A 57,671-nucleotide genomic window follows, 5' to 3' on the forward strand; every position below is an offset into this window, starting at 1 on the left:
AGGACGGAACCGTGAAGAAGATCCACGCCAGCGCCGGCGCGACACTCGCGGTGGACGCGCTGATCCTGGAGTTTGCGTAAGATAAAAGATGTGAGTGGGGGTCTTGCCGGGCCCCAAGCTCACCGTCATTGCGAGCGCAGCGAAGCAATCCAGACTGCCTCTGCGGAAAGACACTGGATTGCTTCGCTGCGCTCGCAATGACGGAGTACGTTGCGGCTGCGTCGCAATATTGGGAGGGCAACCATGGCCTTTCGTTCCCGCCGCGAGAAACTGCGATCGATCCTGTCGGGCGGGACGTGCGTCCATCCCGGCTCGGTCTATGACGCGATCTCGATCCGCATTGCCGAGGATCTCGGCTTTCCGCTTGGCATGTTCGGCGGATCGGTGGCTTCGCTCGCCGTGCTCGGCGATCCCGATGTCACGCTGATCACGCTCACCGAGTTTGCCGAGCAGATGCGGCGGATGTCGCGGGCCTCGGCGCTGCCTGTGCTCGTCGACGCCGATCACGGCTATGGCAATGCGCTGAACGTGCGCCGCACGGTGCAGGAGCTGGAGACGTCGGGCGCGGCCGGCCTCACCATCGAGGACACGCTGTTGCCGGCCGCATTCGGTGCGACGAAGGCGCAGCTGATCTCGCTGGAGGAGGGCGTCGGCAAGATGGAGGCGGCGCTTGGCGGCCGCAGCGATCCCTCGCTGGTCATCATGGGCCGCACAGGCGCAGCCGCGATCACCTCGATCGAGGATGCGGTGCGCCGCGCCCAGGCTTATGAGGCCGCCGGCGTCGATGCGCTGTTTTTCACCGGCATCAAGTCGCGCGCCGAGCTCGAGGCCATCGTCTCCGCCACGCGGCTGCCGATCGTGCTCGGCGGCGCGTCTGAGGAATTGGGCGGGCTCGATTATCTTGCGAGTCAACGCGTGCGCATCGCGCTGCAGGGCCATGCACCGATCGCCGCCGCGACGCAAGCCGTCTACGAGACGCAGAAGGCGTTGCGCGAGGGCATGGCGCCAAAAAGCCTCAAGGGCCTGGCATCGTCGGAGCTGATGGCGCGCGTTACGCGCGAGGCCGCGGTCAAGGCGCGCAGCTCCGATTTGCTCGGATGGAAGAAGACATGAGTCGGGCGATTCTCCAGGTCATGATCCGCGGCCGCGTGCAGGGCGTCGGTTATCGAGCCTGGGTGGAGTCTCAGGCCATCGCGTATGCCCTCGAAGGCTGGGTCCGCAACCGCCGGGACGGCAGCGTGGAAGCGCTGTTCGCTGGCGCCCCGACGCACGTTGCCGACATGGTCGCGCTGTGCCGCCACGGCCCTCCGTCCTCGCGCGTCGACAGTGTCACCAGCGAGACGGCAAGCGTGGATGAGCTGAATTTGCGCAGGGCAGGGGAAGCGTTTTCGGTGCTGCCGACGGTGTAGATATATCGCGCTCTCCCCGCAAGCGGGGAGAGATGAAGAAGCCGTCACCTCGGCAATTTCGCGATCGCCTCGCTCAGCTCGTGGATCTCATAAGGCTTGCGCAGAATCGGGAAATCGCCGCGGACGCCGGCGGCGACCTCGCTGTAGCCGGTGGCGAGCAGGATCGGCAGGCCGGGACGGATCTGACGGAGGTGATGGGCGAGGCTGAGGCCGTCCATCTTGCCGGGCATGACAATGTCCGAGAACACGAAGTCGACGCCATCGCTCTCGATCTCGCGCAATGCCGCTTCTGCATCGGCGACACGGCGCACCCGGTAGCCGAGCTGCTCCAGAAGACCGATGCTGACCAGCGCGACATCGGGATTGTCCTCGACCAGCAGCACCGTGCCGCTGCCGCGGAACGCCGCTTCCGGTACCTCCCGCGACGGCATAGCGTTGCCGCGCGGCAGGACGATGGTGAATGTCGTGCCCTGGCCGAGCTCGCTCGCGACCTTCACCGTGCCGCCGGCCTGGTGGGCGAAGCCGTGGACCTGCGAAAGGCCGAGGCCCGTGCCTTTTCCGATCGGCTTGGTCGTGAAGAACGGCTCGAAGATCTTGTCGAGAACGTCGGAAGGAATTCCGAGCCCAGTATCGCGGACGTCGATTGCGATGAAATCGCCGATGAGGGGCGCCTCGTTCAGCACGAGGTTGCGCGCACCTATCGTCACCGTGCCGCCGTCCGGCATCGCGTCGCGCGCATTGATGACGAGGTTGAGCAGCGCGGTCTCGAGCTCGGAGACGTCGGCCTTGATCGGCCAGGTGCCGGAGTCGATCTCGAAAGCGAGACGCACGGAGCTGCCGACGCCCGCGTCGAGCACCTCGCGAATGGCTGCGATGCGTTCGCTAAAATCAATCGCCTGCGGGTTGACGCTTTGCCGCCGCGCGAAGGTGAGGAGCTGGTTGGTCAGCGCTGCGCCGCGCTTGGTCGCGGTGTCGATCGCCGAGATGGCTCGCTCGAGCTTGGGGTCGTCGGCGGCGCCTTTCTTCAGGATGTGAAGGCTGCCGCTGATGATCATCAGAAGATTGTTGAAGTCGTGGGCGACCCCGCCGGTGAGCTGCCCGAGCGCATCGAATTTCTGCGACTCGGCCAACTGCTTCTGCATCGCCTCGAGCTTGAGCTGGGCATTGCGGCGCTCTGTGATGTCTCGTGTGATCTTGGCGAAGCCGATCAGCCTGCCGTCCTCGTAGATCGGGTCGATCACGACGCTCGCCCAGAAGAACGTGCCGTCCTTGCGGACGCGCCAGCCTTCCTCCTCGTACCGGCCTTTTTCCCGCGCGATGCCGAGCGCCCGGGCGGGCTTGCCATTGGCGCGGTCGGTCTCGGTGTAGAAACGGGAAAAATGCTGGCCGAGGATCTCCTCTGGGGGGTAGCCCTTGATGCGTTCGCCGCCGATGTTCCAGCTGGTGATGATCCCGTTGGGGTCGAGCATGTACAGCGCGTAGTCGGCAACCCCCTCAACCAACAGCCGGAAACTGCGCTCGCTCTCGAACAGGTCTCTCTGTTGACTGAACTTTTCGACCATTCCCGGACCCCGCCTCGACGGGAACAAACGCGGCATCCGCGAGATGGTTCCCGCCCTGTGGGACATTTCTAGGCAAGCTTTACGGACCGTATGCAAGGCGGGTCCTTGACAAGAAAGCAAGTTCGTCAGATATTTCTGTTATGACAGAAATAACCGGAAAAAAGAAACTCCCTGCGGCCGTTGAGCGCTTCATCCTGCACTGGGGCGACATGGGGGACGAGTGGGGAGTGAACCGCTCGGTCAGCCAGATTCATGGGCTGCTTTATCTCGCCGAGGCGCCGATGACGGCCGAGGACATCGCCGAGACGCTCGGCATGGCACGGTCCAACGTCTCCAACTCGCTGAAGGAGCTGCTCGCCTGGAACCTGATCCGGCGGGTGCCGATCCTGGGCGACCGCCGCGACCACTACGAGGCCGAGACCGACATCTGGGAGATCGCCGCGAGGATCGCGGCGCGGCGCAAGGAGCGGGAGATCGACCCGGCGATCGCGGCGCTTCGCGCCTGCGTGTCCGATGCCACGGACGATCCCGGCATCAGTCCCGTTGCAGCCAAGCGCCTCAAGGAGATGCTCGCGTTCTCCGAGCTCGCCGACCACTGGTTCATGCAGATGCTGAAGGTGCCGCGGCCGCGGCTGGTCGCCTTGATGCGACTTGGCGAGAAGATCGCCAACCTGCTGCCGATCGGCAAGGTCAAATAGCATCGAGGAGGTTGCGATGACGTCGGCAAGACTATCGGGCTCCAACGCATCGACCTCCGCTCACGTAAGACTGCTCGACGACCGACGTTTCCGCACGCTGCTGTCGGACGAGGATTGGGGCCGCTTGCCGCTCGCCACCTGGCGCCGCTTCTCGAAACGCGTCGCCGACGGCGACAGTATCGTCTATGTCGGCGTGGTCGACGAGCTCGCCTTCAGCGATTTCGGCTGGTGGTTCGCGCAGGCCGCGCGCCTGATCGGCGGACCGTTGCCGACCGGCCGCGATATCGGTGTGCCCATGATCGTCACGGTCACCGAGGACGGCGCGACCGGCGGCCAGACCTGGACGCGCATCTGCGCGCGCAAGCGCGGCTTTCCGCAGGTGATCCATTCCGCCAAGCGCTTCGCCGGTCCGACCGGGCTTGAGGAATATGTCGGCTTCGGCGTGTCGATGGCGCTGCGCATCGCGGTCGAGGATCAGGTGCTGATCTTTCGCAGCGCCGGCTACGGCCTCCAGCTTGGACGGCTGTGGCTCCCGCTGCCGGGCTGGCTGACGCCGGGCGAACTGATCGTGACGCATCGAGATCTTGGCGAGGGCGCTTTCCGCTTCACCCTCGATGTCACTCACTCGCGTCGCGGCGCGCTGATCCATCAATCCGTCCTGTTCAGGGAGGCCATATCATGACGCCGCTGTTGTGGACGCTCATCGCGATCCAGATCGCGATGGGTGTGTTCGATACCTTCTATCACCACGAATTCACCGAGCGCCTGGCCTGGCGGCCGTCGCAGCGCTTCGAGCTGAAGCTGCACGGCATCCGCAACATGCTCTATGCGCTGCTGTTCCTGATGCTCGGCTGGCTCGAGGTTCACGGCGTGCTGGCGCTGTTGATCGTCGTGGTGCTGGTCGCCGAGATCGTCATCACCTTGATGGATTTTGTCGAGGAGGATCTGAGCCGCAAGCTGCCGCCGAGCGAGCGCATCAATCACACGCTGCTTGCGATCAATTACGGCGCCATCCTGGTGCTGCTGATGCCCGTCCTGATCGATTGGGCCATGCAGCCCTTCGGCGTGAGCGTCGTTGATCAGGGCCTGCTCAGCATCGCCGCGACCGCCTGCGCAGTCGGCGCGGCACTGTGCGGCCTCAGGGATTTCGCGGCGATGCGGCGGCTCGGCCGCATGCGAAGCGTGGCGGCAGCCGGGCTTGTCGAAAAGCTGCCCGGCCGCAAGACCGTGCTCATCACCGGCGCCACCGGATTCATCGGCAGCCGGCTTGCCGCAAGCCTCAGCGGGGCAGGGCATCACGTCATCGCGCTGATCCGAAATCCCGCGAAAGCCGAGATGCTGCCGCCGCCGGTGACGCTGATCACCAGCCTCGATCAGCTCACCTCGGACGCGCAGATCGACGCCATCGTCAACCTCGCGGGTGAGCCGATCGGCAACGGCCTGTGGACCGAAGCGAAGCGCGCGAAGATCATCGGCTCGCGCATCGACACGACCGGCGAGGTCGTCAAGCTGATCGCGCGGCTCGCGCGCAGGCCCGAGGTGCTGATCAGCGGCTCGGCGATCGGCTGGTACGGCCTTTGGGCCGACCAGGTGCTGACGGAATCGGCCAAATCTCACGCCTGCTTCAGCCACGAGCTGTGCGCCGCGTGGGAGACAGCGGCGCGGCCGGCGGAGGAGCTCGGCGTGCGCGTGGTGTATTTGCGCATCGGCCTCGTGCTCGGTACGGAAGGCGGCTTCGTCACGCGCATGCTGACGCCATTCGAGTTCGGCCTCGGCGGCCCGCTCGGCACCGGGCGACAATGGATGTCCTGGATCGAGCGCGACGATCTGATCCGCCTGATCGCCTATGTGATCGCGACGCCGGACCTGTCGGGTCCCGTCAACGCCACCGCGCCGATCCCGGTCACCAATGCAAAGTTCACGGAAGAGCTCGGCCGCCGCCTGCACCGGCCCGTCCTGTTCCGCATTCCCGGCGGCCTGCTCCGCCGGATCGGCGGCGGCTTTGCCGACGAGCTCCTGCTCGGCGGCCAGCGCGTGCTGCCGAACAAGGCGCTGAGCCGCGGTTTTGTCTTTCGGCACGAGACGCTGCGCAGCGCGTTCGAGGCGATCTTGTGAGACTTCAGGCGGCCGCCACGCTCCGGAACGTCGCGGCCACCGCACGCAGCGCGGCGAGTTTCGCGGGATCGCTGACCTTCGAATGCAGCATCACCTTTGAGCTGCCGAGCTTCGGCAGCTTGTGCGCAGGTCCGACATCGATCAGCCCGGGCGGCGCGATCCGCCGCGCCAACGGTGCAATGGCAAGCCCGGCGAGTGCTGCCGCGACCACCGCGGTGACGCCGCCGCCGACGAAGCGCTCGCGCCAGGGGAGGCCGGCCTTGTCGAGCGTGCGCACGGCGACGGCGCGCACCCCGCAGGGCGGGGCGAGGGTTGCGAGCGGCAACGGTTCGCCCTTCGGCAACGTGAGGCGGCGTGCGGCGAACCAGCCGAACTCGTCCTCAGCGAGTTTCTCGCCGCCGCGGCGGCTGCCTTCCTGGCGCACGATCACCGCATCGAGCTCGCCCGCATCGTAGGCATCCTGCATCTCGCGCGAGAAGCCGATGGTGACGGCGAGGGTGAGGTTCGACGACATCGCGTGCAGGCGCTCGAGTAGCGGCACCAATTCGGGGCCAGCGGCGTGATCGGAGATGCCGAGCGAGAGCGATTGCGCGGCCGGTGCATCACCCGCCAATGCGAGATCGTGCGCCGTCATCAGCGCGCGGGCGCGATCGAGGAACGCGGCGCCATCGGCGGTGAGGCGGACTGCGCGCGGCGAGCGCTCGACGAGGCGCTTGCCCAGCAACGTCTCCAGCCGCTGCAGTTTGAGACTGACGGCGGCCTGCGTCGTGCCGAGCGCTTCGGCGGTGCGCGTGAAGCTCTGGAGGTCGGCGACCAGAAGGAAGGTCTGGACGGTGGCGATGTCGAGTGTGGCTGTCATTACAAATCGTTATCATTGGTATCAGTCGTGATAAGATACCAAAATGATGGCGGCAGGTCTAGTTTCTTACCGACGCCGCACACATTGCGCGGCATATCGAGGAGAACGACGATGCCCCTGATCACCGTGTCCTACACCACGTCTCGCCAGTCCCCCTCGCTGAAGGCCGATATCGCGAGCGCGGTGTCCGAGCTGACCGCAAGTATCCTGCACAAGGACCCCAAGGTCACCGCCATCATCGTGAAGTCCTTGGATGCGGGCGACTGGTTCGCCGGCGGCGAGTCGCTCGCCGAGCAGAAGCTCGCCAGCTACTGGATCGACATCCACGTCACCGAGGGCACGAACACCAAGGACGAGAAGGCGGCCTATCTCGCCGCCATGTTCAAGCGCATGGCCGAGATCCTGGGGCCGCTGCATCCCGAGACCTACCTGCATGTCGACGAGGTCAAGGGCGATGCCTACGGCTTTGGCGGCCTGTCTCAGGAGCGGCGCTACATCGCCGGCAAGCTCGAGGTCTCGCTGCAGGCGGCGTGATGCGAGAGGCCGCGGGTGAGCCATCTCACCCGCGGCCCGAAGCCATCAGCTCGCTGCGCGGAACTGCACTTCGGCGTTGTTGATGAAGCATGTCTTGTCGAACAGCTTCAGGTCCAGCGGGTTCGGCAAGCGGACATCGCTGAGATCGGGGCAGGGCTTGGCTGCGGGATCATAGGATCGATCAATCTGCGAGATGAAGACGACGATCAGCCCCGTGTCGCGCGCGAACGATTTCAGCGCGCGCACCTGCACCGTCAGGTCGGGGTTTTCCCGCCTCTGATCGAGCAACTGCAGGTAGTCGATCACGACGAAGGTGCCGCGCGGCGCCGCTGCCATCTGCTTGACGACGTAATCGGCGCTGATCCCGTCGGAGCAATCCACCTCGAACAGCTTGTCGAACTGTGCCGGCTCCACGCCGATGACCCGCAGACGCTCCAGCACATCCTTCTCGGTATATTCGAGCGAGAAGAATGCGGCGCGATGGCCGGACTTCATGGCTTCGACGGCAAGTCCGAGGCTCATCAACGTCTTGCCCTGGCCGGGACGCGCCCCGACCAGCACCAAATCGCCCGGACGGAATTGCGCGAACAGTTTGCTCGCGGGACTCAGTGCGGCTGCTTTGGCCGCAAGCATGCTCCAGGCGGAAAACCCTTCCCTCGCAGCGACGCGGTCAAGCGCGTCGTGGAGCGGAAGGCCGGCCTCGCGAGACAGGCGCCTGGCCTTGCGCTTCAGATGGTAGATGGGCGCAGACAGTTTCATCGTCAAAACCTCCCATTGCGAGCATGGATCGCAACCCCTCCTTATGCCTGGCGCTCGAACAGTCGGCCGATGATCAACTCGCCCGGCATGAAGTCTGCTTTCCCGGCGGAGGGGGGAGGCGTGGGCGGCACCGAAATGAAGCGTAGCTGATTCCGCGACGGGCGGAGAGCGGCGCGGTCGGCTCAAACAGAAAAAGTATTAGACTGCCGCTTCCGGCAGCAGTGCGCGGGTCGGCCCGAACAGCTCCTCGAACGCCTGCCGGAGCGCAATATCGACATCGGCCATGGTCACGAGCTGGCCGAGATCGACCAGCGAGGTGACGCCGTAGCGGGGATCGACGACACCGCAGGGCACGATGCCGGCGAAATGCGACAGCTCCGGCTCGACATTGATGGCGATGCCGTGAAACGAGACCCAGCGCTTCAGCCGGACGCCGATCGCCGCGATCTTGTCTTCGTGCTCGGGTCCCTTGTCGGGCCGCCTGACCCAGACGCCGACCCGGTCCTCGCGCCGCTCGCCGCGGACGTTGAAGGCGGCGAGCGTCTTCAGGATCAGCTCCTCCAGGCTCGCGACATAGGCCCGCACGTCCGGCCGGCGGCGCTTGAGATCCAGCATGATGTAGGCCACGCGCTGGCCGGGCCCGTGATAGGTGAGCTGCCCGCCGCGCCCCGTCGCGAAGGTCGGGAATCGGGAATCGAGCAGGTCCGATTCCTTGCCCGAGGTGCCGGAGGTGTAGAGCGGGGGATGTTCCAGCAGCCAGACCAGTTCAGGGGCCTCGCCCGCGGCGATCGCCGCGACACGCGCCTCCATGGCGGCCACGGCCTCCGGATAGGGCACCGGGGCATCCGAAATCCGCCATTCGACGACTTCGCCGCCTGCGGCGGAAAACGACGTCAAATCGAGGTCTTGGCGGTGGCTTTCAGGGGAATTAACCATTGGCTAACCATAACGTGGTGATCATCTCTGGAGCAAATGAAGAGTCCCAAGTCTCAAGTTGCGGCGGTCCTGACAGTGCCCACTCTCGACAAAGTCACCGTGGATCTCATGGTCGTCCTCGGGACGACCACGATGCCGATCCATCAAGTATTACGTCTTTCCCGCGGCGCCATCATCGAGCTGGACGCAACTGAGGCCGACGAAGTCAAGGTGCTCGCCAATAATCTGCCGGTCGCCTCCGGCGTTGTGCTGGTCGACCGCAACAGAATCGCGGTCGAGGTCAAGCAGATGCTGCCGCGCTCGCCGGGGACGCGGTAGGCTCCCGGTCACACGGGACCGGGCAAGCGGTAGCGGCCTGGGTATCCTATAAGGCCGATCTCCTGGAGGAGGGCGGCGTTTTTCCTGCCAAGCTTGTGGAATTCAGGGCTTTTGCAGGCTTGTATCCCCCTGATGGATTTGTTAGATCGGCGCCGCTGATCCGGCCGCCCGAACGACCTCAGGCCGGCATCTCCTAGCGCTCGTGGCGGAACTGGTAGACGCGCTGCCTTGAGGTGGCAGTGGGTAACACCGTGGGGGTTCGAGTCCCTCCGAGCGCACCACAATTTGCAAATCGCTGGCGGGTTGCCCACCGTGGCGGTGAATACGAGTGTGCAAGAGCCGTCGAAAGTGAACGCAAGCTCACTGTGTGGCTTGCTCGTTGCCCTCAAGATTTCACCCCCCATCCTAAGTAATGATGAGTTTCAGCGGAGAGCCGGCCGCAATGATCCCACGCCTGTCGGGCACGTTGCGGACGATTGGGGGCGGGGTAATCCGGGAAAATGCCTGGCATGCTCAGTTGCCGACGCTGCTGTTGAGCTCGCCAAACAAGCGGCGGATCGCGTCCACGTTCTTCGTCATCGAGTAGAGGTTGCACACGTTCAGGTCTCGGGAGGTGCCTGGCGAGGACGGTTGTCAGTTGCGGGTTTGGCATGCGCCAGCTCGCGGGTCGGTCAGACATACCCAGCTAGAACATAATGGGAACGAAAGAGGCGATACGGTCGCTCGTTATCGTTCTCCACGCCCGTTGGGCATCGATGAAGCGGTCCTACACTAACGGGGATCCAGAAGAGCGCTTGCAATTCCATGCTGGCCTTCAACTCCAGGGAGCATAGTCGTCACAATTGCCCCTGAACTGCGGATGCCTTGCGTGCGATGTCTCATGCTCGGCGGCCTCGGGCGCGCGATGCCGACGATGATCGTCGTCTTTGTCCCGAGCGCCGTGCTTCCGCCCTTCTTACTCTCTCGCGGAGCCGCCTCAATTGGGCCAGCAGGCTGACGAGCTCGATTCTTGTGTCACGCAGAACAGCCAGGCTGGAAATCCCACTACTCACTACAACACCCCCAAACAGGCCTTTGCCGAATTCGTGACGGAAGCTCGGATTTGTGGCGACGTGCCAACAACGTCTAAGCGATGGCCACCGGGGGCGTCGGTTCGTTTTACGACAATGCGCGAAAATATTCTAAATGGTTGCAATGCATTGCAACAGCAACGCGCTATCGGAAGGGGAATATCAACACACTCTCCGAAGCGCGCGCGTCATTTGCATCAGCACGTTGGCGCTGTACGAGCTACCTCTACTGTTCTGACGATCGGCTCCTCGACCCAGGCCTCGCGGGCAAACCAGTTGTGATTGGCCCGACAGTCCGGACAAAGAGTATTGCCGAAAAACACGATGCTTCGCAGGAAAGTCTCACGATCGGATTTGATGCCGGTCGGAATCGCGCGGCCGGATTGCGGACATTTGACCATGATCATGCCCATACGAGCCTCCCTGAAACACGTATTTGTCGAGAAAAAGGGCCGGCCGGCTGGAGTGCGCTCTCGTCGGTGCGGGTGACTTGGGGGGCATCGCACCTGGGGTCGTTGTTCGAGCAAAAGGGCAGCTTGCTCGTGACGACGCTTCTCCAACCGACCGGATTCCTGCTTGGCGAATTCTTGGGATAGCTGCGGGCTTTCGCCGCAACTCTGAATAATGTCCGACCTCAACCGAACGCTTCTGGGAGGCGCCTAATAACCGTCATGTCGAAATACCCGCGACTTCGTGTCGAACGTTCCCCCTGCGAGAAAACCATCAATTGCCTCTCGACGGACAGATCAGCCAACCGCATCACTGGTGTCACTCCCCTCGGTGCAGTCCATTAACTATTCTCTTTTTTATTATTTGTGCAAATTAAAACTCGCCTTGTCGGTCTGATTTACGACTCTCGGCTGATTTATTTTTGCGCGGCGCGATGCATTACCGAAAAACGTCAGTCCCTTTTCTCGTAGGCTTCTGCAGGCCACCATTCTCAAGTCGGTTCGGCACGTGGTTGCGCTTTGTCACGGTATTGAATGCTCGCCCGAGGTTCAAATATGAAACAAATTTTGATTATAAGCAAAATCTGCAAATCTCGTTGGTTAATTGCTGCCGATCACGTAAGGTACACTCGTCCAGGTTTCTTCGGCTGGAGGAGACAATGTGGGAATCAATTCTTAACGAGTACAACCTCACCTCGGAGACGCTGCAGCTGGCTCAGATGCGCGCAGAATTGGTCAGCATTGGCGAGAAGGAACGCATTCTAAGAGAACGGAGTGCCGATCGCGAAGCTTATCGGTACCTATTGGATGCTCATCGGTCGATCGCCAGGCCGAGCCTCATGGGAGAGCAGGGGTTGAACATTTCTCCTCAAGACGGGGGCAAGGACGGTCAGCTCGCGGCATGACCAGCCGGATTGACATGTCCAAACGAGCCGGACCGGTGGCGTGTGTTCGGGTGAACGAAATCGCAGGCGCCGCAGACCGGGCTAGATTGAGTCTCGCAGGTGGCGGCGGGTCCGCTTGTCCGGTGCCGCGACAACATCGCATCCCGGAGGCTGTCGCCGCCTCGCCGGTACAGGCGAGGCAGAATGGTTCACATTGGTGGAAGCCGTGCTGGAAAGATCGTCGGCAGAGATAGTATTGAGACCGGCTCCGGATGCAGTATTCGCGCTGTTGGATGGTCGACCAATGATCTTCAGCGAAGCGGGGCAGAAGATTTTTGAACTCGACCGAGTAGGGGCATTCATCTGGTGCAAGTTAGGGGAAGGCTCCTCGCTTGGAGACATTTATCGGGGGCTTGCGGCGCAAGGCATTGACGAGCACACGGCACGCCAGTTCACGCGACAGGTCGTAGATGTCTGGGTCGATCGAGCGTTGCTCGAAGTCGATTGGCGAATGCCGACCGATTGCGCCTTCTCAGCTCATCTGGGTCGCCACAGAATAGACATCCGGGCTGCAAATCCGGACCTCTTGAGGCGGCTGCTGTCGCCATTCAGTGTGTCGGACCAGAGTGCCGGCGGCGACGGCGACATCGCGATCGAGGCAATGATGCTGGATGAACAAGTGTTCTTGCGCGCAGAAGATTCCAGCATTTCCAGATGCGAAGTCGATGCACTAGCCCCTACGATCAAAGCTCACGTCACCGAGCGGCTTATTCGAAACATTCGCTGGGTGTTCTCCCTTCATGCCGCTTCTCTCGTGAACGACGGCATGGGCCTGTTGTTATGCGGCCATCCGGGAGCAGGAAAGTCTACCCTCACATTGCAACTGGTGGACGCCGGATTTCGGTACGCTGGCGATGACGTCGCGCTGGTTGGCGGTGACGGAACGATCTGCGGAGTACCGTTTGCGCTCACCCTCAAGGAAGGATCGTGGGACTTGCTCTCGCGACTACATGGCGACCGCTACGATGCGACGCATTGCCGCTCCGACGGCGTTCGGGTGCGGTACGTACCCATTCCTGATGCGCAGAACGAAAGCTTCTCCGCAGGCTGGATCATCTTCTTGAACCGGGTCGCGAGCGGTCCGACCGAACTAACCGAAATAGATCGTTTGGATTCGATGAGGCGGCTCATCGAGCACGCATTCGCCAGCGATGGTAGACTGTCGCAGACTGGCTTTCTTGCTTTAAGGCGGATTGTCGCGGGTGCGCAATCGCTTCAACTCACCTACTGCGAGGCCGGAGAGGCTCGGCGCCTGCTTGTGGATCTGTGCAATGGCAAGGCATAGCAGCGCGGTCAGGAGCCTCTGCAATTGCTTGCGAGGCATGCCGCCTGTCGACATAGAGTGGACCTCAGTCATCGGGCTCGCAAATCAGACCCTGACGACGCCGGCGCTCATCGATTTTGTCGACAAATTCGCGTCGGTGCTGCCGGAGGACGTCTGCGCCTATATTCGCCATATCCACCATCGAAACGGGCTGCGCAATGACCGCCTCGTCGCTCAACTCGAAGAGGCCGTCGTTGCGCTGAACGGTCATGGCATTACGCCGGTCGTGCTCAAGGGGGCTTCGACACTGGCGACCGCGCCCGAGGCGCGAAGAGGTCTTCGGATAATGTCCGATCTGGATATCATGGTCATGCCAGACGACGCCAGAACGGCTGTCGCCGCGCTATCTGGAATTGGTTACGATATCCATTACCAGACCTCTCCCGAAAGCCATAAATGGTATGCCGATCTGAATCGCCCCCAGGATGTCGGATCCATCGACCTGCAGCAGGCAGCTCCAGGTCCTGCGTACCTCTACCAGAACTTCGGGCCTGCACTGAACCATTGTATTCCTGCGCCGCTCGGACGGGCACGCGTATATATCCCCACGCCAACCTTCCAAGCGCTGATGTTGATCATCCATGACCAGTTTCAAGACTATGGTTATTGGCTCGGCGACCTCGACCTGCGGCACCTTGTTGAATTGCGCGACCTAAGCCACTCAGCCGAGCCTGTCGATTGGGAGAAGCTTACCTCTCGTGTCTCGGGCGACTTGATGAAGAACGCGGTTGAAACCCAGCTGATCGCCGTTGCCGAGCTGCTTGGCGTCGATATTCCACACGCGTTGCGCTCCCGACTGATTCCTCGCCTGCAGTTCATGCGTCAGTTGATACAAGCACGCTTTCCGGCTACGCGCGTGCCTCTCCTGGCGATGAGTCTTCTGGACTTCAGAAACTACCGCCGAGAGGCAACTATCGTTTCGACAAAAACAGGGGCGAACCGACGGGGATTGTGGACTGTGCCAAGAGCTAGCACCTTACGACTTCTTTTGAACGCGACGACCGCAGCTCGTGCGGGCAAGGTCTAAGGCCAGCGAACGTCAGCGCTTTCGCGACTGAGGCGTCGGTTGGCCAAGCGGGTTTTCGATCCGCCGGCTGTTCGAGGCGGAATTCGCCGCTCGGGACGCACGGTGGAAATCGCCAGCTCAATGCGGTTTGTCCGACTTTGGCGCATCTAGGAATGCTCTCGACCACCAGCATTCCGTTCGGACGATTCGCCGTTCTCGGGGATCTTGAACTCCTCGAGCGTGTGGCCCGATTGCAGGGCGGCAACGAGCCAGCGGGGCTGCTTACCACGTCCGGACCAAGTCTCTGTTGGCTGAAGCGGATTGAAGTATTTCGGCACGACCTTCGGGTATTTGCGACGAGGCGGCTGGCCTGTTCCCGCCTCAGTCGCCCCGCTTTCAGCTCCGCCGAGTTGATCCGGCTGGTTGAGCTGCGCAAGACGCTTTTCTAGCTCTCGCTTTTCGGCGGTGATCTTTTCGGCGAGAATCTTTGTCAGCTCCTCGTGAAGGAGCCAAAGTTCCTCAAAATCCATGGCTTCGAGATCTTGCCTTCGCATTAGCATTTCTCGACACCGTTCGACTGACCCGTCGTCATCCAGCCATTCTTCGTCCGAGTGACAAATGAATGTTTGACCAAATCAGTGCTCAAATTGACCATGCAATAAATCTATTATATATTATTTAATAATTAATGCGACGATTATTTTATTAATTGATCTTGGTGGCAAAGAATCTTGCGAAGATGCGTAGAGGAGGCATGGTTTGATCGAGTATCCTCTTGAACGTCTTCAGGTTTCAGTCGGCCGGTTTGCGGCTCCGTCGACCGTGTTGTCCGATATCCGGGCCCTGAGCTTCCAAATCGAGCTCAGACGGCGCGCGCTGAAGGATATTGGGATTATTAGCTGCCGTTTGCGTCGCTGGGGAGGCCGCAAGGCGGTAGGCCAACCGAGGCTTAACAAAAGCAGTCCGGCGCGTCAGCATCTCATGCTGCGGCGTGGCAGCGGTCCCTGACGGGATCGGCTCATATGCCATCTCTGATGGGGCTTGAGCAGTTCCCGCGCGGTGATTAAGCAAATAGATGTGCGCATCTCCTGTACGCGGGTAAATTGTGCGGATCGCTCATTTTCCCGGCTTGATTATTAACGTGGACCCAGTTATCTGGAGCGCCAGTTCCAGTTCGGTTCCAAACATTCTTCTGGGATAATCGGGCTCTCTGTCTTGATTAATATATCGACAGAGGCAATATTGGGTTGGGCGCAACTACACGGTGAGATCATGGCGGCTAAGAAACTTGAGTTAGAAGCGATGTCCCTTGACGATCTCTGGTCGCTTCATGAGGAAATCAGCGGGATCCTGTCTGACCGGATCAAGGCGGAAAAGAACGAGCTGGAAAAGCGCTTAGCGGCACTTGGGGGCGGGATGGCTGTTTTGGCGGATTCGAGCCCGGCAGGCGCGTCTTCGACCGGCAAGCCGAGACGCAAATATCCTCGGGTGCTGCCGAAATATCGGAATCCGCAGACGGCCGAGACCTGGTCGGGACGTGGTAAGCGGCCGCGCTGGTTGGTTGCCGCAATGAAGTCTGGCCGGAGAATTGAAGAGTTTCGCATTGGCGAAGCAAGTCCGAAGCTTCGCCAGCGCGCGTGACTAATCGGTAATTGGCAGGAGTGTAAGGGCCAATAAGAGGCGCTACTCGCATGATCTGTGCTCTAGTAGGCATTGCGCCCTCGCAAGACCTCTACCGGAGTTCGCAGGAGGATTGCGAGATCCAACCCAAGACTCCAGTTGTCGATGTACCAGAGATCATATTGGACACGTGTTTCGACCATGACTGCTGTGGGAGTGGCGCCCCGGCAGCCATGGACTTGAGCCCAGCCAGTCAATCCCGGCCTGACCCGGTGCCGAAGCGCGTAGTTTCGCACAAGCTTGTCAAATTCACTGTCGTGAGCCACGGCGTGAGGACGCGGGCCCACGAGCGACATGCTGCCATCGAGAACGTTTAGCAGTTGCGGCAATTCATCGAAGCTCATTCGGCGCAGCCATTTGCCGACGCGGGTAACGCGTCGATCGGCGCGGTTGGCCTGAAGGATTACGGGCCCGTCCTCGAGCACACGCATGGTCCGGAATTTACGGATCAAGAAGATTCGGCCGTTAAAGCCACAGCGTTGCTGCCGAAAGAATACAGGACCCGGGGAATCTAACTTGATCGCCACCGCGGTGAGCGCAAGCAGCGGGGCGAGCATCACCAATGCGAGGCCCGCACCGATAACGTCAATCGTCCGCTTGATCGCGCACTCCAGCGGTGTGAGGGGGCCACGCTGGAGCTCTACACAAACGGCGCTTCCAAGACTCCGCTTGGGGTGTCGAAGCAATTCGGATGTCGTGCCAACGGGCACGAATATAATCGGGAAGGGCAAAACGCGCAGATCGGCAACAAAGGCTCGCAGTTCGGGCCATCGCTCCGGTTCAGCTTCCACCACCACCTGATCAAGATGGCAAGTGCGGATGTAGTCGATGACGCGCGTCGTGAGCCGCCTTCGGCAGGCAGGACCGAAGCCTAACGGAGGCAAGCTGAACCGTTTCTTGACGAGATACCCGTGCATCGACAAGGTCTCGGACAATCCCACGTTCTTCGCCAATGGTTGATCGCTGATCAGAACAATGTTTGTAGTGGCGAACCTCCTGCCGCTCAGGGCCCTTCCGAGAAGCACCTTGACTCCCCACCGTTCGCCCAAAAGTAAGCTCAGGCTCAAGACCGCGAAGAGCAGGCCTGGGTGCTGAGAGGTCTCCGGGCGAATTGCGAAGCCGTACACCGCCAAGATGAAAAGTACTGAAGACATCCAAGCTAAACAGACCGCGCGCATCTGGTTTCGGAGGACGAGGAGCTCAACCGGCTGATAAAGGCCGTAGGTCTTCAGCAGGCAAACGAGACAAGCTGCGCTAACCAGCGCCAAGCCAAGGGCGTTGGCCAAGTTGGCCGCGGCTTGCCCATACTGAGCTTGGTAAAGCAATGTAGAGACGAGACTGGCGAACAGAATAGTCGCAACATCAGCACCGAGCACCACGTGCTCGATCGCGTCATAACGGAGGGGCCATTTGGGCTCGCGGAATACCGTCGGTTCGGGACTGAGGCGATCCGTAACCTCCCGATCGGGGAAATGTCGGTTCACGAAATTCATGTGCCGGGGGCTCTGCTATTTAATATTTAATTATTTATTAATTAATCGCGCTTATCAAGCAAAAACCCGGGTTCCGCAAATTTAATGGCGTGCGCCCCTTTGTCGCCGATCTGCGATCGTGGCGTGGGCTGAGGCGCGGCTCTTGAGGTTATCGAGAACCCCTTTGCGAACTCTGCGCGTGCACCTGGTCGAGGAACGTCGGATCGAGTTCCGAAATCAGGCCTTCGAAATAGATCTTACCATCAGCCGAGGCTGACCGGTACGCGGTCACAAGGGCTGGCTTGAGGGCAGGGCGATGCCTAACGACGAGGCTGACGTCCCGTTTGATCAATTCCCGCAGGTCGGGCTCCCGCACCATGACATCTGCGGCGAGTGCGACCGATACGCGCAACGGAAGCAGGTCCAAATCATTCGGCGCAGTATAGTATGACATTCTGAGCATCGCTGCCGTGTTGGGCTGGGGCGAACTGTGCTTCGACGTCGCCGCGAGCAAGAGCCAAATGTCGCCGCGGAGTGGCGAAGAGCGCAATGCACGGGCAAACTCGTCCGAAGTCATGGGAGGAGCTGTCCTTTGTTCGTCGGCAGCCAGAGCTGAATCCCGGTTGAATGTTGATTCCCCTCGGATCAACAAATCTTTGCGCGCTGCCGCAAGGGAAATCGTCTTCGACATCGCGCTCGGCCCTGCTGCTGCAGTCGACAGAACTGCCGGCAAAGACGATCTTGCACCGAGATACCGCTCAGGAAGGGCCATCCACGCTGCCTCCACGATCAGCACAATACCAAGTACCATCAGGCTAACGCGGGGCCAAATGGCGACTACCGTTGGGGTCGACGTTCGGCGAGGCGCAGGTGCTTGAACTGCAATTTGGTCAGACGTCGCTTTCGGCTCAGAAGATATGGCGTCACGTCCTGCGTCGGAGAGGCTTTGACCGAACGCCAGCCCAAAAAGCGCAGCGAACAGAAGCGATGCTCCTAAACCCAGAATACCATGATCGGAAAACGCGAGTATCGTCACTGCAATCAATGCACCGGCGCCCAGCGCTGGGAAGACGTAATCGTAAGCACGCGACAGAGCACGTCTGATCAGCACAGAAGCGCAGAGCAAGGCAGCAACCACGACCGCGCAGAGAAAAGCCCACCCCATGTCTATAACGATCGTGGCGGCGGCGGTTGGTCTTTCCAGCGAGTCGCCAACTCCGGCGTCCTGATAAATCGGCAAAAGTACCGTCGAAGCACCCGCACCGGATCCTGCCGGCGCGACGTCCTGCAGCATCCGTTCTGTCGCGGCCTGACTGCTCATTGACAAGACGATCGTCAGATCGGTGTTCGTTCTGAAGGGAATGACCGTAGCCGTGGCAATGAAGACAATCGTGGCAGTCGCAAGGACGCCAGCGGTACCCCACAATCCCGGGAACCACCTGCGAACCGCGAACACCGAGAGCAAGATTTCTGAGCCGAGGAGGGCCGAGACGAGTGCAGTTGAGTTGCCCCGAATGAGCAGCGCCGCCATACAGACAATCAATGCGATGGTCGCGACGGACAACGCAGGGAGAGGGCCTAGCGCAATTGTTCCTGGCCGACTGCGTCGGAGTATTTGATCGACCGCACGAATTGCCGTTGCGCAGGAGAGCAACACACCGAGCACCGCGACGGTTGAGCCATCGGGCCCAGCCACACCGGTTATTTCCCTGCCGAACCACAAGGCGGTAACGATTGTGGCTATCGACAGCAGAATATGTAGCAGTCGCGCTGCGCGATGTCGGTCAAGCGCGATGACTGCTGCAGTGAGACCTGCAGCAAGCACGGCGCAATACTGCACGAGCGAGAACATGGTCGCCGTGGTGTCGACTGTGATTTTTTCGGCGAGGGGCTCGTTTAAGGTCGCCGATGCAGTAGCCCAAATGGGATTGCCGAGTTTGCCAATCGGCATCGGCACCGCCTGCAAAGCCATCCAGAGCGCCGGAGCCGCGAGTACAACGACGAGACTAGGACGGAGCAGTTTAGCAAGCCCGAGGGAGGAGGGAGGTAGAAAGATCGCGACCGTTAGCGCCGCTGTTGCGAGTACCACCGATATCAATACCCAGGCCTGCAGGCTTTCTGGCATTGCAAGCGCCGCGGCAATCGCCACCAACTCGGCCAATATGACAAGCCGGACCATCATGTGAACACCCGTGGTGTTGTGCGGTCACTCCGCTGGTCCCTCAGGCCAGCTAAAGGGGCAGGCCGCTATGAGCGAGCCTCAAGAGCCAGAAAGACCATAACGGATGTAATGGCTATCATGGTAATAGTAGCTCCGATGACCGTCATATCGAGCCATCGCCTTGGTATCGGTCTTGCTGAGAACTGCCCCAATCAGAGATTCGTGAACGTTTGGTGCCGTGTGCAGTGCGTGTTGCACGACATCAATCTTGGTCCGGCCCCATTCAACAACGAGAATGTAGCAGTCAATCAGGGATGAAGTGGCTCGAACATCCACCAACGGCGTCAAGGGCGGAAGGTCGACGATGATGTAGTCATACTCGGCTCGTAAACGGTCGAAGAGTTTGCTTATCGAGTCCGCGCAAAGAATTTCGCTGGTGTGGAGCAAAGGTCCGCGACGCACGGCGGGCAGAAATGCAAGATTGGTCGTCGGGTCCCTCCAGACAACTTCGGCGAGCGACCGGCTACCGTTTGCTACTTCGATGATCCCGCAGGCCGCCTTGGGCGCGAAGATGCCGGTTAGTGACGGATTCCTGAGGTCGCAATCGACGATGATAGCTCTTTTGCCGGTGTGCCCGATCAACTGTGCGAGCGAGGCTGCAATCGTGGTCTTCCCCTCATTCGGTAACGCAGAGGTAATGCCGACGACCTGGGAAGAGATTTTCGCCGGGTTGTGGTCGATCGCTAGCTTGATGGAACGAATGGCCTCCGTATATCGAGATAGTGGCATCCCGACCACGGTCTGATGAATTGCGGTTGGAGACGAGGCTATCCGTCGCTGAACATCATCATCGGTCTTCTGAAGGCGGATTGGTGGTTTGGGAGATTTGCGGGCCGGCAACAACGGGACCAAAGATAGACAAGGCAACTCCAGTACGGTTTCCACCTGTGAAGAGGTCCGAAAGACGCGGTCCATGAGGTCTCTGAGGAGCGCCAAGCCGATGCCCAGCGCGAGACCGCCGAGAATGCCAAACGCCAGGATCAACCTTGCTTTCGGCTTGCTCTTGCTCGCCGGCGGCGAAGCCGGAAAAAGTACCCGCGTATCCGAGGTGGGAAACGTCTCCTGCTGTGTAGAGCCCATGTAGCGCTGAAGGAAGGTCTCGTACAAGCTATGCAGGCCCTTTGCCTTGCTTTCCAAGTCCTTGATGGTCAGCTCAGCAGAATTGACCGAACGGGATTGCGAAACGGCTTTGGATAATTGCTTTTCGATCTCTTCCTGGCGCTGTTTGGCCAGTTCGAATTCGCTTCGGCTGACCTCGGCAAGTCTCTTGACCTCGTCAAAAATGGAGACGCGGAACTCTCGCGCGCGGTTCCGGATATTGACGACTGCCAAGTGGTCACGACCGACCCTCGCGGCCAACTCGGCCTCCCGTCTGGTGAGCTCCAGATATTGCTGGCGTAGCCCGGTAATAATCTGGCTGTTAAGCGCATCCGTTCCAATAGCATCCAGATTGTCTATCGAGGACGGCTTTTTCGGGTCGACGGCAAGGAGAGTTTCATAACGAGCCAACTTGGCGGTGGCTTCAGATGTCTGAGCACGTGCGGCGGCCAATCGATTGTTGATCTCCGTGATCTGCTGCTCGTCGATGGGCTTTCCACCCAGAGAAACAATGTTGTTCTGAGCCTTGTAGACGTCGACGGCACGTTGCGCGGCGAGGGCTTGGTCCCCCAGATCACGTAGCCTCTCCTGCAGCCAACTGGTTGCCTTGCGATTGGCGTCGAATTTTGCATTGAGCTGGTCTGCAACATAAGTGTCGGCTATCGCATTCACGATCTCCGCGGCCCGAGCTGCGTTGCTCGAGCTGTAGCTGATCTCAATGACCCGGCTGTACCCGACACGTCCAGCGGAAAGCCGACTGAGAAATGCGTCTACGAGAGTGTCCGATGGTTCGCCATTCGTCTCGGGTGGCGCATCCTTCTTCGATCTAGTCGAGGGCCATGGCCAAATTCGTTGCCAGAGCGCCTGCAAAGAGAGGCCGGATGCACTAAAGTCCGGATCCTCGGCCAGTTTCAACTTGTCAATTACTGCAACCGCATTGGCCTTTGATCTCAGGAGCTGAAGCTGTGTCTCGATTTGACTGAGATCGAAGGCCGGCTCGGCGAGGAGTGATTGCTGCTGGACAAATTGAGGCCTGGGATTGGCCAAAAGGATCTGAACCTGCGCCGTATAGGTTGGGGAAGCCACACGGAGATAGAGCAAGCTGGCCGCAGTGGCGAGTACGGCGGTAACAAGGATTACGAGATACTGACGCCGTAGAAGCCCGATGCCGAAATTGATGACGTCGGTGATCCCTCCACCGTCCGCCTGGGCGGGTTGCGCCGGTCCGTTCACCGGCAGCCGCATTCTATCCGCATGTTGAAGATTGTTCTGAAGCATCACGTACCTGTCCGACGATTGGTCACATTGCGCCCGCCCGTCCGCAGGCGGCATTTAAAGCGATCTGCGAGATGGTATGAAATTATATACCTTATAAAAACCTGCTTGCCAAATTAAATAGACAATATATTAATCGAAGCGGAGATGAAAAATGCAGGTGTGGCGGCTTTGCTCAAAGGGGCGTTTGCTAATGCCCTGAGATTTCTGTGACTTGCAGGCTGATCTAACGGCTTTCGCCGAAATCGTGCGACGGTTTCGTGGTTGATTGTGAGCGTGAAGATTAATCTCGACGGGGATTATGGTCCGCCTCAACGAATTGAGAGCGGACAGAAGGGTACCCAATGTTGGAGCTGCGATCCTTGGCGATCCCTGATGTCAAAGTCATTCGCACAGATCGGTTTTCCGACGCCCGCGGTTACTTCTCTGAGACCTTCCAGCGATCAGCGTTTGCAGAGAAGGGAATTCTCCATGACTTTGTTCAAGACAATCAGTCCAGCTCGGATCAGATCGGCACGGTGCGCGGCCTGCACTTCCAGCGGCCGCCGTTCGCCCAGGCGAAGTTGATACGGGTGTTGAGCGGGGCGATTCTCGATATTGCAGTTGACCTCCGGCGTTCATCGCCCAGCTTCGGCAAGCACATCGCGATACAGCTGGATAGTGAAACCGGCGAGCAGGTGTTCATCCCGAAGGGGTTTGCGCACGGCTTCTGTACGCTGCAGCCCAAGACCGTCGTCTTATACAAAGTCGACCAGGTCTATGCCCCAAGTCATGACGGTGGCGTTTATTGGGCTGATCCAAGGTTAGCGATCGAGTGGCCCGTGACGTCCTCAGAAGCCCATGTGTCGCCAAAGGATCAGACTCTTCCTACGCTCAGCCAGCTCGGTTGCGTTTTCGACTAGTGGAGACGAGTAGAATGCGTATCTTGGTGACCGGCGGAGCGGGCTTTATCGGTTCTGCGGTCTGTCGCCGTTTGGTGCTACAGACCGGTGCCGCTGTGATCAACATAGACAAGTTGACGTATGCAGCCAATCTGGCTTCGCTCGCGAGCATCGAGAAGCTGGAGACTTATGCGTTCCTGCAATCCGACATCTGCCATCGCGCGGCCATGGATCTTGCGTTCGCTGACTATGAGCCTGACGCGATCATACATCTGGCCGCCGAAAGCCACGTCGACCGCTCCATCAACGGACCCGACGCCTTCGTCAATACCAATGTGGTTGGCACCTACACGCTCTTGGAGACGGCCAGAGCCTACTACGAACGTCTACCGGCTTCGAGGCGGAGGCACTTCCGATTCATCCATGTGTCGACAGACGAAGTCTACGGCTCGTTGGGACCAGATGATCTATTTCGCGAGGATACGCCCTACAGGCCGAGCTCGCCCTATTCGGCGAGCAAGGCCGCCGCGGACCACCTCGCACTCGCGTGGTTTCGGACCTACGGCCTGCCGGTGATGGTGTCGAACTGCTCGAACAATTACGGGCCGTATCAGTTTCCGGAAAAGCTCATCCCGCTGACGATTCTCAATGCGATCGACCGGAAGCCTCTGCCGGTCTATGGCGACGGAAGGAATATCCGCGACTGGCTTCACGTCGATGATCATGCCGCGGGCTTGATACGACTTTTGCACGAAGGAAGGCCCGGCGAGAAGTACAACTTCGGCGGAGATGCCCAGCGATCCAACCTGGAGGTCGTCACCCGGATCTGTGACGTTGTGGATCGCTTATCTCCGGGCGCGGGGTGCAGACGTTCTCTCATTACGTTCGTGCCGGATCGTCCCGGGCATGATGCCCGCTATGCAATAGACGCATCGAAAGCACATCGCGAGCTCGGCTGGAAACCGATCAGAACCTTCGAACACGGCCTGTTCGAAACCGTCGGATGGTATCTCAAGAACCGCGCCTGGTGGGAGCGTGCTCGTAGTGGGGTCTATGACGGCTCGCGTCTGGGTCTCCTGGCCGCCCAAAACTGAGGTGGAGATGACAGATCGACCAATCCTCTTTGCCGGACGGAATGGTCAGCTGGCAATGTGCCTTCGTGATCTTGCCACAACGCGCGGTTTGCCTGCGGTGGCTCTCGGGCGCCCAGAACTCGATCTAGAGAATCGGGAAGGTATCGACAAGCTCATTGCGTCGATCGGGCCGTCTGCGATCATCAACACGGCCGCCTATACGGCGGTAGATCAGGCCGAAGCTGAAGCGGCGAGGGCCTTCAGCATCAATCGCGATGGCGCGGCCGCGCTGGCGGATGTCGCGTGGCAAATGAACATTCCGCTCATCCATCTCTCGACCGACTATGTATTCGACGGTGCGAAACCCGAGGCGTACGACGAAAGCGACATTCCGGCGCCGTTGAACGTCTACGGCGCATCCAAGCTTGCCGGGGAGGCTGCTGTATTGGCAGCGCACCCGCTCGCGACCGTGATCAGATGCTCCTGGCTTTACAGTCCCTATGGCAGCAACTTCGTCCGAACGATGCTGCGGCTATGCGAGACGCAGCAGGTCGTAAGGGTTGTCAGCGACCAACATGGTAACCCGACTTACGCGTTCGACCTCGCAGAAGCCGTCCTTCGGATCGCTCAGCAATCACTAACCGACGATCGCAGGGCCACGGCCGGCATTTTTCATCTCGGTGGCCAAGGCGAGGCAAGCTGGTACGATTTTGCGCAGGCAATCTTTCACGAGTGTTCCCATCGTGGAGCGCGGATTCGGGCGCTCGAGGCGATCACGACTGAGGAGTTTCCGACCGCTGCGCGCCGGCCTCTGAACTCGCGTCTGGACTCATCCAAGGCCGAACGCGTGTTCGGGATCCGCTTGGCGCCTTGGCGCCATTCACTCCAAGCTTGTCTGGACCAGCTGGTCGGAGAAGGAGAAACCGATGCTGAAGGGAATCGTGCTGGCTGGCGGCAGCGGAACGCGCCTCTATCCGATCACACGAGTGGTCAGCAAGCAGTTGCTTCCGATCTATGACAAGCCCATGATCTACTATCCCCTGTCGACGCTGATGCTGGCAGGGATCCGCGAAATTCTGATCATCACCACGCCGTCGGATCGGTGTCAGTTCGAGGGATTGCTAGGCGACGGCAGCCAATGGGGGATCAAGCTTAGCTATGCCGAACAAACCCGCCCCGCTGGTCTGGCAGACGCGTTCATTGTCGGGGCCGATTTCATCGGAAGCGATCGCGTGGCGATGGTGCTTGGGGATAATATTTTCTTCGGCGATGGCCTGAGCGAGTTGCTTGCCAGGGCGGCAGGTCGCGCGGAAGGCGCAACCGTCTTTGCCTATCACGTGCGAGACCCAGAACGGTACGGCGTGGTCGCGTTTGATGAAGCGGACCGCCCCGTGTCGATCGAAGAGAAACCCAAACGGCCGGCTTCGAACTGGGCAATCACGGGGCTGTATTTTTTCGACAACCGCGTCGTCCGCTACGCTCGCCGTGTCGAGCCATCGGCGCGCGGCGAGCTCGAGATTACCGATCTTCAGATGCGTTACCTTTCGGCCAATGCGCTCCACGTTGAACGCATGGGGCGGGGATTTGCGTGGTTGGATACCGGCACGGTCGAATCTCTCATCGACGCAGGAACGTTCGTCCAGACCCTGGAGAAGCGGCAGGGAATGAAGATTGCGTGCCTCGAGGAGGTCGCGTTCAGACTTGGCTTCATTGATCGCGATCAACTTCTAGCGTTGGCTCAACCATTGGAGAAGAGCGGCTACGGCAAATATCTGAGCGAAATCACGCGACTGCCGCAGTTTGCCTCGCGTTAGCACCACTCGGCCGATATCGAATCTGAGTTAAATTAATGTATTGAATTGACCGCAGTTTAAAAGACAATTAAAATATTGAGAGGCGATTATTTATTTAATCGGTATGCTCATGCTGGTTCAAAAGGCGAACGCCTTCGGCCGGGGAACTCGGCACGTTCTTTGGGAGCAGGATGTTCCAGCCCTTTGGCAGGAATTGCCGGTCGCGAGCGCTTTCGCGGGTTTCGACGCACTTGGCCTCTGGGCTCCGCGGGGTGTTGATCGGTCAGTAAGCGGGGCATTCGCTCCAGGGGGGGACGTCTCGTTCTTCGAACGGACGTCTCGGGCCGACTCGGCGGGCTTGCGCGGCGTTTTGCCCGCTCTCTTCGCTGCACCTTCCCGGTCGCGATTGCCTGCGCTGCTATCTTCGACGTCTTTGACGAGCGGTCATAATGGCCTGACGCCAACGCTCTCATTTGTGGCGAGCGAAGCGGCGCGGAAATCACAATCGACTTCCACCCCAGGCGCCACTCACTGGGTGCATCCGATTGACGGAGCCTGGAATGTCGCAGCGAACTGGAGCGCCGGGCTCCCAGGCACCATCGACGCTGCGTTCCTCGATGCAGCCGGAACGTATGTCGTCACGAGCTCGGGCGGTGTTGATATTGGGAGTCTAATCCTCGATGCAGGTGCGACGCTTTCGTTGGATGCCGGCTCGCCATTTATCGTCGAACGCGATGTGCTGAACAATGGGACAGTCGAGGTTGGAGCGTTCCTCGGCAATCGCATTCCGACCGGGGAGTTCAGGGGTGACGTCAGCGGTACTGGATCTTTCGAGATTGCAGACAAGGCGATCTTGGAGATCGGAGGTTCGGTTTCCGGCCAGTTCTTGAATGGATCGTTCTCCGGCATAACGGTGTCGTTCGAAACGGGAACTGGCACGCTTGTCCTCGATCAGTCGGCCAACTTCCACGGCTTGATCGCGGGTTCGTCGCCGGGAGCGCCGCTTGCGCCAGGCAACCTCATCGACTTGAAGGATCTCCCCTTTACATCGTCGATGTCGGCGACCGTCCAATACGACAATAGCTCGAATATCAGCACGGTCGATTTCAGCAACGGTGCGGCCAATGTCTCCCTGCTGTTCTCGGGGATGGACTTGAATTGGAATTTTGAAAGCGATGGGCAGGGAGGCACCATTGTTTCCGATCCGCCCACGAATCCCATTGTACTGGAAAACCAGAAGCCAGGTACGCCGAAGAGTGTCTGGCAGATTCAGCCGGGCGAGAATTCAACTCTGACAGAAGGATTTGCGACAGCAATCAGCACCAATGTCGGAGGGACGGTCCAATTCAAGATCAACAACCTGACCGGCAACCCGAACTATCGCGTCGATGTCTACCGGCTCGGCTATTACGGCGGCGATGGTGCCAGGCTGGTTACGAGCCTGCAGCATCAGGCCGCAACGGCGGTCGTCCAACCCGATCCATTGCGCGATCCGTCGACCGGGCTCGTCGATGCCGGCAATTGGAGCGTGACCGATTCCTGGAGCGTACCGGCCGATGCGGTCTCGGGCGTCTACATAGCCAGCGTCGTCAACGGCACCGAGATTTTCCAGATCCCATTCATCATAAGGAACGACGCTTCGCACAGCGACATCGTCCTCCAAACAAGTGATCAGGACTGGCAAGCCTACAATGGCTGGGGAGGGGCCAACCTATATTTCGGGAATGGTCCGGGCGTCCGTGGATCAGCCTACGCGGTCAGTTACAATCGCCCCCTCATAACGCGTGACGGCGAGGGAACTTTTTCCGAGGGGGGAGACTCCCCGTTCACGGCTGAGTTTGCGGCCATTCAGTGGCTCGAGCAAAACGGGTACGACGTTTCTTACATTTCGGGAATCGATGCTGCGACAAACGGCTCGTTGTTGCTCAATCACAAAATCTTCATGGACGCGGGGCACGACGAGTATTGGACCGAAGCTCAGCGTGCCAACGTACAGGCCGCAGCGCATGCTGGCGTGAACCTTGCATTTCTCACAGGCAACGAGATCTATTGGAAAACAAGGTTGGCACCCAGCATCGATGGCAGCGGATCAGCCAATCGCACACTCATTAGCTACAAGGATACGCACGCAAATGCGTTGATTGATCCAACAGGACAGGCGACCGGCAATTTCTCTGACCCGCGGTTCGGTCCGCCTCTCCCCTCGAACGAGTTGACCGGTACATTGTTCGCGGTCAACGCATTCCGGTACGATACGATCACGATACCGTATCCAATGACCCAGTTGCGCTTCTGGCGCAATACGGCTGTCGCGCAAACGTCACCCGGGCAGACCGCCTCGCTCGTACCTGGCCTGTTAGGCGTTGAATGGGACACGGCGCCGGACAACGGATTTCGCCCAGCGGGGTTGATGAGTGTCTCATCTACCACATTGCAGGTGAATGGACAGCTTCTCCTCGATTATGGCAACACGTTCGCAAACGGCACGGCAACCCACAATCTCGTGCTGCATCGGGATCCCGTCAGTGGCGCACTGATATTCTCGGCCGGTTCGATCAACTGGCCGTGGGCGCTTGCAAGCGACCACGACGGACCTGCGACTCCGGTAGACCCTAATGTCCAGCAGGCGATGGTCAACCTTTTCGCTGATATGGGCGTTCAGCCGGCGACGCTGCAAGCAAACCTGACGGCCGCGATTCGGTCGACCGACACCACGGCGCCGACGTCTAGTATCGGCAATCTCTCGGCTGCCAGCGTTGTCGAGGGGCAATCGATCACGGTGACGGGGACGGCCAATGACGCGGGCGGAAAGATTGCCGGCGTCGAAATTTCCACAGATGGTGGAAACACCTGGCACCCAACCAACAGCAATGTCGGCGCGGCGACCGTGACCTGGTCATACACGTTCGTCACAGGGGCCAAAGGGACCTATAATCTCAAAACCAGGGCGGTCGACGACAGCCTGAACCTGGAAACATCCGGTGCGGGCGCAACCTACACGGTCACACCATCTTCCAACCTGACACTCTTCAGTAGTACCGATACGCCTGCGTTGCTCTCAGACAGCGACTCCGCCTCGGTTGAGCTCGGCGTCAGATTCGTCCCGGCCGTGTCGGGGAAGATCACCGGCATTCGCTTCTACAAAGGGCCTCAGAATACTGGCACCCACATCGGAGATCTCTGGACCGCAAACGGCACGCTGCTTGCGAGCGCCACCTTCACCAACGAAACCGCGAGCGGCTGGCAGCAGGTCAATTTCGCCACGCCTGTGAGCGTGAACGCTGGCACGACGTATGTTGCTTCCTACCACGCGAACACCGGTCACTATTCGTCGACCGACTTCTACTTCATCGGTTATGGAGGCGTTACGAAAGGTGCGCTCACCGCGCCGGGTAGCAGTCTCAACGGTGTCTATGCCTATGGCAGCGGCCCGACCTTCCCCAGCACCGTTTCCTCCACGAAGGCCCCGAATTACTGGGTAGACGTCGTTTTCGATGATTCAGGCGTGGCGTCGCCACAAGCTAATGGCGACAGTGGCTTCACAGTTACCCAGAATGGCTTGCTGAATATTGCGGCATCGACGTTGCTTGCGAACGACACCAACCCGTCCGGGCTGGCTTTCTCGCTTACCAGCGTCGGTAACCCGGTCAACGGAAGCGTAAGCTACAACTCGCAGAACCAGACGGTGACCTTTGCTCCTACCGATGGCTATGCCGGCGCGGCGAGTTTCACGTACACGATCACAGACACGAGCGGCCAAAGTGGTTCCGGCCAAGTGTCCCTCAAGGTCAACTATCCGGTCTCCTCGCAGAGCCTGTTCGGCACCAATGATGCGCCAAGCGTCCCCAATTCCGGGGATACCAGCCCCGTCGAAGTCGGAGTCAAGTTCACCGCATCGGTGAACGGGACGATAACCGGCCTGCGCTTCTACAAGGGATCGTTGAATACGGGTCCCCATATTGCGGATCTCTGGAGCTCGACCGGAACTCTGCTCGCGACTGCGACGTTCACGAACGAGACAGCCAGCGGCTGGCAGCAGGTCAACTTCTCTACGCCTGTGGCGATTACGGCAGGCACCATTTATGTCGCGTCTTACCATACCAACGGCAATTATTCCGGTACCCAGAACTATTTCACGACATCGCTTGCCAACGGGCAGCTAACAGCTCCGGCTGGCAGCAACGGAGTCTATGCCTACGGATCCGGAAACACGTTCCCGACGAATACCTTCAAATCCTCGAACTACTGGGTCGACGTCGTCTTCAACGGCTCCTCTAGTCCCAACAATACGGCGCCAACTGCGGTCGCCGACACCGGTGATGCCACCGAGAAGGGCGGCGTGAGCAACAGCGTCGGTGGCACGGCGGCGACTGGCAACGTGCTGACCAACGATACCGATCCCGACGCGGGCGACACCAAGACGGTCACCGCCGTCAGCTTCGGCTCGACCGGCGGCACACTCGGTTCAGCGCTGTCTGGAGCGCACGGCAGCCTTGTGCTCAATGCCTCGGGCGGCTTCACATATACGGTCAACGAGACCGATGCGGCCGTCCAGGCCTTGCGGCAATCGACCGACACGCTCAGCGATATCTTCAATTACACGATGCGCGACGCCGCCGGCGCCACGGCATCGTCCACACTCACCGTCACAATCCATGGCGCCAACGACGCGCCGGTGCTGGCCGCCCAGACCGGCAATCAGACCGCAACGGTCGGTACGTCATTCTCGTTGACGCTGCCTGGGGGTACCTTCACCGACGTCGATTCCGGGGATTCGCTCGCCTACACGGCGACAGCCGCCGACGGCACGGCACTTCCCGCATGGCTGACCTTCAACGCCTCGACGCGGACCTTCAGCGGTACACCAACGTCCAGCAATGTTGGCACCCTCAGCATCAAGGCCTCGGCCACCGATCTCGGCGGCCTGTCAGCCAGCGAGACGTTTGATCTCACGGTGACGACAACGCCCTCAACCGTGAGCCTGTTCTCGAGCTCGGACACGCCGGCCATCCTGTCGAATTCCGATGCGTCGCAAGTCAATCTTGGCGTGAAATTCACGTCCTCCGTGGCCGGCACGATCACTGGCGTCAAGTACTACAAGAGTGCAAACGACCCCGGGACTCATACGGGCTCGTTGTGGAGCAGTACCGGCACGCTGCTGGCGAGTGCGACGTTCACCAACGAGGGCAGCAGTGGCTGGCAGACCGTCACATTCAGCAATCCCGTGTCCATCTCGGCTGGCACGACCTATGTGGCGAGCTTTCACAGCAATGGTCATTATGCGTCCACCACCAACTACTTCACCACCGCGCGCACCAGCGGTCCACTCACGGCTCCTGCGAGCATCAACGGCGTCTACACCTACGGCGCCGGCAATCTGTTCCCGACCAGCACGTACAACGCCAGCAATTACTGGGTCGACGTCGTCTTCAACGGAACCAGCGGCAGCAACCAGCAACCGGTGGCTACGACTGACAGCGGCTTCCACGCCACTCAAGGCGTCCCTCTCACTATCGACGGGGCGGCACTGCTTGCCAACGATACCGATCCGAACGGAGACGCTCTGACGATCACTGGCGTGAGCGGTGCCGCTAATGGGACCGCCAGCTTCAACGCCCAGAACAATTCGGTGACGTTTACGTCAGCGAGCGGCTTTACCGGGCCGACTTCTTTCGACTACTCCATCTCAGACGGCCGTGGCGGCACTGCAAGCGCCTCCGTCAACGTGACGGTGCATGCCCCATCGTCCAACGTCGTTAGCCTGTTCAGCTCCAATCCCACGCCGAGTGTTGTATCGGCCAACGATGGCCAGGCGATCGAGGTTGGTATGAAATTCCAGGCCTCCGCCCCAGGTGATATCATCGGGCTACGCTTCTACAAGGGACCGTCCAACACGGGTACGCACGTTGCCGATCTGTGGAGCAGTACCGGCACGCTTCTGGCGACGGCCACGTTCACCAACGAAACGGCGAGTGGCTGGCAGCAGGTCAGCTTCAGCACTCCGGTGACGATCGCGGCGGGGACCACGTATATTGCGTCTTACCACAGTGCGGGGGGCTATTCTGCGGATCCAAACCTCTTCGCCAGCTCCCTCACGAGTGGACCGCTAACGGCTCCGTCGTCGTCGTCGAGCGGCGGCAACGGCGTTTACGCGTATGGGACCGATAGTTTGTTCCCGACGAGCAGTTTCAACGCGACGAGTTACGCCGTAGACGTCCTGTTCAGACCTCAGCTAGCAGCATAGGAGACGTAAGATGCACGCCGAACTTTATACCGATGGAATCGAAGAAATTACCGTCAGTGGAACCATCGTCCGCGTCGATCTGGTCAGTCTTTCACCGACAGAGCGTGACGCCAACAACGCTCCGAAGCGCGTATTTTCTCAGCGGCTGATCTTTTCGGTCGAATCTTTCGCTAACTCGGTCGACGTAATGCAGAAGGCGCTCCAGGGCCTGGTCGATGCGGGCGTCGTCCGGCGGAACCAGCCAGCTCAATCGCACAACGGTGCGTCGGGAGTACGTGATGCGCTGGCGCACAACACACGGTCTCTGAATGTCTCTTCGAACTTCCGCTGACATCGATGCCGCTGGCGGCGCGAAGGACCGGGTTGCGGACGCGCCCGCGCCCGGATTGTCGACCCAGACGGCATTGGAATGCCTGTCCAAGGTTTCCAGTCACCATGGCATAGATCTGCCGGTCGAACGCTTGAAGCATGCGTATGCGGTAGCCGGCCCGCTCTCGTTGAATCTCCTGCTGCGCATGGCGAAGGATGCAGGCCTGCGCGCGAGGAGCACGAAGCTGGATTGGGGCGCGCTGATTCATCTTGGAGAGGCCTATCCGGCGCTGGCGAGGCTCGCCAATGGCAACTGGATCGCCGTTCTTGGTGCGGGACGGCGAACTGATGGCACCGAGGTCGTCAGCATCTTCGACCCGCTCGCCGACCGCAAGCACGAGGTCTTGGTTGTCGAGCGCGATCGATTCTGTGCGCAGTGGGCCGGTGACACGATCCTGATCAAGCGCGAGCAGTTGACACAGGATGGCCGAGGGAGTTTCGGCCTCCGGTGGTTTGTGCCGGAACTGCTTCTTCAATGGCGGCTGTTCAGGGACGTCGCCATTGCCGCCATCCTGCTCTATGCGTTGGGCCTCGTCATCCCGATATTTTTCCAGCTCGTCATCGACAAGGTTTTGGTTCACGAAAGCTTCACCACTCTGTACGTACTCGCGGTAGGAGCGGCCGTAGCGCTCGTCTTTGACGCGATATTCGGCTTTCTGCGGCGCTACTTGTTGCTATATGCGACCAACAGGGTCGACATTCGCGTCGCTACGAAGACGTTCGGTCATCTCCTCGGGCTACCGGTTACGTTTTTCGAGCACATGGCCGCCGGAGTCCTGGTCAAGCACATGCAGCAGGCGGCGAGGATCCGTGAGTTTCTGACCGGGCGCTTGTTTCTGACGACCCTCGATGCGCTTTCGCTGTTCGTCTTCCTGCCGGTCCTTGCGCTTTATAGCGTCAAATTGACTTTGATGGTCCTGGCCTTCACCGCCGCGAGCGGCGCCGTCGTCGGCCTGCTCATGGGTCCATTTCGACGACGACTGTACGATCTATATCAAGCGGAAGGTGCGCGGCAGGCTCTCCTCGTCGAAACAGTTCACGGCATGCGCACCGTGAAGTCGCTGGGGATGGAGCCAGCGCAGAGCAGGGTTTGGGATAGCCGCTGCGCGCAGTCCGTGACCATGCGATTCGGTGTCGAGAAGATCTCCGCAGGCGCCCAGGCGCTCACCGGATTTCTCGAGAAGATCATGACGCTCGGAATCATCTCCGTCGGGGCACTCGATGTCTTCGCCGGCGAAATGACAATCGGCGCGTTGGTCGCCTTCAATATGCTGGCCGGCAGGGTCTCCGGACCGCTGGTCCAGCTCGTGACCATGGTGCATGAATACCAGGAAGTGGCTCTTGCCGTGAAAATGCTCGGCGAGGTGATGAATCAGAAGCCTGAGCGCGACGGTCGGAAAGATGGGCTGCGGCCCGACCTTGCCGGCAAAATCGAGTTCGAAAGTGTCTCTTTTCGCTACGGATCCGAGGGATCCCCGGCGCTTGATCATGTCTCCTTCACCGTTGAGCCAGGATCGATCTTCGGGATCGTGGGACGGAGCGGCTCAGGCAAGACGACTCTCACCAGGCTGATTTCGGGCATGTATCCGGTGCAGCAGGGGCTGCTGCGCATCGACGGATATGACTCGAGGGAGCTCGACCTCGCGCATCTGCGCCGAAACCTTGGGATCGTCCTGCAAGACAATTTCCTGTTTCGCGGGACGATTCGCGACAATATCGCCTGCGTGAAACGTGATGCCACCTTTGCCGAGGTCGTCGCTGCAGCTCAGCTCGCAGGCGCCGACGAGTTCATCGAACGGTTGCCGCGTGGCTTCGACACCATGCTTGAGGAGGATGCATCGAACCTGTCCGGCGGGCAGAAGCAGCGGCTCGCGATTGCGAGAGCTCTGATCGTCAATCCAAGGATCTTGATTTTCGATGAAGCGACGAGTGCCCTCGATGCCGAAAGCGAAATGATCATCAGGCGCAATCTCCGCCGTTTGGCGGCAGGACGTACCGTTATCGTCGTCTCGCATCGGTTGTCGATGCTGACCGAAGCAAGCCAGATCCTGGTGATGGACCGCGGCCGAATCGTCGATATGGATCGCCACGACCACCTCCTGTCGAAATGCACTATCTACAGGCATTTGTGGAATCAACAGATGAAGCAGATTGCATGAGGGAGACTGGTCCATCACGCGCGGATGTGAATCCGAACGGTCTCGCTCCGGCCAGATCGGTCGAGCGCCGCCGCAAGCTATTCAGGCCAGTACCGAGGCGAGCGCCAGTCATCGCCGAGTTCCAGTCCGATGCGACCGAACTCGAGCAGCAAGCGCCACCGCGGCTCGCGCGCTTCATCCTTTACGGCGTACTTGCACTAATTGCTTTCGTGGTCATCTGGGCTTCCGTTTCGCAGGTGGAGATGATCGTCACGGCGCAGGGAAAACTTACCACGACGCGTCCCAACCTGGTCGTGCAGCCGTTGGAAACGTCGGTCATACGCGAGATCCACGTCAAGGCCGGTGATCGCGTCAACCGCGGCGACGTTCTGGCGACGCTCGATCCGACGTTTTCGCAGGCGGATTTCGACCAACTGCGCGGCAGAGTGGCTGGATTCGATGCGTCGATCGATCGTCTGAGCGCTGAATTGAACGGAATCGAGTATGCCGTCAAAGAGCTGACGAACGCGGATCAGATCCTGCAAGGCAAGTTGTTCTTGCAGAGGAGAGCCGCCTACGAGGCGCAGATTCAGAACTACGACGCACAGATCGCTTCCGCGCAAGCCAATCTCAAGACAGCACAGAATGAAGAGGCGGTTCTCCTTCAGCGGCTCGACACAATGCGTTCGATTGAAGCGATGCGGACCACGCTGATGGATAAAGAGGTCGGTTCGAGGCTGAACTTCCTGCTGTCTCGCGATGCTCGGCTCGAGGTCGAAAGCAATCTGGCGCGTGTTCGCGGCAGTATCGCCGATAGTACCCATCGGCTCGAAAAGGCCCGCGCTGATCAGAAAGTGTTCGCCGAGGAGTTTCGTCGCACCACCTATCAGGAACTGGTGGAGACGCTGCCGAAGCGCAATAGCGCGGCAGAGGAATTGAAGAAGGCCGAGCTTCGTCGACAGTTGATCATCCTGCAGGCGCCGGCAGATGCCGTGGTGCTGGATATCGCGAACCGGACAGTCGGCTCGGTGGTTCGCGAGGCCGAAACGTTGTTTGTTCTGGTTCCGCGCGACGTGCCGCTTCAGGCGGAGGTCAACGTCGAGGGGCGGGATATCGGTCAGGTGGCGCTCGGACAGTCGGTTCGGATCAAGTTCGAAGCGTTTCCCTTCCAGAAGTATGGAACTGCAACGGGAGAAGTCCGCGTCATCAGTCAGGATACGTTTTCCCCGGATACGAAGGCCGAAGGTGCGCGCCGCGCGCCAGCTCCCTATTACCGCGTACTGGTCGATTTGTCGGACACGCACCTTCGGCTGCCGGCTGAACGCATTCAACTGATTCCGGGTATGGCGGTGACGGCCGAACTGAAAGTCGGCAAGCGCACCGTGATCTCCTACTTCCTCTATCCATTGCTACGCGGACTGGATGAAAGCATCCGGGAGTACTAGGTAAATCAGCGTAGATGCCGGTTCAGGTAGATCAGTCCTCATCCGGAGAGGGCGCGCGCTCGCGAGAGTCGAACTACGCCCTTTGAGGCTTGGTGCTGCAGCCCGAACATGGCCGCCGGGCGCACACCCATCGTCTGGATGGATGTTTCCCGACCAGTAAAATCGCTCGCAGGAGGCGTGATCTCCAAACGCTCAATGTGTTGCTTGTCTGTCCACCTGCCGCCTGAGAGCACTAGGCCTTAGCAGATACTTCGTCCAACGTCCCTCAGCTGACTGCACTTCAGGGCCGAAGTATGCCTTCGGGGTGGCATTACAGGCGATTGTCGAAGAGTGCTGCGCGCGCTGTCGGGTGCGCGTGTCGGCACTTGCATCGAACTGACGGAGGAAGTCGCGGCGGTGGAGGGCAAGAGCGCCGCACGCTGTTTCATTCCATATCGTCAACCGCGGGGCCGAAAGCTTCAAAGTCGCGAACAAAAACCGCGAGAAAATAGGGACGGATCTAAAATTTTAATTTATTTATCTTCTTGAAAATAACCGCCCGGACGGTATTATAGAATAATAATTAAATGCTGTTTCGATTGAATAATACATTTTTCTGCAGAGGGTTGCGGTGCGTGCGTGGATGTTTGCGATGGTCCTTCGATACTCAAGGTATGGCCGACACCGTCGATCTCGCGAGCGCGGTTGTGGGCTGGCCGGCGTTCGACATCTTCGCATGCGCAGTGGGCGTCGCCTCGTATGTAGTTCCACCGCGAATGGCCGGACCGCATTTGTCAGGAGCCAAGTCGCGTGTGGTGGCGGTACGTCACCTTGTTCGCATGTCAAACGCATCTATGAAGGACTCGCGTTATGATTTTCGTAACAGTCGGAACGCAAGTGCAATTCGACCGTCTGATCCGAACGGTCGACGAATGGGCCGGTGCACGCGCAAGGAGCGATGTTTTCGCTCAGATCGGGCCATCAAACTATCCATTCAAGCACATCCGTACCGAGCGGTTCATTGACCCAAGTCGATTCAAAAGTTGCGTCGAGGCGGCAAGCGTGGTGATCGCTCATGCAGGCATGGGCTCCATTATCACCGCCCTCGAGCTCGGAAAACGAATTATCGTCATGCCACGCCGTGCGAGCCTGGGTGAACACCGAAACGATCATCAGATCGCAACGGCAAAACAGTTCGCCGCGCAAGGCCGTATTGAGGTCGCTTTCGAAGAACGGGAATTAACGGACAAATTGGATCAGTTGGACATCGTCAATCGATGCGAACGCCTCGGTGGTGAAGCATCGCCGCAGCTGATCACGGCAATTCGGAGTTTCATCGAAACGGGACATGTTCGTTCCGGACCTAACAGCGCTTCAGCTTAGGCGGTGGATATGAAAATACAATACGGCCGAGCCTCTTCTCCTGTCCAGTCGTGCCGTAACGATGACGGAGACCTCCGCCTAAGCCAGCAACGAAGATTGCCAAAAGCGCACCGCCCTGCTCGACGTCGCCATGGCAACCGTGAGCTGGAATGTCCTAGACACACTGCGCGTCTGTCCGTGTTCACTTGGCCGCGGAGGTCAGCGGTGTGGCCATCGCCAGGACTGTCGAACTAACCTAGCAAGTTGAAAACCTCACGCGAGTTTTGATCACTGGTGCAGTTATGTCGAACGATACAGTTGGCATTGGGGTTGTCGGATACGGCTATTGGGGACCGAACCTGGTCCGCAATTTCGCTGCTCATCCTTCGGTACGTCTAGTTGGTATAAGCGACCTTGATCCGGAGAAGCTCGCGACCAGCAAGCGTCTTTATCCGGGAGCGATAACGACGTCCTGTTACGACGAATTGTTCAAGAACCCGGCCATCGATGCCGTGGCCATCGCTACGCCGGTTCATACACATTATGAATTGGCGCTATCCGCGCTCAAGGCGGGAAAGCACGTTCTGGTTGAAAAGCCGCTGGCACAAAGTTCAGATCTGGCCCGACGCCTGATCGATGAGGCAGCTCGGCGCGGTCTAATACTGAGCGTGGATCACACTTTCGTCTATACGCCGGCCGTGCGGAAAATCCGCGAGCTCTTGCTTAAGAAGGAGCTCGGTGAAGTCTATTACTACGACAGCACGCGGGCCAGCCTTGGCCTGTTCCAGAGCGACGTCAACGTGATCTGGGACTTAGCGGTGCACGACATTTCGATTATCCACCATATCTTGGATGAGAGGCCTGTTGCAGTTTCGGCGACGGGATCGTGCCATGTGGCCGGCTCGCCGGAAAGCATGGCCCATATCACATTGTTCTTCGATAGCACATGCGTTGCCCATATCAGCGTCAACTGGCTCTCGCCAATCAAGGTCCGGCAGACGTTCATTGGAGGCAGCAAGAAGATGATCGTCTATGACGATCTTGAACCGACGGAAAAGATCAAGGTGTATGACAAGGGTATCACCGTGGACGGCCCCTCCGATCACGCCCATCAATTCCGGATCGGTTATCGGGCTGGAGATATGTGGGCGCCCCACGTCGCTCCTAAGGAAGCGCTGCAGGTCGAGGTCGAGCATTTCATCGCTTGTGTGCGCAATGGGACGCCACCGATCTCGAGTGGCATGTCCGGACTGCGGGTGATCGAGGTCCTGGAGGCTGCATCTCGGTCGATCGCCGAACACGGCAAGCCGGTCCTACTGAAACGGCAGGAGTACAGGAGTCCGGAACGTGCGACGGCCACGGTTTGAAGCATTGGCGGGCGACACGGTATCCGCGAACAGCGCGACGGTCTCGCGATGAATTCGGTAGAACGTTCCATCCTGTTTTCAGCGGCCGACCGCTATGGAAGCCTTATCCTGGTCTTCGTTGCCACCGCTATCCTCGCTCGTCTGCTTTCGCCGGCAGAATTCGGGGTCTATGCAGTCGTCACTGCCATCACGACGGTGATTGGCGCATCCTTTTTTGAGTTCGGGGGCGGAAACTATCTGATTCAGAAGCGTGAATTATCCACGGCGGACGTTCGCTCCGCGTTCACCATCACGCTCGGAATATCGGTAGCAATTGCGCTTCTGCTGTTCGTGCTTGCGGGCCCGCTCTCGGAGCTCTTTGCCCAGGACAGTCTCAGAAGGGGCATCCAGGTGGCGGCGCTGAATTTTGTTCTAGTCCCGTTTCACGGGACAACATCCGCTCTGCTCCGCCGCGACATGAAATTCGGCACGCTGGCCGTGTGCAACCTGGCAACCGGAGCGGCGACGGCCGTCGCATCGATCGTGCTTGCGATGGCGGGATTCAGCTACATGGCGCCAATCTGGGGCGGATTGGCGGGGAGCATTGTATTCACCGTGATGCTGCTTGCCAATCATCGGGACTGGGGCGTCTTGCGTCCATCGCTGCTCGGGCATCGCGAGGTAGTCAACTTCGGTCTTTACTCCAGCGCGGTCAGCGTCATCAATCTCGTCTACAATCTGGCGCCGCAGCTGCTGCTCGCCAAGATCCTGGATTTTGGATCTGTCGGTCTGTACACCCGGGCTACCAATCTGACACAAATGTTCGACCGGCTCGTCGCGCAGGCTCTAAATCCTGTCATTATGCCGGCGATTGTCGCACAACGCAGGGCAGGGGCGGATCTGAAGGCCGTCTATCTCGAGGCAGTTGAACTCCTTTCGGCTGTGCAGTGGCCGTTCTTGATTTTTGTCGCGCTCATGGCTCAGCCGATCGTTCTGATTTGGCTCGGGCAGACGTGGCTGGAAATAGTTCCCTTGGTCCGCATTCTCTGCATTGCAAATCTTGCGCTATTCGCGGCTTGCCTTACCTATCCCGTGTTCCTCGCTGTTGGAAGCGTACGCGACGCCTTGGTGTCTTCGCTCATCTCGCTACCACCTTCGCTTCTGGTCGTTCTGGGCGCATCGTTTTTCGGCGTAGAGGCTGTCGCAAGCGCGGCTCTCGCAACACTGCCGTTCCAGACCGCCGTGGTGATATATTTCCTCAAACGTCATCTGGCCTTCAGTTCAGGGGAGTTTTTCCGCGCCTCTCTGAAGAGCGGCCTGGTGACGTTCGCTATGGCCCCCGGTGTACTGGCTTGCGCCGCATTGATCGAAGCGGGCATGCTTACTTCCCTGACCGGCCTGATACTGTCGTTCCCCATTGCCGGCCTCGGCTGGTGGTGCGGATTGACAATGACCGGCCATCCGCTGCTGCATCAGCTTCGCCACGTTGCAGACGGGCTCTTCCGGAGTGCGCCGAGGCTGCGTCGATCACGTCCGGCATAATCTGGAGGACAACCATGCCTATAACGAAGGATGTGAAGCTAGGCCGTGACGTCAGGATATTTCATCCCGAGCTGGTCAACCTGTATGGTTGCACCGTTGGCGATGAGAGCAAGATTGGAGCCTTCGTCGAGATTCAGGCGGGGGCAAAGATAGGTGCGCGTTGTAAGATTTCGTCGCATACCTTCGTCTGCGAGGGCGTCACGATCGAAGACGAAGTTTTCATCGGCCACGGTGTGATGTTCACGAACGACAAATATCCGAAGGCGACAACCGCAAATGGTCGTCCTCAGCTGGCTTCGGACTGGACACTTCAGCGCACTCACGTCGGTAGGAGAGCCTCCATCGGCTCGAATGCGACCATTCTATGCGGCGTGACGATCGGAGAGGGGGCCTCCGTAGGTGCGGGAGCGGTGGTGACAAAGGACATTCCCCCCGGCGCAGTCGTGGCCGGCGTGCCTGCTCGGATTCTGGCCGCCGCTGACGACGGGGTGCCAAGCGGTCGTAGCTCAGCAGAGCCGCTTCAGAAAGACTATCACCGGTAATATATATTCTGCTTGAATTTAACGCTTGATTAAATTTAATAGTGGGATTTAAATAGCCGATATAATGTCGATCAAATCAAGGCTTTGAATCTTGATACCCTTCCTGGACCTGAAAGCGCAATACAGCCAGATCAAGCCGGAAATCGACGCCGCAGTGGCGAGGGTCGTCAGTAGCGGGCACTTTGTGCTCGGACCCGAGGTCACAGCCTTCGAGGAACGCTTTGCAAACTATTGCAGGACCACCGCTTGTCGCGCGGTGAACAGTGGCACCTCGGCGCTTCACCTTGCCTTGCTGGCGGCCGGCGTCGGATCCGGTGACGAAGTCATCACGGTCTCCATGACGTTCGTCGCAACAACCGCAGCTATTCTCTACAGCGGCGCCAGGCCGGTATTTGTCGACGTTGACCCGGTAACATGGACGATGGATCCCAGCTTGATCGAAGCTGCGATCACACCGCGAACCAAGGCGATTCTGCCAGTTCACCTCCACGGGCTGATGGCCGACATGGATCCGATAATGGCCATAGCGCGTCGTCACGGGCTGGTCGTCATTGAGGACGCCGCGCAGGCGCACGGCGCGGAATATCGCGGACGTCGCGCAGGCTCGATCGGCGATCTGGGATGTTTCAGCTTTTATCCGGGCAAGAACCTCGGAGCGTTTGGCGAGGGTGGGGCGGTCGTCACCGACCGGCCTGAATTCGCACGCCGCGTGTCCCTGTTGCGGGATTGGGGGCAGGAGGCGAAGTACGACCACGTCATTGCCGGATACAACTATCGCATGGACGAAATCCAGAGCGCGGTACTGAATGTCAAGCTGGACTATATTGAGCATTGGACGGACGCACGTCGGTCGCTGGCTGAGCGATACAATGCGCTGCTTTCTGGTCTTCCATTCGCGCGTCCCCAGCCGCCCCAGTACGTCCGCCACGTGTATCACGTCTATGCGGTCAGATCGGAGCGCCGCGACGACGCGCTGAACCGATTGCGTGATGCCGGGATTGGCGCCGGGATTCACTATCCGGTCCCAGTGCATCTGCAGAGGGCATATGCAGAACTCGGCTATCGGGCCGGTGATCTCCCCGTCACTGAGATGCTCGCGAACGACTTCCTCTCTCTTCCCATCTATCCCGAGTTGCCGCCGGAACGGACGGCCGAGGTTGTCGGAATATTGAGGAGTGCGGCGCTGCGGCCTAGCGCAGACATCAGCACCCGGTCGGAGCATCCACAAAGCTTCATGACATGGTCCCACAACAGGAGAGCGTCTTGATCGATATCAAGGGTAAACGCGTTCTGGTCACCGGCGGGGCAGGATTTATCGGCTCCCACATCGTTGATCTGCTCTGCGACGAGGGCTGCATCGAGATTGTTGCCCTCGACAACATGATCAGAGGCCGGCCGGAAAATCTCCGGCGGGCGCTCGGGCGTGGGCCCGTAAGGCTGGTTCACGGCGACATTCGCGATCGCAAGCTGATGGAAGCGTTGGTCAAGGCTGCCGACATCGTCTTTCACCAGGCCGCGCTCCGCATCACTCATTGTGCGGCCGAACCGCGCCTGGCTAAGGAGGTCATGGTGGATGCCACCTACGACCTGCTGGAGCTGTGCATCAAGCACGACATTGAGAAGATCATCGCGGCCTCTTCGGCATCGGTATATGGCATGGCCGAGGAGTTTCCGACGACAGAGCGGCAGAATGCCTACAATAACCGAACCCTATATGGGGCCGCCAAGGCGTTTAACGAAGGGCTACTGCGGGCTTTCAACGATGCATGCGGCCTCGACTATGTGGCATTCCGGTATTTCAACGTCTATGGCAGCCGGATGGACATCCACGGACGGTACACCGAGGTCTTGATCCGCTGGATGGAGCGGCTGGAAGCCGGATTGCCTCCCGTTATCTTTGGCGACGGCCGTCAGACCATGGATTTCGTCCACGTCCGCGACGTCGCGCGTGCCAACATCCTTGCCGCCAGGGCAAAGATTACCGATGAGGTCTTTAACGTCGGGAGCGGCACTGAAACAAGCCTGACCGAGCTGGCTACGGTACTTGCGTCGGTGATGGGACACCGCGGCCTCACGCCTGAATTCGCGCCGGAGCGCTCGGTCAATCCAGTACCGCGACGGCTGGCCTCGACGGGTAAGGCAGAGCGTTTGCTGGGCTTCCGCACCACGGTTTCGCTGGAGCAAGGGCTCGCAGATCTCGTGAAATGGTGGCGATCCGAGCGCGAGCTCGCTTCGGAACATCAGCGGCAGGCGGCGGCATCGTGATTCCGATCGCAATGTCGCTACTTGCAGATCAAGAGACCGAAGCGGCGCGCCTGGCCGTTCTCTCTGCTTGGGCGTCGGAGCGTTCGAGGCCGAGGCGGAACGCGCGGCCCTGCCATCCGGCTAGGTTCGGTAGAGTCCGCAGACGGGGGTGAGCACGGGTTCGCCCCTGTAGTCGGCTCGGTCGATGCCTGTGCGGCGCCCGCGGAAAGCCATCGGCTGTGAGGCTGAACCACCCCATGAGGCTGATCGAACCTGTGGCAGCCTCAGATACGCAAATTTGATCGATCTCGACCGGACCATTCATGATTTCGATCGTCGTCCCAGCCCACAATGAGAGTTCTGTGATCGCACGGACGTTGAGGCAATGGGTTGGCAACCCAGCTTCGGACCAGATCCGTGTGGTCGTCGTCTGCAACGGGTGCTCAGACGACACTGCGAACGTCGCCCGGCGTTTCGGCCCAGCCGTCAATGTTGTGGAATCGAACATCGCAAGGAAGACCCACGCTCTGAACCTTGGCGATCAAATCGCGGACGTTTTTCCGCGGATTTATGTTGATGCCGATATTCTGATTACCGTTGATGCCATTCTGGCTTTGGCAAGCCGCCTCGATGAAGGTGGCGTTTTGGCGGTCGCGCCTACAGCCGACATCAATCTGGCAGGCTGTTCCTGGCTCGTCCGTAAATACTTCGGAATCCGGTCACGGCTGCCATCCTCGCGTGAGGGTATCGGCGGTTCTGGCGTGTATGCCTTATCTGAGGCGGGACGCAAGCGGTTCGGCCAATTTCCAGACATCACCGCTGATGACACCTTTGTTCGACTTCAGTTCAGACCAGAAGAGCGGGAGACACTGCCCCGCGTTAGGTCCATGGTATTCGCCCCACGCACTCTGCTGCAGCTTATCGCCGTCAGAACTCGTGCCTACAGGGGAACATTCGAGCTCGCCCGGCGCTTTCCTGAACTGCGTGTCAACAAAGGACCGGCGAATGGCCGGGCGCTCATTGCGCTGTTCAAGGAACCTCGCTTATGGGCCGGACTATTGATTTATTGTGGGGTCAACATTGCCGCTCGCTGTAAGGCTACCCTGGGTTCCCGACTTGGAGCTCATCGTTGGCAACGCGACGACACTTCCCGTGAGGTACTATCAGATTCAATCAAGTAAGATTCTAATTCGGCTGGCCTGACAGGAAATCGGACGTGCCGCGCATATAAATCGCTTGATTTTAAATGGCGGCATGTTAATTTAAATTAAAATATTAAATGCAGGCGCCGAGGACCCGATCCGTTCATGGGAGCTTGCGAGCTTGCAGCGTTCTAGGGAGGCCAGCCCATGCTTCTCAGCCCGGTTTTTCACCGCAAGACGTTGCTCAAGAACAACACGCCGCGGTCACCCGGCACTCGGCCGAAACTGCTGGCGGTCTCTTCGGGTGGGGGCCATTGGGTGCAGCTGTTGCGGATCAAACCCGCCTTCGAGCATTGCGAAGTCACGTTCGTCACCGTCCACGACTCCTATCAAGCCCAGGTGCCCGACCACAAATTCTACCTTGTCAATGATGCTAACCGGTTGACCAAAATCGCGCTGTTGAAGGCGGCGCGCAGAATGGCCTGGATCGTTTGGAATGAAAGGCCGGACATCGTCGTTTCGACGGGTGCCGCTCCGGGATATTTGGCACTACGGTTTGGACAAATGATGGGTGCGCGCACTATCTGGCTCGACAGCATCGCCAACATCGAGCAGCTTTCGATGTCGGGAGACCGTATTGGTCATTGCGCCGACCTCTGGCTGACGCAGTGGCCCCATCTGGCGCGACCTGAGGGACCTCATTACACAGGCGCGGTGCTATGAGTTTCCTGGCGGTCGGAATGCCGTCACAGCTGGACCAGCAGCTCCATGTCTTCGCGCATCGTGATTTCTCGTGAAGGCATTGCTTGCATGATTACCTCAAGCTTGAAAGTGGATGATAGTCATGCCTCCTCGAGGGGGACTGGATCGCAGTTGCCCCCGGGCGACCATCTGCGCTGACGCGGTGGTGTCGCGTGACGTTCGGCTACGCGACCGTAGTGTCGTGCGCATCGGCTGCAGGAAGGCAGGTTGGCGCCTGAAGCTGCCCCCGATAGTGGCGACATCTACATTAGATTGATTTATTATCGTTGGGTTAATTGACTTAATATAATAATCTATGACAAATAAATCGCGACGCCGCATCGCGCTCCAGGAATAGGAATAGTCCTTGATGCCCTTGTCAGGTTTGAAAGCTCAAGATCGTCGGGCCAGTTCTGAGATCGATGTAGCGCCAAGTCCGGGCAGGGGTTGGTCTGGGCGGCTCGCCAGCAGGAGGGCGATAATCCCGTGATTCCGATCGCATTACCGTTGGTTGCTGAGGAGGAGGCCGACGCAGCTCGCGCAGCTGTACTCTCCGGCTGGGTCTCGCAGGGCCCCCAGGTGGCAGCCTTCGAGCGCGATTTTGCGGCCCTGGTCGGTGCGCCTTATGCCTGCGCCGTTTCCAACTGCACAACCGCCCTGCATTTGGCGCTCGTCGCCCTGGAGATTGGGCCTGGCGACGAGGTCATCACGGCCAGCCACTCATTTATCGCCACGGCCAATTGCATCCGATATTGCGGCGCGACTCCGGTCTTTGTCGACATCGATCCCGGTACATACAATATCGACCCTAACCGGGTTGCCGAAGCGATCACTCGGCGCACACGCGCGGTGATCGCCGTCCACCAGATGGGTATGCCCTGCGATCTGACAGCCCTCGCCACGCTGGCCGATCGCCAGGGCATCATCTTGATCGAGGATGCGGCCTGCGCAGCCGGCAGCCAGATCCGAGTGGATGGCAGCTGGGAGCGCGTCGGCAAGCCGCATGGGCGGATCGCCTGCTTCTCCTTTCACCCCCGCAAGGTCATCACGACCGGCGAGGGTGGGATGCTCACCACCTCCGATGCGAAGCTCGACCATAAGTTCAGGCTGTTGCGCCAGCATGGCATGAGCGTTCCGGACATCGTGCGGCACGGCTCACAGCAGGTGATCTTCGAGGACTATCTAGTAGTCGGCTACAACTACCGCATGACCGATATACAGGCCGCGGTCGGACGCGAGCAGCTCGAGCGGCTGCCTGCACTGGTGTCTCGACGCCGCGCGATCGCGGCCCGCTATCGAGAAATGCTCGGCAATTTCGGAGGCCTGAGACTGCCGATCGAGCCCGAATGGGCGCGGTCCAACTGGCAGAGCTATTGCGTTGGGCTGCCGGACCGCGTCGACCAGCTCAAGATCATGCAAAGCCTGCTCGATCAGGGCATCGCGACTCGACGCGGCATTATGTGCTCGCACCGGGAAGCGCCCTACGCCAAGGACAAGCACCGCCACGATCTGCGGCACTCCGAGTTCGCGCAGGACAATTCGATTCTGTTGCCAATTTACGCGCAGATGAACGAGGAAGACCAGGAGCGGGTCGCCTGCGCGTTGCGAAGGGAGCTCCAAGCCTCTGCATTGTAATAGGCCGCGTTCCTCAAGGCCCAAGACGCTCTGTGCGTTCTTCATGGCGCGTCATCGAGCAAGTTACGGCTTAGGCTCATCAAAGTGCGGATCCACAATAGGCGAGTTATTCCAAATGCAAAAGCCGCTTGTTAGCTTTGTCGTCCCTTGCTACCGACTGGCTGCTTTCTTGCCAGAATGTGTCGACAGCATCCTCTCGCAGACCTTTGAGGATTTCGAAATCCTCATCATGGATGATTGCTCTCCGGACAACACGGAAGAAGTTGCCAGAACATTCACAGACAGTCGCGTTACCTATGTCAGGAACGAGCAGAACCTGGGAGCGCTCCGGAATTACAACAAGGGAATACTCTTAAGTCGAGGGAAGTACGTTTGGCTTATATCGGCTGATGATCGCTTGCGCCGACCGTACATACTGCAAAGATACGTCGAAACCCTGGAAAATCATCCGGAGGTCGGCCTCGCGTTCTGCCCCGGGGTTAGCCTGAGACGTGGAAAAGAAGGTGCAGTGATAGATTACTCGACCTATGGAGACGTCGATACGATCGTCAGGGGAGAGGAGATCATCAAGCACTCATTGAAAGTAAAAGGAAATGCGATTCTGGCTGCGTCGGTGCTTGTTCGACGTGACTGTTACGAGAAACTGAGCCTCTATCCGGTCGACGTGGTATGGGCCGGAATTCCGGTCGATTTCATATGGGGCGGCGATTGGTACATGTGGCTATTGTTCTCCTTGAACTATCACGTCGCATACTTTGCAGAGCCGATGGTGTGTTACCGTGAACATGAACTCAGTATGACAAACGCCATCACTCAAGAGAAGATCGATATCTGCTGGCACTCCGAGTTGGCCGTCATCACGATGATATCGCAGGCTGCCAAGGAGAAAGGCGCCCTGACAGTATATAAGGCTTGCTTGGGTGCGCTCGCCAACTTCTATGCCAAACATTGTGCCTCAAAACCCTATTCGTGGATGGGGCAGACATCCTGGTCCACTATAGATCTTCAGCAGGTGGAAGCGACACTCGATCGCAGCCCTTATACTGAGCAGGAGAAGGCGTGGATCCGTTCACGCATTATGGTGGCGCTGGCTGAGATCTATTATTCAGAGGGCGATTCTGTATCAGCGAGATCATACTATTTGAAGGGATTGAAGCTGAAGCCTTTCATGCTGCCGGTGTTCTTGAAATTGATTGTTCTTTCATTCGGTGGTCCAGGCCGGCAGGTTCGCGACTTGCTGCGAACCGCTCGAGAGCATTTGGTGCGAGGCTGATTGAAGGATCAGTTTCCGAGTTTAACCGACTCTTTTGCTGTAAGTTCGATGAAGAAGACCCTAGTGATCAGCGACAGGTTTCCTCTGCCTGAGAAGTTTGGCGCTGACATCAGAACCATGAATCTCGCACGATACTTTGCCGGCCTTGGGCCCGTCGATATTGCGTATCTCTCGGATTTGCCCTCCGGCCTGCGACAGATGGCAGGAGCGGGGGGACATCTCGAAAAGGAGGACGTATTCTCCGGGAAGTATTGTTTACAGAAGCTGGAGTACCCTAGAACCTTGCGGGGACGGTTCGGAATGTCGGTCCGTGGCTTTCCGTATCCCGTTAGAGAGTATAGCAAAGCCTCGATGGAGAAGTTGGTCGCGCTAATAGAGTTTGGCGGCTACGATTTTGTGCTGGTGCGATACCTCCGGAATACCGCCGGGCTTTTTGGATTGTCACAGACGGCGAAAATGAAGGTCATCGTTGATATTGATGACGTCCTGACTCTTTCACTCTATGATACGCTGTTTACCCCGACGAATAATGCCTTGAGGAAACTGTTCCGTGCCATCAACAAGGTGCTCCTGACCTACTATCAAACTCGTTGTGTGACCGCCTTTGGCGCCTGCTTGGTATGTTCCGAGAAGGATAAATTGGATCTGTGGGGTGAAAAGGCCTCTGAAAGTATCTTCGTTGTGCCAAACACGTTGGGGATGAGAGGTCCAGGAAAACTCCCCATGGGGAGCGGGTTCGCCGGCCGACACATTTTGCTGTTTATTGGTGCGCTTCACTATCAGCCTAATGTCAGCGGCTTGCTCTGGTTTTTGGAGAACGTGTATCCGCTCTACAGGAATGTGTACCCCGATGCCGTTCTTTTGGTTGTTGGACGTGACCCATTGCCAGAGGTGATCGAAGCTTGCGCTCGCTCAAAGGGAGTCGAGTTGCATCCCGATGTCCCTGATGTCGTCGAGTACTACAAGGACTGTAGAGCGGTTGTTGTGCCATTGCTCGAGGGTAGCGGGACGCGGTTAAAGGTTTTGGAGGCGGCACTCTTGGAGAGGCCCATTATCTCTACAAGGAAAGGTGTAGAAGGGCTGGATGTCGTCTCTGGCGTTCATTTTTTGGAGTTCAATGATGATCGTAGCTTTTGCGAGGCGTATAGGGCCTTAAGCAACGAAACGGTCTATGACGCTCTTGTGGCAAGCGCTGAAAGCATGGTTCTAGAAAGATATTCAAACAGCGCTCTTTCTGCTTCAATGAGCAAGGTGGTTGCATATATCGATTCAAGGAAGGCCAAAATGTCCTCGCCGAGGTCTCACACCCCCCGCAGGGCAACCTTCCGGTGAAGCTTTCAATTAGCTACGAATTCTCATCCGTCCAGAGCGCCACTGCCCAGGTGCGGGACCGGGAGGACCCCTGCAGTCCGCGCCGCATGTCGCAGGCTTGGCCGATCTCTTAGTCAATCGCTCTCATGCCCTTGCACTTCAAGCGTGAGCCTCGGCTTGGACTTACGGTGATCCAGCCCTAGGCAGCGTTCAGCAGGAAAGCTACCTGGTCGCCCTGCTGTTCAATATTCAGCGTTGCCGCCCTCTTGGCAAACTCTCTCATTTCCCGCCGGCTGAACAAATCGTCTGGTCTGGATGATGCGAGCGGCTTGGAGCTCCTGTACATTTCGCTTCCCCAGAACTGAAATGCAGTCGAGTCGTCGATTGATTGCCTAACACGCAAACCACAGCGCTCCGCCAATGCACTCATTCCCTTGCGAGAGGGTATCACAACGTGGCGCGGCGCATCCAGTTGCACCCAGTTCGGGCCGTACTCTCTCCACGCATGCGAGGATGAAGTTGGGATGCGAACCAGAATGCGGCCACCGGGCGCAAGTAGCCTTCTTGCATTGCTAAGACTTTGGTCCGGCTCAGGCATGTGTTCTAACGAATGATTGAACATGATGAAGTCGAACTCGCCGGACATACTCTGAAGATCCGATTTTCGAATCGTCACGGCACCTGCTGTTGGTTCGACAATGTAGGGATCGACTCCTGTAAGATTCTTGAACCCTGCCGCAGACATTCTGTAAAGAAGTTTCCCGGACCCGCAGCCTACGTCAAGCACCCGAGAACAGGGATTAATTCCAAAGCATCCGATGACCGCTACGATGGGGTCGTACCTCACAAAGGACGCCACGGCTCCCAATATGCTTTTGGTGCCAAGTGCGTGCGCGTCCCTGACGGCAGTAACACGCGAATTTCGCGACGGTCTGGAGAATGAGTAATACCCATCGGGGTAAAGGCGGCTCTCATCGGCTACGTCCGATAAGCGCTGGATCGTCCCACAATCACTACATTCCTGGTACTCAAACCGCTCTTTTGTGCCAAACATCATCTCAATAAAGACGTGGTGGCGATGTTCGCTGTCTGACAAGCAAGTTTTACAAATCATATCGAGTACCTAGCCACAACGGCGGATCGACTGCCGGCTCAGCGATCGGTGAGGCCGTAGAGGTGCAGTGTCCTCACTATGATGCGAAACTGACGAGCTTGCCGACGCCTTCGGCCTGATCGCTCTGTCCAACCTTCTTGATCGGGCCGTCACTTTGCATGCCCCGCCTGTCGTTCTCGCCGGGTTGCGGCCCGCGGGCAATCAAGCGGAACTCCGTTGGCGCCCGGGGGTCGAAGCTTGTTGTATCTGCAATGAATATAATAAACAAACTGCCGGCTGTCCAAATTAAATAGGCAAAGATCGTATGTTTAATTCCGAGAGCTTCCTCTTAAAGTTCAACCGAAGCCCGCGTCGCCCGGGATTAGGCTGCGCCGGCGTGGGCTTTGCCGGGCGCACCCCGTAAACGTTGAGCATGGTCGGGGCGCGAGGCCGGTATTTCAGTCGAAGCTCGATGCTATAATATAACCAAAACGCCTCCCCACTATTTAAATAAATGGCGATTGAAAATTAAATCAGATTTAATTATGTTGAGGCGCGGAGGAGCCCTCCGAGGGGCTCCGGGTCTGACAGGCGGGATGCCATGCGTCCTGAGGCGACACGGAGTTTTATTCTTGAGTGCAGACAAAGCGGTGAGTAGGCGGAATTTCATGTGCTTGCGGACTGCGTCTCCGGCGGGCCCGAGAAAGCCATTCTTGGTTTGCGCGCTGAAGAATTGCAAAAAGTCTGGCGAGCGAACCGGGAGGTCGTGCAGATGGCGCCGGCGTGTCAGGCTCGACTGAGCAGGAGCATTTCGTGATGTCCAAGGCACATCCGCCCAAGGCTGGAGGAAGGGCTGAAGACCCCTTGGTCACGGTCGTGATGTGCGTGTACAACGCTGGTAAACATTTTCGTCCGTCGCTGTTGAGCATAATTAATCAGACATACAGGAACCTGGATATTCTCATTGTCGACGATGGTAGCTCGGACGGTTGCTTCAGCTCAGTTCAGGATTTGCTGGTAGATGAGCGTGTTCGCGTGATCCATCAAGCGAACTCAGGCAAGCCTGTTGCTATCAATCGAGCGCTCGATCGGATCCGTGGCGAGTTTTACGCAATTCAAGACGCGGATGACATCAGCTATCCAACTAGAATCGAAAAGCAGGTTCGTGCGCTGCTCAACAGCCCGCATTTGGCTGCCGTGTTCTGCGGCAACGAGCTCATCATCAACGAGAGATTCATGGCACCCGTGTTTTCGCCGAAAAGCGAGAGCGACTGCCAGTCCGAGATCAGGGCCTTTCAAATGCCGGCTCTCGATCCCACGGGAATGTTTCGAATGTCATTGGTTGGCGATATACGGTTCGAGCCGTCATTAATGGTTGCCGAGACCTGCGATTACATATGGAGAGTCGGGGAGGTGCATCCGATGATCGTATTGGGGGAGTGCCTTTATGCCTACCGCATTCTTCCCAATTCCCTCAGCCGACGGGCGCCAACCTGGCGGAAGCAGTTTGAGGTCGATGTCTTCAGGCGAGCATGCGAGCGGCGCGGTTTGCGGTTTGAGCAGGGTTGCGCGAATGCGATGTGCGGCTACAGACGATCTAACAACAGTTTATTGGACAACAACATCGCCGCCCATTTCATCAAGAGCGTGCTGGATTGGCGTAGGTCGAACCGTCGGTTGTCGGCATTAAAGACGGGTTGGCAATGTGCGTGTTTGCACCCAACGGATCCGCACTACTACAAAGCGCTGGTTTACGCCTTGATTTCACCCAGCGTAGCGAGCCGCCTGCGTCGTGACTTCCTGGCGACTCCCCTGGAGACGACGAAATGAAGCGCCTCGTAGGGAGGAACCGTCGCCTTGTGGGGCGCCTCGGCTTCGAGCGCGCTGCTTGTTTGCAGAACTTCTCAGATATTTGAGGTACTCGCGTTGACCCGCAAAAGCTTAGAATTGGAATCGGGTTCTCAGCTTACGTATCTGTATGGTCGGCAGCGGAGTCCAGTTGGTCGCGCGGCGGGGGCGCCGCGTTGGGGGACGGAACTGTATCTGAAGCTATTGTTGGTCGCGATTGTCTTGCCCGAAGGGCTGTCTTTCTTCGTCGGCGATTTTCGCCTCTCGGTTGCTCGAGTTCTAATTTTCTGTTCCTTCATCGCCGCGCTACAGCAGCTTGGACAGCGTCTAGGCACGCGAACCGTCGTCTGCGTCCCATCGGATATCTTGGCTCCGCTTACGGGCGTTTGGATGATGTTGGCTGCCACAGTCACTGATGGTCCGGCGGGTTTTAAAGGGGCTGGAATCGAGGCGCTCGAATTTGTGGGCGCATACCTGACGTTCCGGTTTCTTCTCGGGCCGGTCGATAGTTCCGTTCGAATAGCACGGTTCTCCTGCAAGCTGATGATTGTGATCGTCGGCATAGCGCTCCTTGACCCGCTGAGTGATAAACTGTTCACCTATGAGTTCATCAAAGGTATTACCGGCTATGCGAAGCTCAGTTACGATGGACCATTAGCAATCAGGGCTGACACGTTCTATCGGGACGGTGTCGTTCGCGCCATGGGGCCGCTCGAGCATTCGATATTGTTCGGTGCTGTTTGCGTTTGGTTTGGGGTCGTGGCCTTCACTACGTTCAGGCACCAGGTACTCGGCTGGGGTGTGGCGGGCATCGCCCTCATCGGTGTGTGGTTTTCGCAGGCGCGCAGTCCATTGTTGGCCTATTTGATCGGATTTGCGCTGGCGAGTTTCTATGCCGCAAGCCCTCGCTTCGCTGCCCGATGGAAGTTGGTCGGGTTGTGTGTGACCGCGCTACTCCTTGTTGTTTTCACTTTCTCTGGCAGCCCGGTCGCAACCCTTGTGCGCCTCAGCGGAGTAAGCCCGGAGGCGGCATGGGCTCGCCAAGCGATTTGGGACACGGGAGGACCTGTGGTCCTCGGTTCGCCGATCTTCGGAATTGGTTTGAACGGCGACTGGAATTGGCAGTCGCATGGCGCGCTCGTGAGTTCGAGCGTAGATGCCTTTTGGCTCGCCACCGCAATGTCGTATGGAATTCCGGGAAGCGCGTTGATCCTTTTGACAATTGCCAGCGCATGCTGGCTTGGCTCGATCGACAAATCGCCTCACCTTACTCCCGAAGAGAGACGGCTGTCAGTGGCGCTCGGAATTGTAATAGCGACGATCGCTTTTCTAGGGTTCATTGTGCACTTTTGGGGCATTTGTTGGATCCTCATCGCTGTGTTTACCGGGATGCGAGCGAACCTCGCGGAGACCGCCATACTGCGCGATAGAGCCGCACCAGCGGCGCAAACGAGGTGCAACCCGATTACCGGAGACATTTGAAGACGGTGGACCGCGAGGTCATTACGCTGGCAGGGATGCCGATCAGGATTTCTCGCTGCGCAGGACTAAAGCATGAAGGTTTCCATTATCATACGAACTTACAATCGTGCGTACATCATCGGAGAAGCGATCGAGAGTGCCTTGAATCAGACGTATGGGAATTTCGAGATAATCGTCGTTGATGATGGATCCAAAGACGGCACGGCCGCAGCGGTGAAAAAGTTTCGAAGCGACAAAGTGCGTTACATTCGGCATGATCGCAATCGCGGGGTCAGTGCGGCAGGCAACACGGGTATAAAGGCCGCCAACGGCGATATCATTGCTCATCTGGATTCGGATGACCTGTGGAAGCCGGAGATGCTCAGCAGTCTCGTCGATGTTTTGCGTCGGCATCGTCAGATTGGCGCGGTGTTCTGTGACGTTGAGGTCGACCGTGGCAGATCCACGTCGTCAATTGTCTCAAGCATGCGTGCATTTCCGAAACTGCTCGCATCGCGCTCGCGCTCTGATTTCGATGTCTTTCTCTTCAGCAGCCGTGAGATGTATCTGTGTTTGCTGGAAGAAGTGCCTATCAAGCCGACTGCGGTATTGATCCGGCGCACTGTTCTGGATGAGCTTAGAGGTTATAATGAATCATGGTGTTCGGGCGAGGACTGGGAACTGTACCTGAGAATCTCGAAGCATCATGGATTTGGATACGTCGATCGCAAGCTCGCAGTTATGCGGGTACTCGAGGATTCAACCCTATCGAAATTCCAGGAGGAGGATAAGTCGTCCTTGCTGCAGCTGGCAGTGAGCGAGAAGAAGGGGCTTCGGCGAGATCGCGAAGCACTCGAAGCGGCAAATCGTGCAATCGCTCGGCATTGCAAGGATCTGGGATGGATCTATCTGCACTCGGGAAGACGAATGAAATCGATCTCAACCTACGCTCGCGGATTTGCCGAAACGGGACACGTACCTCTCGTTATGAGAGCCGGCGTGGCTCTTATGCCTCTGTCGCTTACTGCGGGTTTGAAAAAGCTACTTCTATCCAGCGATCGCTCGCTCGCTCCATGAGAGATCTTTCCGGCGAAGTGGTCGATGGTCCCTGTGTGCGTGAATAGAATGACTCAAAACCACATCTCCGACAGGCCGGCGGCACGGCGGATTGCATTCGCCACGATCGGGGATGGGCGCCAGGTCGGGTTCTGGTCCGGTACCCCGTTTCACATGTCGAGATCGCTCGCAGGTGAAGGTCACGAGTTGGTCCATATCGGTCCGTTGAGCGCACCGATACTGCCCCTATACAAGACGTATTCCAGGCTTTGCCGTGCCTTTCGCAGGCGCGGCCGTTCCCCGTTGCATGCGGGGGCGGTCGTTGCACAGTATGCAGCGGACTCAGCGCGTAAAATCCGAGCGGTGTCGCCCGATATCGTCTTCGCGCCGGCCGGCTCTACCTTTGCATGGAGTGTGCCTAACGGCGTTCCGCTCGTCTATGCGTCCGACGCGACCTTTCGGCTCATTGAGAACTACCATCCTAACTATCGAAACTTGTCGCGAGGTGCTCGGGACGTCGCTGAACGCGTGGAGCGGGACACGATCGCGCGCGCGGATCTGATCCTCTACCCGTCGGAATGGGCAGCCGAATCTGCCATCAGGGACTACGGTGCCGACCGTAGCCGGGTGCATGTCATTCCTTGGGGCGCCAACCTTGAAGAAGCGCCGGATCGTGCCTCCGTGCTAGGTTGCCGCAAGCCGGGTCCCTGCCGTCTGCTCTTCATCGGCGCCAACTGGGAGGAGAAGGGCGCTGACATCGCGGTCGGCGTCCTCGCTGAACTAAGGAAGAGGGGCATGGAGGCGGAGCTCGTGATCTGCGGATGTACTCCGTCGAAGTCAGTTGCTCAGGATGGCCTGACGATCATCCCTTATCTCGACAAGTGTGATCGCGAACAGCGCAACCGATTGGATCAACTCTATCGGGACGCGGATCTATTTCTGCTGCCGACCCGGGCGGATTGCTATGGAATCGTGTTCTGTGAAGCCGCGGCCCATGGAGTACCGAGCATTGCGCCGGCCACTGGCGGCGTCCCCTGCGTCGTCCGCAACGGGGAGACGGGCTTGTTGTTGCCACCGAACGCGACGAAGGCGGAGTATGCGGCGGTCATCTTCGAGACCTTTGCTAACCAGGATCGGCTGGCATGCCTGAGACAATCGAGCCGCGACGCCTTCGAAGCCCGATTGAACTGGCAGGCTTGGGCCCGGCGGGTTTCAGATCTGATGGAAACTCTATGATCGTCTTGAATTATCATGAGCTGGTGGAAGCCTCGCCTTCGAACGCGTGGTGCCTGACTCATGAAGCGTTCGAAGTGCATCTCGCACTTTGCGGGGAAGCGCTGGTCTCGCCCCAGAATTTTCTGGAGCATTGCTCCGATCCGACATCCCACGGCACCGGCGCGGTCCTGTTGACTTTCGACGATGGATTTATTTCGGACTATACGCATGTCTACGCCCGTTACATGACGACCGGTCGTATTCCGGGTTTCATGTCCTTTATCCCGGTAGACTTTGTAGGCTCGCCGGGACGTATGAGTTGGGACATGATCGAGGAGCTTGCCAAGGGGGGTGTTGCGATCGGTTCACATGGCATGGCCCACGTCGATTTGACGACCGTCTCGGACGCAGAGCTCGAGCGCGAGCTCGGTGTGTCCAAGTCGATGCTCGAGGATCGCCTCGGTCGACAGGTAGCTCTCTTCGCTTTCCCATATGGACGGTTTTCCCGACGGGTCTGGGAGGCGGCGCTGAGGGCTGGCTACACACACCTCTTTACAATCCAGCTTGGATATCATCGCGGCTTCGAATCTTTTTTGTACTCCCGCCTTTGTATGACGAACAACATGGATGCTGAGTACATGCGCCGCCACTTGCGCGATCCGGATGCGATGCGCGGCGTTTCCTGGAAAATCAGCACAAAGCTCGGGCTCTATCGCCAACTCATGCGCTTGCGGTATCACTAGCGCTTTAGTATTTGGGCGGTTTCAGTGCTGTGCAAAGCCAGGACATCGCCCGTTGAGTCGTCTTGGCCTCGTCGATCACCTCGAATGCTCGTTTTGCCTCCCGCAACACTGCCAGTGATCGCCGCGATGCGGTGTAGTTCGAGACGATGATGCAGCCTCCCGGTTTGAGTGATTGCGCGTAACGCTCGAGCGACCGAACGGGGTCGCGCAAATAGAAAAGAGACTCGTTGAAGACGATGACATCGAAACGGCCGTCGGGCTCGTACACGTCGCCGTCAGCCTGAGAAAAGTCAGTGCGATCGTCGTTGTACAGACGGAGCTTCTCGATTGCCACGTCAGAGATGTCCACTCCGACATAGCGTGCATATCCAAGCTGCTTGAAGCGCTCGAATAGCATGCCGTCTCCGCAGCCGATCTCGAGGTACTCGCCGCCACGTCTAAAAGCGTCCATGAAACCAATGAGTGTCCAGTAGCGAGCTACTTCGCGCTGCATGTAGGTCCAGAGGCCATCGCTGTACTCGGCGTCCCAAGTGGATTTCGCTTTTGGGCTGTCACCGAACCCCTGCGCAGTCTCCCACTCGCTAACGGCACGCCCCAGCGCGTCGCCAAAAGGCAGCCGGGCCAATCCGAAGGCATAGTACGCGGCGCGCACCCGGCGCCATGCGTGGTAGTGAAGTGCTGCAAGCATTCCCAACCTGCCAACGCGTATTCGACGTCAGATAGTTTAATACAGGTGAAGTTATCGACAGATCAAGAGTGTACGGCGGGCGAGAACTGCAGATTTCATAGTACCTGTGAGGTGAGCTTCGCCCGGTCAATTCGCCTGCGCATCTCGGACCTTTGTCCGTGAGCCGCCAAGGAACGATTCCCGCAAATGTCTTGCGCTCCTATCGTTCCGTGATCGGATCGAGAGTACCACGCCCCGCAGAATCACAGCACGTCCCAATAACTCGCCCCGCTGCCAACGCGCGGGCATCATCAGGTAGTGGCTGGACGCTGCCACATCGGGTCTTCCGTTGCCGCGGATCGGGTCTAAAGCATTGTTTCTAGCTGAAAGCCGGCCGGGAGTATTGTCCGCGAGAAGGTAGTGCTTTTGGCAGGAGCTACACACTCCGAATATTCGGAGAAATGGGTTGGCTTGTGCAATGCAGAAATTAAATGCCTATTAACAGTTGACGGATGTATTTAACTGCGCCTATCATTATTCGTTTTTGCAATTTGTGACAGAAAATCAAAGCCATGAGGAATGGTTTTGCGGAAGCGATAATTTCCCTTTCATTGCATGCATTGCCAGGGCGGTTGCGCCTAAGCGTTAAACCCGGAGCGCTCGGTTACCGGGTTGGTCGACGGATTTGTCTTAAGTCGCTGTTCACAGCTGGTGGCCCATCGCTGTCCGCTTGGCATGCTAGCCCCCGACCAATTTTCGCTTGAAGGGAGTTGTCATGCAGATCGGGCCGGCGCTTTCA

49 protein-coding genes and 1 tRNA gene (2 of these 50 cut by a window edge) are annotated in these 57,671 nt (G+C 58.7%); 39 read left to right on the plus strand and 11 right to left on the minus strand.

Annotated features, from left to right (window positions below; genetic code table 11):
* The 3 genes from I6F28_RS11415 to I6F28_RS11425 form a co-directional block, all read left to right on the plus strand.
* Nucleotides 1-80: the 3' end of an acetyl-CoA carboxylase biotin carboxylase subunit gene (locus I6F28_RS11415; RefSeq protein WP_225139910.1), read on the plus strand. The gene continues 1,936 nt to the left of window position 1, outside the view; the window shows 80 of its 2,016 coding nt (coding positions 1,937-2,016); its start codon lies off the left edge, out of view; the stop codon is at nt 78-80.
* Nucleotides 81-243: 163 nt separating this feature from the next.
* Nucleotides 244-1,113, plus strand: coding sequence for an isocitrate lyase/PEP mutase family protein (locus I6F28_RS11420; RefSeq protein WP_225139911.1), 870 nt, complete (start codon nt 244-246; stop codon nt 1,111-1,113).
* The gene (locus I6F28_RS11425; RefSeq protein WP_036029132.1) at nt 1,110-1,409 is read left to right on the plus strand and encodes an acylphosphatase; all 300 of its coding nucleotides are present in this window, start codon (nt 1,110-1,112) and stop codon (nt 1,407-1,409) included. Before I6F28_RS11420 ends, I6F28_RS11425 begins: the two co-directional genes overlap by 4 nt.
* Before the next feature lie 44 nt (nt 1,410-1,453).
* Here I6F28_RS11425 and I6F28_RS11430 read toward each other — a convergent pair whose 3' ends face one another.
* Nucleotides 1,454-2,971 (minus strand): PAS domain-containing hybrid sensor histidine kinase/response regulator family protein, encoded by a 1,518-nt coding sequence (locus tag I6F28_RS11430; protein ID WP_225139912.1) that lies wholly within the window; start codon nt 2,969-2,971, stop codon nt 1,454-1,456.
* Between the two features lie 140 nt (nt 2,972-3,111).
* On the opposite strand from I6F28_RS11430, the gene I6F28_RS11435 reads away from it, so the two are divergent.
* Genes I6F28_RS11435 through I6F28_RS11445 form a run of 3 tightly spaced genes read left to right on the plus strand, consistent with a single transcriptional unit; the run spans nt 3,112 to nt 5,784 of the window.
* On the plus strand, nt 3,112-3,669 hold the full coding sequence (locus I6F28_RS11435) for a GbsR/MarR family transcriptional regulator (protein WP_225139913.1): 558 nt from the start codon (nt 3,112-3,114) through the stop codon (nt 3,667-3,669).
* A gap of 16 nt (nt 3,670-3,685) precedes the next feature.
* Nucleotides 3,686-4,351: a DUF4166 domain-containing protein gene (locus I6F28_RS11440; protein ID WP_225139914.1), complete on the plus strand. Its 666-nt coding sequence runs from the start codon at nt 3,686-3,688 to the stop codon at nt 4,349-4,351.
* Nucleotides 4,348-5,784 carry a TIGR01777 family oxidoreductase gene (locus I6F28_RS11445; RefSeq protein ID WP_225139915.1) on the plus strand — a complete coding sequence of 479 codons (1,437 nt, stop codon included), beginning with the start codon at nt 4,348-4,350 and terminating at the stop codon, nt 5,782-5,784. The genes I6F28_RS11440 and I6F28_RS11445 overlap by 4 nt, the downstream gene beginning before the upstream one ends.
* Nucleotides 5,785-5,788: 4 nt before the next feature.
* Here the strand turns inward: I6F28_RS11445 and I6F28_RS11450 are convergent, their stop codons facing one another.
* Complete coding sequence (locus I6F28_RS11450; protein WP_225139916.1) at nt 5,789-6,643, minus strand: LysR family transcriptional regulator; 855 nt, start codon at nt 6,641-6,643, stop codon at nt 5,789-5,791.
* Nucleotides 6,644-6,754: 111 nt separating this feature from the next.
* Between I6F28_RS11450 and I6F28_RS11455 the strand changes: the two genes are divergently transcribed.
* On the plus strand, nt 6,755-7,177 hold the full coding sequence (locus I6F28_RS11455; RefSeq protein WP_225139917.1) for a tautomerase family protein: 423 nt from the start codon (nt 6,755-6,757) through the stop codon (nt 7,175-7,177).
* Between the two features lie 45 nt (nt 7,178-7,222).
* Here I6F28_RS11455 and I6F28_RS11460 read toward each other — a convergent pair whose 3' ends face one another.
* On the minus strand, nt 7,223-7,936 hold the full coding sequence (locus I6F28_RS11460) for a DNA helicase (protein WP_225139918.1): 714 nt from the start codon (nt 7,934-7,936) through the stop codon (nt 7,223-7,225).
* A 198-nt stretch (nt 7,937-8,134) separates the two neighbouring features.
* On the minus strand, nt 8,135-8,872 hold the full coding sequence (lipB, locus tag I6F28_RS11465) for a lipoyl(octanoyl) transferase LipB (RefSeq protein ID WP_225139919.1): 738 nt from the start codon (nt 8,870-8,872) through the stop codon (nt 8,135-8,137).
* A 75-nt stretch (nt 8,873-8,947) separates the two neighbouring features.
* Between lipB and I6F28_RS11470 the strand changes: the two genes are divergently transcribed.
* From I6F28_RS11470 to I6F28_RS37755, 3 genes are all read left to right on the plus strand, one after another.
* Nucleotides 8,948-9,190 carry a FliM/FliN family flagellar motor switch protein gene (locus I6F28_RS11470; RefSeq protein ID WP_018647371.1) on the plus strand — a complete coding sequence of 81 codons (243 nt, stop codon included), beginning with the start codon at nt 8,948-8,950 and terminating at the stop codon, nt 9,188-9,190.
* A 196-nt stretch (nt 9,191-9,386) separates the two neighbouring features.
* Nucleotides 9,387-9,471 (plus strand) — tRNA-Leu (locus I6F28_RS11475).
* 161 nt (nt 9,472-9,632) lie between these two features.
* Nucleotides 9,633-9,776 carry a hypothetical protein gene (locus tag I6F28_RS37755; RefSeq protein ID WP_370141392.1) on the plus strand — a complete coding sequence of 48 codons (144 nt, stop codon included), beginning with the start codon at nt 9,633-9,635 and terminating at the stop codon, nt 9,774-9,776.
* Between the two features lie 681 nt (nt 9,777-10,457).
* On the opposite strand, the gene I6F28_RS11485 is transcribed toward I6F28_RS37755, so the two are convergent.
* Entirely contained in the window at nt 10,458-10,673 is a 216-nt protein-coding gene (locus I6F28_RS11485) for a hypothetical protein (RefSeq protein ID WP_074448160.1), read from the minus strand.
* 695 nt (nt 10,674-11,368) lie between these two features.
* Here I6F28_RS11485 and I6F28_RS11490 point away from each other — a divergent pair.
* The 3 genes from I6F28_RS11490 to I6F28_RS11500 all read left to right on the plus strand — a co-directional run bounded on the left by I6F28_RS11490 (nt 11,369) and on the right by I6F28_RS11500 (nt 14,004).
* Nucleotides 11,369-11,614, plus strand: coding sequence for a hypothetical protein (locus I6F28_RS11490; RefSeq protein ID WP_225139920.1), 246 nt, complete (start codon nt 11,369-11,371; stop codon nt 11,612-11,614).
* Nucleotides 11,615-11,897: 283 nt separating this feature from the next.
* The gene (locus I6F28_RS11495; protein WP_225139921.1) at nt 11,898-12,938 is read left to right on the plus strand and encodes a PqqD family peptide modification chaperone; all 1,041 of its coding nucleotides are present in this window, start codon (nt 11,898-11,900) and stop codon (nt 12,936-12,938) included.
* Nucleotides 12,939-12,975: 37 nt separating this feature from the next.
* Nucleotides 12,976-14,004 (plus strand): nucleotidyltransferase family protein, encoded by a 1,029-nt coding sequence (locus tag I6F28_RS11500; protein ID WP_225139922.1) that lies wholly within the window; start codon nt 12,976-12,978, stop codon nt 14,002-14,004.
* 146 nt (nt 14,005-14,150) lie between these two features.
* On the opposite strand, the gene I6F28_RS11505 is transcribed toward I6F28_RS11500, so the two are convergent.
* A complete protein-coding gene (locus I6F28_RS11505; RefSeq protein ID WP_081493007.1) occupies nt 14,151-14,537 on the minus strand; it encodes an H-NS histone family protein in 387 nt (128 codons plus the stop codon).
* 718 nt (nt 14,538-15,255) lie between these two features.
* On the opposite strand from I6F28_RS11505, the gene I6F28_RS11510 reads away from it, so the two are divergent.
* The gene (locus tag I6F28_RS11510; protein WP_036013596.1) at nt 15,256-15,624 is read left to right on the plus strand and encodes an H-NS histone family protein; all 369 of its coding nucleotides are present in this window, start codon (nt 15,256-15,258) and stop codon (nt 15,622-15,624) included.
* 62 nt (nt 15,625-15,686) lie between these two features.
* On the opposite strand, the gene I6F28_RS11515 is transcribed toward I6F28_RS11510, so the two are convergent.
* From I6F28_RS11515 to I6F28_RS11525, 3 genes are all read right to left on the minus strand, one after another.
* Entirely contained in the window at nt 15,687-17,156 is a 1,470-nt protein-coding gene (locus tag I6F28_RS11515; RefSeq protein WP_036029161.1) for an exopolysaccharide biosynthesis polyprenyl glycosylphosphotransferase, read from the minus strand.
* Nucleotides 17,157-17,304: 148 nt separating this feature from the next.
* Nucleotides 17,305-19,317: a hypothetical protein gene (locus I6F28_RS11520; RefSeq protein ID WP_225139923.1), complete on the minus strand. Its 2,013-nt coding sequence runs from the start codon at nt 19,315-19,317 to the stop codon at nt 17,305-17,307.
* 78 nt (nt 19,318-19,395) lie between these two features.
* Nucleotides 19,396-21,732: an AAA family ATPase gene (locus tag I6F28_RS11525; RefSeq protein WP_225139955.1), complete on the minus strand. Its 2,337-nt coding sequence runs from the start codon at nt 21,730-21,732 to the stop codon at nt 19,396-19,398.
* A 341-nt stretch (nt 21,733-22,073) separates the two neighbouring features.
* Between I6F28_RS11525 and rfbC the strand changes: the two genes are divergently transcribed.
* The 19 genes from rfbC (at nt 22,074) to I6F28_RS11620 (ending at nt 48,810) form a co-directional block, all read left to right on the plus strand.
* Nucleotides 22,074-22,631, plus strand: coding sequence for a dTDP-4-dehydrorhamnose 3,5-epimerase (rfbC, locus tag I6F28_RS11530; protein ID WP_036029165.1), 558 nt, complete (start codon nt 22,074-22,076; stop codon nt 22,629-22,631).
* A gap of 14 nt (nt 22,632-22,645) precedes the next feature.
* Nucleotides 22,646-23,704, plus strand: a complete 1,059-nt coding sequence (rfbB, locus tag I6F28_RS11535) for a dTDP-glucose 4,6-dehydratase (RefSeq protein WP_036029219.1) — start codon at nt 22,646-22,648, stop codon at nt 23,702-23,704.
* 7 nt (nt 23,705-23,711) lie between these two features.
* Nucleotides 23,712-24,701, plus strand: a complete 990-nt coding sequence (gene rfbD / locus I6F28_RS11540) for a dTDP-4-dehydrorhamnose reductase (protein WP_225139924.1) — start codon at nt 23,712-23,714, stop codon at nt 24,699-24,701.
* Nucleotides 24,610-25,497 carry a glucose-1-phosphate thymidylyltransferase RfbA gene (rfbA, locus tag I6F28_RS11545; RefSeq protein WP_109143414.1) on the plus strand — a complete coding sequence of 296 codons (888 nt, stop codon included), beginning with the start codon at nt 24,610-24,612 and terminating at the stop codon, nt 25,495-25,497. Before rfbD ends, rfbA begins: the two co-directional genes overlap by 92 nt.
* Nucleotides 25,498-26,011: 514 nt before the next feature.
* Nucleotides 26,012-31,720 (plus strand): DUF4082 domain-containing protein, encoded by a 5,709-nt coding sequence (locus I6F28_RS11550; protein ID WP_225139925.1) that lies wholly within the window; start codon nt 26,012-26,014, stop codon nt 31,718-31,720.
* A 10-nt stretch (nt 31,721-31,730) separates the two neighbouring features.
* On the plus strand, nt 31,731-32,051 hold the full coding sequence (locus I6F28_RS11555; protein WP_057029412.1) for a hypothetical protein: 321 nt from the start codon (nt 31,731-31,733) through the stop codon (nt 32,049-32,051).
* On the plus strand, nt 32,029-34,248 hold the full coding sequence (locus I6F28_RS11560) for a peptidase domain-containing ABC transporter (protein WP_225139926.1): 2,220 nt from the start codon (nt 32,029-32,031) through the stop codon (nt 34,246-34,248). The genes I6F28_RS11555 and I6F28_RS11560 overlap by 23 nt, the downstream gene beginning before the upstream one ends.
* Nucleotides 34,245-35,672, plus strand: coding sequence for an HlyD family type I secretion periplasmic adaptor subunit (locus I6F28_RS11565; protein WP_225139927.1), 1,428 nt, complete (start codon nt 34,245-34,247; stop codon nt 35,670-35,672). Before I6F28_RS11560 ends, I6F28_RS11565 begins: the two co-directional genes overlap by 4 nt.
* A gap of 849 nt (nt 35,673-36,521) precedes the next feature.
* Entirely contained in the window at nt 36,522-37,034 is a 513-nt protein-coding gene (locus I6F28_RS11570; protein WP_225139928.1) for a glycosyltransferase, read from the plus strand.
* 281 nt (nt 37,035-37,315) lie between these two features.
* Nucleotides 37,316-38,380 carry a Gfo/Idh/MocA family protein gene (locus tag I6F28_RS11575; protein ID WP_036029172.1) on the plus strand — a complete coding sequence of 355 codons (1,065 nt, stop codon included), beginning with the start codon at nt 37,316-37,318 and terminating at the stop codon, nt 38,378-38,380.
* 48 nt (nt 38,381-38,428) lie between these two features.
* On the plus strand, nt 38,429-39,901 hold the full coding sequence (locus I6F28_RS11580; RefSeq protein ID WP_225139929.1) for a lipopolysaccharide biosynthesis protein: 1,473 nt from the start codon (nt 38,429-38,431) through the stop codon (nt 39,899-39,901).
* 14 nt (nt 39,902-39,915) lie between these two features.
* Nucleotides 39,916-40,443, plus strand: coding sequence for an acyltransferase (locus tag I6F28_RS11585; protein WP_036029176.1), 528 nt, complete (start codon nt 39,916-39,918; stop codon nt 40,441-40,443).
* Between the two features lie 91 nt (nt 40,444-40,534).
* The gene (locus I6F28_RS11590; protein ID WP_225139930.1) at nt 40,535-41,710 is read left to right on the plus strand and encodes a DegT/DnrJ/EryC1/StrS family aminotransferase; all 1,176 of its coding nucleotides are present in this window, start codon (nt 40,535-40,537) and stop codon (nt 41,708-41,710) included.
* A 5-nt stretch (nt 41,711-41,715) separates the two neighbouring features.
* On the plus strand, nt 41,716-42,708 hold the full coding sequence (locus I6F28_RS11595; protein ID WP_036029234.1) for an NAD-dependent epimerase/dehydratase family protein: 993 nt from the start codon (nt 41,716-41,718) through the stop codon (nt 42,706-42,708).
* Between the two features lie 302 nt (nt 42,709-43,010).
* Nucleotides 43,011-43,868 carry a glycosyltransferase gene (locus tag I6F28_RS11600; RefSeq protein WP_225139931.1) on the plus strand — a complete coding sequence of 286 codons (858 nt, stop codon included), beginning with the start codon at nt 43,011-43,013 and terminating at the stop codon, nt 43,866-43,868.
* A 168-nt stretch (nt 43,869-44,036) separates the two neighbouring features.
* Nucleotides 44,037-44,552, plus strand: a complete 516-nt coding sequence (locus tag I6F28_RS11605; RefSeq protein ID WP_225139932.1) for a UDP-N-acetylglucosamine--LPS N-acetylglucosamine transferase — start codon at nt 44,037-44,039, stop codon at nt 44,550-44,552.
* A gap of 504 nt (nt 44,553-45,056) precedes the next feature.
* Nucleotides 45,057-46,205, plus strand: coding sequence for a DegT/DnrJ/EryC1/StrS family aminotransferase (locus tag I6F28_RS11610; RefSeq protein WP_225139933.1), 1,149 nt, complete (start codon nt 45,057-45,059; stop codon nt 46,203-46,205).
* A 115-nt stretch (nt 46,206-46,320) separates the two neighbouring features.
* A complete protein-coding gene (locus I6F28_RS11615) occupies nt 46,321-47,478 on the plus strand; it encodes a glycosyltransferase family 2 protein (RefSeq protein WP_225139934.1) in 1,158 nt (385 codons plus the stop codon).
* 48 nt (nt 47,479-47,526) lie between these two features.
* Nucleotides 47,527-48,810, plus strand: coding sequence for a glycosyltransferase (locus tag I6F28_RS11620; protein ID WP_225114276.1), 1,284 nt, complete (start codon nt 47,527-47,529; stop codon nt 48,808-48,810).
* Between the two features lie 178 nt (nt 48,811-48,988).
* On the opposite strand, the gene I6F28_RS37470 is transcribed toward I6F28_RS11620, so the two are convergent.
* On the minus strand, nt 48,989-49,903 hold the full coding sequence (locus tag I6F28_RS37470) for a class I SAM-dependent methyltransferase (protein ID WP_346656736.1): 915 nt from the start codon (nt 49,901-49,903) through the stop codon (nt 48,989-48,991).
* 795 nt (nt 49,904-50,698) lie between these two features.
* Here I6F28_RS37470 and I6F28_RS11630 point away from each other — a divergent pair.
* The 5 genes from I6F28_RS11630 (at nt 50,699) to I6F28_RS11650 (ending at nt 56,205) form a co-directional block, all read left to right on the plus strand.
* A complete protein-coding gene (locus I6F28_RS11630; RefSeq protein WP_225139935.1) occupies nt 50,699-51,712 on the plus strand; it encodes a glycosyltransferase family 2 protein in 1,014 nt (337 codons plus the stop codon).
* Nucleotides 51,713-51,937: 225 nt separating this feature from the next.
* Entirely contained in the window at nt 51,938-53,212 is a 1,275-nt protein-coding gene (locus tag I6F28_RS11635) for an O-antigen ligase family protein (protein WP_225139936.1), read from the plus strand.
* Between the two features lie 72 nt (nt 53,213-53,284).
* Nucleotides 53,285-54,268: a glycosyltransferase family 2 protein gene (locus tag I6F28_RS11640; protein WP_225114272.1), complete on the plus strand. Its 984-nt coding sequence runs from the start codon at nt 53,285-53,287 to the stop codon at nt 54,266-54,268.
* Nucleotides 54,269-54,421: 153 nt separating this feature from the next.
* On the plus strand, nt 54,422-55,483 hold the full coding sequence (locus I6F28_RS11645) for a glycosyltransferase family 4 protein (RefSeq protein ID WP_225139957.1): 1,062 nt from the start codon (nt 54,422-54,424) through the stop codon (nt 55,481-55,483).
* Nucleotides 55,480-56,205 carry a polysaccharide deacetylase family protein gene (locus tag I6F28_RS11650; protein WP_225139937.1) on the plus strand — a complete coding sequence of 242 codons (726 nt, stop codon included), beginning with the start codon at nt 55,480-55,482 and terminating at the stop codon, nt 56,203-56,205. Before I6F28_RS11645 ends, I6F28_RS11650 begins: the two co-directional genes overlap by 4 nt.
* A gap of 4 nt (nt 56,206-56,209) precedes the next feature.
* Here the strand turns inward: I6F28_RS11650 and I6F28_RS11655 are convergent, their stop codons facing one another.
* Nucleotides 56,210-56,893 (minus strand): class I SAM-dependent methyltransferase, encoded by a 684-nt coding sequence (locus I6F28_RS11655; RefSeq protein ID WP_225139938.1) that lies wholly within the window; start codon nt 56,891-56,893, stop codon nt 56,210-56,212.
* Nucleotides 56,894-57,647: 754 nt separating this feature from the next.
* Here I6F28_RS11655 and I6F28_RS37760 point away from each other — a divergent pair.
* A protein-coding gene (locus I6F28_RS37760) for an FAD-dependent oxidoreductase (RefSeq protein ID WP_225139939.1) crosses the window boundary here: on the plus strand, nt 57,648-57,671 show its 5' portion. 1,641 nt of this gene lie beyond the right edge of the window; only the first 24 of its 1,665 coding nucleotides appear in the window; it begins with the start codon at nt 57,648-57,650; its stop codon lies beyond the right edge, outside the window.

The organism is Bradyrhizobium sp. NBAIM14 (assembly GCF_020193895.1).
Lineage (GTDB): Bacteria > Pseudomonadota > Alphaproteobacteria > Rhizobiales > Xanthobacteraceae > Bradyrhizobium > Bradyrhizobium yuanmingense.

What these genes read in the sequence shown, in the direction of transcription:
- I6F28_RS11435 (WP_225139913.1), top strand. Translation starts at nt 3,112, where the DNA reads ATGACAGAAATAACCGGAAAAAAGAAACTCCCTGCGGCCGTTGAGCGC.
- I6F28_RS11445 (WP_225139915.1), top strand. Translation starts at nt 4,348, where the DNA reads ATGACGCCGCTGTTGTGGACGCTCATCGCGATCCAGATCGCGATGGGT.
- I6F28_RS11555 (WP_057029412.1), top strand. Translation starts at nt 31,731, where the DNA reads ATGCACGCCGAACTTTATACCGATGGAATCGAAGAAATTACCGTCAGT.
- I6F28_RS11420 (WP_225139911.1), top strand. Translation starts at nt 244, where the DNA reads ATGGCCTTTCGTTCCCGCCGCGAGAAACTGCGATCGATCCTGTCGGGC.
- I6F28_RS11580 (WP_225139929.1), top strand. Translation starts at nt 38,429, where the DNA reads ATGAATTCGGTAGAACGTTCCATCCTGTTTTCAGCGGCCGACCGCTAT.
- I6F28_RS11645 (WP_225139957.1), top strand. Translation starts at nt 54,422, where the DNA reads ATGTCGAGATCGCTCGCAGGTGAAGGTCACGAGTTGGTCCATATCGGT.
- I6F28_RS11440 (WP_225139914.1), top strand. Translation starts at nt 3,686, where the DNA reads ATGACGTCGGCAAGACTATCGGGCTCCAACGCATCGACCTCCGCTCAC.
- I6F28_RS11615 (WP_225139934.1), top strand. Translation starts at nt 46,321, where the DNA reads ATGCAAAAGCCGCTTGTTAGCTTTGTCGTCCCTTGCTACCGACTGGCT.
- I6F28_RS11425 (WP_036029132.1), top strand. Translation starts at nt 1,110, where the DNA reads ATGAGTCGGGCGATTCTCCAGGTCATGATCCGCGGCCGCGTGCAGGGC.
- I6F28_RS11585 (WP_036029176.1), top strand. Translation starts at nt 39,916, where the DNA reads ATGCCTATAACGAAGGATGTGAAGCTAGGCCGTGACGTCAGGATATTT.
- I6F28_RS11485 (WP_074448160.1), bottom strand. Translation starts at nt 10,673, where the DNA reads ATGGGCATGATCATGGTCAAATGTCCGCAATCCGGCCGCGCGATTCCG.
- I6F28_RS11575 (WP_036029172.1), top strand. Translation starts at nt 37,316, where the DNA reads ATGTCGAACGATACAGTTGGCATTGGGGTTGTCGGATACGGCTATTGG.
- I6F28_RS37470 (WP_346656736.1), bottom strand. Translation starts at nt 49,903, where the DNA reads ATGATTTGTAAAACTTGCTTGTCAGACAGCGAACATCGCCACCACGTC.
- I6F28_RS11570 (WP_225139928.1), top strand. Translation starts at nt 36,522, where the DNA reads ATGATTTTCGTAACAGTCGGAACGCAAGTGCAATTCGACCGTCTGATC.
- I6F28_RS11525 (WP_225139955.1), bottom strand. Translation starts at nt 21,732, where the DNA reads ATGCTTCAGAACAATCTTCAACATGCGGATAGAATGCGGCTGCCGGTG.
- I6F28_RS11460 (WP_225139918.1), bottom strand. Translation starts at nt 7,936, where the DNA reads ATGAAACTGTCTGCGCCCATCTACCATCTGAAGCGCAAGGCCAGGCGC.
- rfbA (WP_109143414.1), top strand. Translation starts at nt 24,610, where the DNA reads ATGCTGAAGGGAATCGTGCTGGCTGGCGGCAGCGGAACGCGCCTCTAT.
- I6F28_RS11630 (WP_225139935.1), top strand. Translation starts at nt 50,699, where the DNA reads ATGTCCAAGGCACATCCGCCCAAGGCTGGAGGAAGGGCTGAAGACCCC.
- I6F28_RS11600 (WP_225139931.1), top strand. Translation starts at nt 43,011, where the DNA reads ATGATTTCGATCGTCGTCCCAGCCCACAATGAGAGTTCTGTGATCGCA.
- I6F28_RS11640 (WP_225114272.1), top strand. Translation starts at nt 53,285, where the DNA reads ATGAAGGTTTCCATTATCATACGAACTTACAATCGTGCGTACATCATC.
- I6F28_RS11605 (WP_225139932.1), top strand. Translation starts at nt 44,037, where the DNA reads ATGCTTCTCAGCCCGGTTTTTCACCGCAAGACGTTGCTCAAGAACAAC.
- lipB (WP_225139919.1), bottom strand. Translation starts at nt 8,872, where the DNA reads ATGGTTAATTCCCCTGAAAGCCACCGCCAAGACCTCGATTTGACGTCG.
- I6F28_RS11565 (WP_225139927.1), top strand. Translation starts at nt 34,245, where the DNA reads ATGAGGGAGACTGGTCCATCACGCGCGGATGTGAATCCGAACGGTCTC.
- rfbD (WP_225139924.1), top strand. Translation starts at nt 23,712, where the DNA reads ATGACAGATCGACCAATCCTCTTTGCCGGACGGAATGGTCAGCTGGCA.
- I6F28_RS11620 (WP_225114276.1), top strand. Translation starts at nt 47,527, where the DNA reads ATGAAGAAGACCCTAGTGATCAGCGACAGGTTTCCTCTGCCTGAGAAG.
- I6F28_RS11430 (WP_225139912.1), bottom strand. Translation starts at nt 2,971, where the DNA reads ATGGTCGAAAAGTTCAGTCAACAGAGAGACCTGTTCGAGAGCGAGCGC.
- I6F28_RS37755 (WP_370141392.1), top strand. Translation starts at nt 9,633, where the DNA reads ATGATCCCACGCCTGTCGGGCACGTTGCGGACGATTGGGGGCGGGGTA.
- I6F28_RS11490 (WP_225139920.1), top strand. Translation starts at nt 11,369, where the DNA reads ATGTGGGAATCAATTCTTAACGAGTACAACCTCACCTCGGAGACGCTG.
- I6F28_RS11510 (WP_036013596.1), top strand. Translation starts at nt 15,256, where the DNA reads ATGGCGGCTAAGAAACTTGAGTTAGAAGCGATGTCCCTTGACGATCTC.
- I6F28_RS11500 (WP_225139922.1), top strand. Translation starts at nt 12,976, where the DNA reads ATGCCGCCTGTCGACATAGAGTGGACCTCAGTCATCGGGCTCGCAAAT.
- I6F28_RS11650 (WP_225139937.1), top strand. Translation starts at nt 55,480, where the DNA reads ATGATCGTCTTGAATTATCATGAGCTGGTGGAAGCCTCGCCTTCGAAC.
- I6F28_RS11505 (WP_081493007.1), bottom strand. Translation starts at nt 14,537, where the DNA reads ATGCGAAGGCAAGATCTCGAAGCCATGGATTTTGAGGAACTTTGGCTC.
- I6F28_RS11520 (WP_225139923.1), bottom strand. Translation starts at nt 19,317, where the DNA reads ATGATGGTCCGGCTTGTCATATTGGCCGAGTTGGTGGCGATTGCCGCG.
- I6F28_RS11450 (WP_225139916.1), bottom strand. Translation starts at nt 6,643, where the DNA reads ATGACAGCCACACTCGACATCGCCACCGTCCAGACCTTCCTTCTGGTC.
- I6F28_RS11515 (WP_036029161.1), bottom strand. Translation starts at nt 17,156, where the DNA reads ATGAATTTCGTGAACCGACATTTCCCCGATCGGGAGGTTACGGATCGC.
- I6F28_RS11560 (WP_225139926.1), top strand. Translation starts at nt 32,029, where the DNA reads ATGTCTCTTCGAACTTCCGCTGACATCGATGCCGCTGGCGGCGCGAAG.
- I6F28_RS11455 (WP_225139917.1), top strand. Translation starts at nt 6,755, where the DNA reads ATGCCCCTGATCACCGTGTCCTACACCACGTCTCGCCAGTCCCCCTCG.
- rfbC (WP_036029165.1), top strand. Translation starts at nt 22,074, where the DNA reads ATGTTGGAGCTGCGATCCTTGGCGATCCCTGATGTCAAAGTCATTCGC.
- I6F28_RS11655 (WP_225139938.1), bottom strand. Translation starts at nt 56,893, where the DNA reads ATGCTTGCAGCACTTCACTACCACGCATGGCGCCGGGTGCGCGCCGCG.
- I6F28_RS11495 (WP_225139921.1), top strand. Translation starts at nt 11,898, where the DNA reads ATGATCTTCAGCGAAGCGGGGCAGAAGATTTTTGAACTCGACCGAGTA.
- rfbB (WP_036029219.1), top strand. Translation starts at nt 22,646, where the DNA reads ATGCGTATCTTGGTGACCGGCGGAGCGGGCTTTATCGGTTCTGCGGTC.